Genomic DNA, 57,671 nt, shown 5'->3' on the forward strand with positions numbered 1-57,671 from the left:
GCCAGGGCGCGGGCCGCCCGGCGGGGGCGGCGGCGGGCGGTACCCGGGCGGCGGCGTCGCCCGCCGCTCGGGATACGCGTCGGGATCCGGATGTGAACTTCGCTGAGCACGGCCGCCGTGCGGTTCATCGCCGTAGGGGGAAGTCTCGTAGGGCGAATTCACTGACAAGATCTCCATAACTCGTATCGGACTGCGGTACGGGGTGTGGTCGTTGACATCGCGGTGACGGAGACATGGTGACTCCGCACGTCATCCAGGTGGCAGATGACCAGGCACATTATTCGGCGACAGTACGCCGGTTGGTCCGGGTACCGGTGCGACGCCGTGTCGGCGTCGGCGCGGTTCCGAGCACATAGGACTGCACCAGATGATTCCAGCTGCAGGTCCGGCATACTTCGACGACGTGAACCGAGAACTCCTCGCGAGTCTCGGCCAGACGAACCAACTCCTCGGGTGTGCGGGCCGATCCTGCTATCGCTCCGAGGCCGTCGCCGTAGACCCAGGATACGAGCGTGAGCTGTTCTTTCCGGCAGATAGGGCACGTGACCTCGCTCCCCCGACCGTGGAACTTCGCCGCACGCAGCAGGTAGGGATTTGCATCACATACCTCGGCGACATCGACCCGGCCCGCATAGACGTCAGCCAGCAGCGACCGACGCCGAAGCGCGTAGTCGACGACCTGCCGCTGAATTCGCACGAGAACCAGAGTAGCTGTGTCTGATTGGCGGCGCTGGCGCGCGGCGGCTTCGGGCCCGCACGTCGCGGCGGCGGGTAGCGATACCCGCACGAAAAGCGGTGTTTCGATGCGAACACATCGGTTGCGGCGCTGACCGGGCCCCGGCCGTTTACGATTCAGCCGTGTCCACTACGGCTTCCGGGCGCATGCGAGCGCGTGACCTCGACCGCTCGAACGTGTCCAGTGTGCTGGACGCCGCCTACGCGGAGGGTCAACTCGGCGCGGACGAATACCACGACCGCACCGCGAAAGCCGCGTCGGCGAAGACACTCGGCGAACTGGACGCCCTGCTCGCCGATCTGCAATCACCAACGGCAGTAACGGATCTCACGTCGCCGCGCGCGACGAAGTCGCGAAATACACTGCCTCGCCGTCGTTTCTCCGGCAGCTATCCTCCACATACCCGCGCCCGCGAGATCGATCGCGGCGCGACGATTCGCGCCCTCGACGACGCGCGCGCCGAGGGGCAGCTCACCGAGGACGAACACCAGGCGCTCACCGAACTCGCCGCCGAGGCGAAAACACTCGGCGACTTGGCCGAACTGGTGTCGGACCTGCAACGTCGCGCCGACGCCGCACCGCAGCCGAGCCCGCCACGCTCGCATCGGCGCACCGTCTTCCGTGTCGCCATCGTCGCGACGGCGACAGTCGCGGCCGTGGCGGGTTTCGTCGTCACCGGTCGCGAGGAACCCGCGCCGCCCGCCACGCGGACGAGCGCGCCCCCGATCGACCTTTCCGCGGTGGAACCGCTGGTCATGCCGACGCCGAACCTCACGACCGCCGAGGGCATGACACTGTTCCGTGAGCGCTACCGCGCCAAATTCGGCGACACCATCGTCGACGAACTGCGTTTCTACGACAGTCACGCGTCGGTGCAGCGGGTCGCGCCCGAGGGCCAGGAATGGTCGGTGAGCTACGACTATCGCGGCGGCTTCCAGCCCGCGGGCGGCCCGGCCCTGTCCGCTCGCCCACGTGACACCGTGCCCCTCGATCTGGCGACCCTCGATTTCGAGGCCATCGGCAAGGTGGTCGCCGCCGCGCCCGGCGCCACTCGGGTTCCCCAGGGCGTCGTCGGGGGTGTGTTCATCGAGGTATCCGAGTGGGGACCGTCCAAGGGCATCCCCGCGGTGGATATCAACGTCCGCAACGAGCGCAGTCAATACGGGAACGTGCTCGTCTCGAATACCGGCGATGTGCTGAAGGTGACGGAGGTGCGATGACCCGCGCGGATAAGACGGAAACGGTGTGGTGATGGCCTCGACGACATCGCGGCTGCGGGCGCGCGATGACGATCGCGCCGACGCCTGCGGCCTGCTCGACGCGGCGCTCGCGGACGGTCAGTTGAGTGTGGCCGAGCACGCCGCCCGCACCAGCTCGGCTATGAAAGCCCAGTCCTTCGGGGAACTGGACACACTCATCGGCGATCTCCAGATACCCGGTGAGATGGTCGACGCGCCCGTGGTGCGCGGCGGAGTGCGCCGAGCCGGGCGCTGGTGGATTCCGGTCGCGATTCTCCTGGTCGCGGCACTGGTCGGCATGGGAGCGGGCTGCGTGAGCCGTGCGACGGTCGACAAGGTCTCCGAGCCGCCCCTGCCGGTTTTGACGACAGGTTCCGGCCTCGCCTATTTCATCGATCGCTACCGGGCCGAATTCGGCGACACGGTGACCGACGATCTCACGGTCTACCCCGGCTACGCCCTGTTCCACACCAGTACCGGCAATCCGCTGAAATCGCAGTACTACCACTTCCAGGGAGATTTCGACGAGTTCGGTTCGGAGTCCTCCCGCAAGCCCAGCACCCCGACTCTCGACTTCGGGACCGTGAACCTGCCGGTTCTGGCCCGACTGCTGGCAGGCGCGGTCCAGTCGCTGAAAGTCGCGAACGGGCGCATCAGCCATATCAGCTTCGAGTACCCGTCGGGTTCGTCCAAGGACGCCGCGCCCTATGTGCGGGTCTACGTCCAGAACGAGGCACAGGACTCCGGCTTCATGACGATCGCCTTCGACGGCGAAGTGCTCGACGTCCGCCCGCCCAGCGAGTAGGCCGGATAAACCGCCGCTACCAGCGAAGATGTGTTTCGCATCGGGTACGACTGTGCATAGATGTATCGGCGCGATATAGTTTGGCATCGCATCCATTGGTTAGGTCTGTACACACGTCTGGGGGTGAAGCCCGATGCTCGAGCTGGCAATCCTCGGGCTGCTCCTCGAATCGCCCATGCACGGGTACGAGCTGCGCAAGCGGCTGACCGGCCTGCTCGGGGCGTTTCGGGCCTTCTCGTACGGTTCGCTCTATCCGACCCTGCGCCGAATGCAGGCGGACGGGCTGATCGCGGAGGAACTCCCCGAGGGCACGGTCACTCGCCGTGCCAGGCGGGTGTACGAACTGACCCCGGTGGGCCGGGAGCGGTTTCACGAACTGCTCGCCGACACCGGCCCGCAGAACTACACCGACGACGGCTTCGGCGTCCACCTCGCCTTCTTCAGCCGCACCCCCGCCGAGGCGCGGATGCGGATTCTCGAAGGCAGGCGCCGACAGGTCGAGGAACGCCGAGAGGGGTTGCGGGAGGCGATCAAACGGGCCAGCGGATCGCTGGACCGCTACACCCGCCAGCTCCACCAGCTCGGTCTGGAATCAAGCGAGCGCGAAGTGCGCTGGCTCAACGAGTTGATTGCGGCGGAGCAATCAACGAAGGCGGCACCACAGAAAGAGGGAAACATCGGCCATGACTGACACCAATACGGCTGGTAACGCCACCGAAGTACGCGTGGCCATCGTGGGCGTTGGCAACTGCGCCTCCTCCCTGGTCCAGGGCGTGCAGTACTACAAGGACGCGGACGAGACCGCGGTCGTGCCCGGTCTGATGCACGTCAAGTTCGGCAAGTATCACGTCCGCGACGTCAAATTCGTCGCCGCGTTCGACGTGGACGCCAAGAAGGTCGGCTTCGACCTCGCCGAGGCGATTTTCGCGAGCGAGAACAACACCATCAAGATCTCCGACGTGCCGCCGTCCGACGTCGTCGTGCAGCGCGGTCCGACCCTCGACGGAATCGGCAAGTACTACGCCGAGACCATCGAACTGTCCGAGGCCGAGCCGGTCGACGTCGTCAAGGTACTCAAAGACGCCAAGGTCGACGTCCTGGTCTCCTACCTGCCGGTGGGTTCGGAAGAAGCGGACAAGTTCTACGCGCAGTGCGCCATCGACGCGGGCGTCGCCTTCGTCAACGCACTGCCCGTCTTCATCGCCTCCGATCCGGTCTGGGCGCAGAAATTCATCGACGCGGGTATCCCCATCGTCGGCGACGACATCAAGAGCCAGGTCGGCGCGACCATCACCCACCGCGTGATGGCCAAACTGTTCGAAGATCGCGGCGTGCAGCTCGACCGCACCATGCAGCTCAACGTCGGCGGCAACATGGACTTCAAGAACATGCTCGAGCGTGAGCGCCTGGAGTCGAAGAAGATCTCCAAGACCCAGGCCGTCACCAGCAACCTGAAGAAGGAACTGGGCGCGGGCGACGTGCACATCGGCCCGTCCGACCACGTCGGCTGGCTCGACGACCGCAAGTGGGCCTACGTGCGCCTGGAAGGCCGCGCCTTCGGCGACGTGCCGCTGAACCTGGAATACAAACTCGAGGTGTGGGATTCGCCCAACTCGGCGGGCATCATCATCGACGCGGTGCGTGCGGCGAAGATCGCCCTCGATCGCGGCATCGGCGGACCGGTCATCCCGGCCTCCGCCTACCTGATGAAGTCCCCGCCCAAGCAGCTGGCCGACGACGTCGCCCGCGAACAGCTGGAAGCCTTCATAGCTGGGTGATCGGCGGCCCGGGGGCCGCGGGTTCGCGGCCATCTAGTGGTGAGGTCGGCCTGTGAGAACCGGCCGGAGGATGTACATCCTCCGGCCGGTTTTCGTATTCGCTTGTGTCCTGGTCTCTTTCAGTCCAGTGAGACGTAGACCTCGACCGAAGTCGGTCCGGTGTAGCGCTCGATCTCGGCGGCATGCGAGCGGGTGATGATGCCCGCGCTCTCCGCCTTGGCGACCTGGGCCCACGCGGTGCGCAGCAGATCGTAAGGTTTGTCGGAGACAACGAATTTCGCGTAGCGGCCCTGGGGGATTCGGGTCAGCACATCACCGGCGTCCATCTCATCGATGTCGGCGATCTCGTAGCCGAGTACGGCGACGGCGTGATCGTTCTGGGCGATATACGCCGCCACCCGCGGCACATTCTTCTCGCGTGCCAGGTAGCGATCCCAGGTGAAATTCACCAGGTCCAGATCGCGCGCGGCTACCTCGCGGCCGGACAGCGGGATGGTGAGTCCGGCGACCAGGCTTTCATCCAACGTGACGATCTCGAAATCCACAGTCCGTTCCTACCCGTCACTCGGTTCGTCCGCCACCGCCACGAAAACCTCCGCGGTGCGGGCATCGGGATAGTGCTCCCAGTCGCCCGTATAGGACCGGACGATGCGTCCGGCTGCCTCCGCGTCCCATACCGCCCGCCAGATGCCGACGATGGTATCCCCGAGGTTGTCACCGCTGGCGATGAACCGGGCGTAGCGTCCCGCCGGTACTCGTGCGAGGACGTCACCGGGCAGCAGGTCGGCGATGCTACGACAGCGGTAGCCGACGATATGGGTCAGGTACGAATTGATCTCCGGCGCGTGGTCGACGAACGCACTGGTCGGCGGCCCCGGTAGGCGGTGCGCCAGAATGCGCTTCCACGCTTCCTCGACCTTGGCGCGGCGCGGGCCTTCGACCGCGAGCGCCGGACTGCGCAGGACAGTGCCCGCCACCAGCGTCTCGGGTTGGTCAACGACATTGAAATCCACCGGCGTAGCCCCTATGTCTAGTCTGTCTTCACTATGCGGCGCTGCCGGGCCCATCGTGGCCGCGCAGGCTGATCGCCTCGGGCCCGTCGCTCGCGCCTGATATTCAATTTGCGGCGGTCGCGGGCAAGCTGCGTCGCGTTCGCCGCGTTGTCGTCGCTCGAGCGCATATCTTCCCGCATCGGTCCCTCGGTCTCGGCATCGGGCCGATTTCCCTTCGGCGCCGATACGCCCACTCTGGCAAACGATGCTGCCATGTCGGGCGTTCCCGGTGGGCGTCGTAGGTCACAAGATCGACACTAGATGGCACGGCGGGGTGATCATCGCGGTCCCGGGATGTTCAGGCCGGGGAAGATCTCCGACGGTCGGGGTTGCCCGGAGGCAGACGGAGTGATGCTCGGCGGCACGGGCTTCGTTGTCTGCGGGGGATTCAGGATGTCGTACGGCCCGCCGGAAGGTTTGCCCGGATCGATTCCGGGGGCGCCGCCGCCTGGCGCGGCGGCGGTCGGGAACTGTTCGATCGGACTGCCCTGCAGCGCCGCGTCCATCATCTGTTTCCAGATATCGGCGGGTAGGCCGGAACCGTAGATATCGGCGCCGCGGGCGGTGCGAATGGGTTGCGATTGTTCGGAGCCCACCCACACGGCGGTCGACAGCGACGGGGTGAAGCCGATCATCCACGCGTCCTTGTTCAGATCGGATACCCCCAGTTGAGTGGTACCGGTTTTGGCGGCGGACGGACGGTCGCCCGCGAGGCCGTGGCCGTTGGAGTAGGAGGCGATCGGGATCATGGCCTGCACGGTGTTGTCGGCGATGGTTCGGGAGATGCGCTGCTGGCCGGGCGGCAACTGCTCGCCGACCTGGGTTTCGGCTGGACCGCGATCGAGCAGTACGCGGCCGTCGCCGGTGACGACGCGCTGGACGAAATAGGGTTGGTGATAGACGCCGGACGCGGCGATGGTGGCATAGGCCGAGGCCATGTCGATCGGGCGAACCAGATACTGCCCCAGCACGATTCCATTGAGTGGGCGACCGCCGTCCTCGGTGAGGGTCTTGCCGGCGACACCGGGAATCTCCTCGGGAATACCCGCCTGGTGCGCGGCGTCGGCGATGGCCTTCGGTCCGTCGAACATCGTCATGGTCAGCCGGTAGAAAACGGTGTTGAGCGATCGTTTCAGTGCTTCGGCCATGGAGCATTTACCGCAGGACTCCCCGTCGACATTGGTGATAACGGTGCCGCGGTCGGTGACCGGTGAACTGTCCAGGATCCGGGTGAGCGGAATGCTCTGCTGCTGAGCGGCGATGGCCGCGAAAACTTTGAAGGCGGAACCGGTTTGCAGTGGAGCCTGCGCGAAATCGTAGCCGAGACCGTCGGCGCCGCCGTAGTAGGCGCGCACCGCGCCCGACCGCGGATCGATCGAGACCACGGCCCCGCGCAGCTGCTGCGGTTGATCGTCGAGACGGTCGTGGATCGCGCCGAGCGCGGCCTGCTGGGCTTTGGCGTCGATGGTGGTGGTGATCTGCAGCGCGCCGGTATTCAACTCGCGTTCGCTGATGCCGGAGGCGCGCAATTCGCGCAGCACCTGGGTGCGGATCAGACCTTCCGGGCCGCGCGCCTGCGTGTCGTTCGGGAGATCGCTGATCGGCACGATATCCGGGAAGACCGTCGCGTCACGATCACCGGGGGCGAGTACCCCCATCTCGACCATGCCGTCGACCACGTAGTGCCAGCGCGCCTTCAGATCCGGCAGATGCGTTTCCGGATCGAGGATGGACGGTGTGCGCAGTACGGCGGCCAGCACCGCGCCCTCGGCGAGCGTCAGTCGCGTGGGCGGCTTGGCGAAATACGCCTGCGACGCGGCGGCGATGCCGTAGGAGCCACGGCCGTAATAGACGGTGTTGAGGTAGGCGGCGAGGATGTCGTCCTTACTCCACTGCCGCGCCATCTTGGCCGCGATGATCAGTTCGCGCATCTTGCGGGTGAGGGTGCGTTCGGAACCGAGGAACGCGTTCTTCACGTACTGCTGGGTGATGGTCGAACCGCCGCCCGCGTTGTCCCGGCCCGCGATATTGTCGCGGATCGCGCGGACGAATCCGGAGGCGGAATATCCCGGATTGGTGTAGAAATCCCGGTCCTCGGCCGACAGGACCGCCTCACGTACCGGCTGCGGCACCTCCGCCAATGGAACGGGGGTCCGATTCCCTTCCGGCGGAACAACCTTCGTGATGACAGTGCTGCCATCCGAGGCGAGAACGGTGGCGATCTGGTTACTCTGCACCGCCGCCGGATCGGGGATCTCGGCACTCCAGTAGACCAGGACGAACAGCAGGGACGGCACCGCGACGAACAGGATGAACAGGGCGAGCAATAGTCGCCGGAATCGTTCACCACGCGTGCGCGGCCCCCGTTTCGACGATTGCGAGGACGGTCGATCGTCGGCGGGCCGCGAGGTAGCGCGACTCGAATTCGCCACGGCCCCAGCCATTTCGGCCTTGACCTTCTCGCGTTCGTTGAACCCGGCGATCGAGGCATAGGGAGCGTCCGAAGGCTTCGCCTCGGCATCGCGACCTCCGCGTCGCTTTCCGAACGAGCTCACGATCATCTCCTCCCGGCGCGTCGGTAGAGACCCCACCTGTGAGTAGTACGGACACAACGATCGTCGAACCGAGCCTGGCATCGGACTCTACCCGCGCCCGAGCCCCCCGCGAAGCACTCGCCCCCGAGGGATACCCCCGGAGCGAGCCTGACAAGCGACCGTCGACAACCGACCCGATCCGCGCGGAGCGAGCCTGACAAATGACCGTCGACAACTGACCCGATCCGCGCGGAGCGGGCCTGACAAGCGGCGGTCGACAACCGCCCGGATCCGCGTGGGGCAGACCTGACAAGCGACCGTCGACAACCGACCCGACCCACACGGAGCGAGTCTTACGAGCGACCGTTCGCGGCCCGTCTCGCGTCCGAGTGGTCGAAGCGCATGCGCCGAAGGCGCGAGTCTCGACCACTCGGACGCGAGACGAAGGGGGCCGCGAACCCGCGGCCCCCTGGCCGCAGAAACATCAGTGGAACTGACCCTCTTCGGTCGAGCCCTTCAGCGCGGCCGTGGAGGTGTTCGGGTCGACGGTGGTGGCGATCAGGTCGAAGTAGCCCGCGCCGACCTCACGCTGGTGCTTGGTGGCGGTGTAACCGCGCTCCTCGGCCGCGAACTCGCGCTCCTGCAGGTCGACGTAGGCGGTCATGCCCTCGCGGGCGTAGCCGTAGGCCAGGTCGAACATGCCGTAGTTGAGCGAGTGGAAGCCGGCCAGGGTGATGAACTGGAACTTGAAGCCCATGGCGCCGAGCTCGCGCTGGAACTTCGCGATGGTCGCGTCGTCCAGGTGCTGCTTCCAGTTGAAGGACGGCGAGCAGTTGTAGGCCAGCAGCTGGTCCGGGAATTCGCTGCGGACGGCCTCGGAGAACTTCTTGGCCAGCTCGAGGTCGGGGGTGCCGGTCTCCATCCAGATGAGGTCGGCGTAGGGCGCGTAGGCCTTGGCACGCGCGATGCAGGGCTCGATGCCGTTCTTCACACCGAAGAAGCCCTCGGCGGTGCGGGTGCCGTCGAGGAACGGCTTGTCCCGATCGTCCACGTCGGTGGTGATCAGGGTGGCGGCCTCGGCGTCGGTGCGCGCGATGATGACCGACGGCACGTCGGCGACGTCGGCGGCCAGACGCGCGGAGGTCAGGGTGCGGATGTGCTGCGAGGTCGGGATGAGAACCTTGCCGCCCAGGTGGCCGCACTTCTTCTCGGAGGCCAGCTGGTCCTCCCAGTGCACACCGGCGGCGCCGGCGGCGATCATGGCCTTCTGCAGTTCGTAGGCGTTCAGCGCGCCACCGAAGCCGGCTTCGGCGTCGGCGACGATCGGGGCCAGCCAGTTGGACACCGAGGTGTCGCCCTCGACCTTGGCGATCTCGTCGGCGCGCAGTAGCGCGTTGTTGATGCGGCGGACCACGGCGGGAACCGAGTTGGCCGGGTACAGCGACTGGTCCGGGTAGGTGTGGCCGGATAGGTTCGCGTCACCGGCGACCTGCCAACCGGACAGGTAGATGGCCTTCAGGCCCGCGCGGACCTGCTGGACCGCCATGTTGCCGGTGAGGGCGCCGAGGGAGTTGATGTAGTCCTCGTTGGTGACGAGATCCCACAGGATCTCCGAGCCACGACGAGCGAGGGTCGCCTCTTCGATGACGGTGCCCTGGAGCTTCGACACCTGCTCCGCGGTGTAGTTACGGGTCAGGCCCTTCCAACGGGGGTTGGTGTCCCAATCCTTCTGAATTTCCGCAGCGGTCTTCGGGGTGCCGGTCGTCGACATCTCTGACTCCACTTCTCTCTGGTCGGTCGGTGCCGCTCGCCGAGAGTTCACTCGAACTGCTGTGGCGGCAATTTGCAGGCTTGCTAGGGCCTAGGGGTGTACTTCCACACGATGGCACACCAGAAAATAGCCGTCTACCTGTTGCTACTGTGAATCTCAGCTAGGTTTCCACTGCCTTTTGCTAACTTTGTGAAATTTGCGGGCGAATTGCAAGCGCCGGTTCTACCCGCCGGTAGCTCTGACATGCGGTTTTACCGTAACGCTCGTACTGTTTGAAACGGGCGGAAATTCGGGCGGCGGCGGGGCCGACCGGCGGGCGCTGTGAGCACATTCACAGGTTCGGGAGCCCGCCGTCGGCGTGAGACCGGCCACTACCGAGGGGCGCGCGCGGAGGTCCGGTCCGGCACACTGAGACCGCCGACCGAAGTCGGGCACCCGTCCGACCGATCGCCCGTGCGATGACATCGACCGAAGAGGAGAGCGATGCGGAAACTGTGGATCGCGGCGGGGGCCTGCGCGATCGGCCTGCTGAATACGCCCACGGCGAGTGCGGACCCGGCGGGCGCGGTCATCTCGGTCGAACCGCTGTCCGCGGTCGCGACGCTGCCCGGTTCGGCGCATGCGGCCCGCATCCTGTACGGCTCGACCACCGCGGGCGATCAGTCGACCACCGCGAGCGCCGCGGTGTATTTCCCGCCCGGTGCGCCGCCCACCGGCGGCTGGCCGGTGATCGCCTGGGCGCACGGGACCGTCGGACTCGGCGACGACTGCGCGTACAGCATCGCGGGTCCGGCCGCGGTCGAACGCGACTGGGCCTACCTCGGCGCCTGGCTGAATCAGGGCTACGCGATCGTCGCGGCCGATTACGCCGGACTCGGCACACCGGGTGAGCACCCGTATCTGAACGGCTCGGTCGAAGCGCACAACGTGGTGGACGCGGTCGCGGCGGCGACGACACGATATCCGGCGCTGTCGAGGAAATGGGCGGTGGTCGGGCAATCTCAGGGCGGCGGCGCCGCCGTGTACACGGCCCGCTACGCCACCGAATTCGGCGGAAAGGAACTCGACTATCGGGGCGCCGTCGCCACCGGCGTACCCGCCTATATCGAGAACATCCTGCAACCGCTCGGCCCCGGCGTGCCGCCGATCGAATTGGGCGCGCACACCACCGCCTACGTGTTCTACATTCTCAACGGATTGCGCACCACCTATCCGGAATTGGATATCGAGTCATTTCTGACCGCGTCGGGCAAGCACTGGCTGGAACGCGCGCGCACGGAATGCGTCGATCAATTCGGCGACGAACTCTCGGCGAACAATGTGGTGATCGGCGAGCAGTTCGCGCGCCCACTCGCCCAGATCCCCGACCTGCTCGGCATCCTCACCCGGACCATGGGCCTGCCCGAATCCGGCTACGACAGGCCGCTGTTCCTCGGCCAGGGTCTGCGCGACACCGATGTGATCACCCCGGCGACGCTGCTGTTCGCCGCCAGGCTCGAAGCCGGCGGCCAGCCCGTCACCCTGCACACCTACCCCGACGATCACAACGGCACCGTGAACGCCTCGCTGCCGGATTCGATCCCCTTCGTCCGTAGCCTGTTCGCCTGAGCGACCTTCCCGAGTGCTCCACGCCCGTACGCGCCCGGCCCGTTCCGATCGGGCCGGGCGCTGTCGGTTCAACTCTGCGCGGCGGACAGCCCGTCGCGGGAATTGCCGGCACGACCCGGCGGATGCGTGGCGCGCCAATGCTCGGCGATATCGATGCGACGGGTTATCCACACCCGCTCGCGCGACTGGATGTGGTCGAGGAAACGTTCGAGGGCGGCGACCCGGCCGGGGCGACCGACCAACCGGCAGTGCAGACCGACGGAGAGCATCTTCGGACTGCCTTCCGCGCCTTCGCGGTACAGCACGTCGAAGGCATCGCGCAGATGCGCGAAGAACTGCTCGCCCGAGGGAAACCCGGCGGGGGAGGCGAACCGCATATCGTTGGTATCGAGGGTGTAGGGCACCACCAGGTGGTCGGCGCCGTGCACGGTGACCCAGTACGGCAGATCGTCGGCGTAGGAATCGGAGTCGTAGACGAAACCGCCGTGTTCGACCACGAGTTCACGGGTATTCGGCGAGTCACGGCCCGTGTACCAGCCCAGCGGCGGCGCCCCGGTCAGTTCCGTCAGAACACGCACCGCCTCGGCCATATGTTCGCGCTCGGTGTCGCGATCGATCGATTGATAACTCTTCCAGCGCAGACCGTGACTGGCGATTTCGTGACCGAGTTCCCGAAAAGCAGCCACCGCCTCGGGATTTCGCTGCATCGCCCGCGCGACGGCGAAGATGGTCAATGGCAGACCGCGCCGTTCGAACGCGCGCAGCACCCGCCACAGACCGGCCCGCGAACCGTATTCGTACAGCGATTCCATGCTCATATGGCGATCGGGAAACGCCTCGGCCGGAGTCATTTCCGAGAGGAACGTCTCCGAATGCGCGTCACCGTCGAGGACGTTGTTCTCCCCGCCCTCTTCGTAATTGAGGACGAACTGCACCGCGACGCGCGCACCGCCGGGCCAATGCGGATCGGGCGGAGTACGACCGTAACCGACGAGATCGCGATCGGCCGTCACCCGCCCAACTCCCCGAACAGCCGAAGGCGGGCCAGCCCGCCGTCGGGATAGATATCGAGTCGAACCTCCTCGACCGAGGCCGCCATCGGCGTGATCGCGAAACGGTGCCTGGTATCGGGCAGCAGTGCGGTGCGCGCCAGCAATTCCACCTCGGTGCCGTCGGTCGTGCGACCGGTCAGCCGGGCCGCACCGGGACTGTTGCCGAGGAAATAGGAGGTATCGATCTCAGCCAGCCGGATCAGACCCGGACCGGCCAATCGGATACGCACCCAGTCGTTACCGTGGTCGCGACGGCGCGCGGTCTCCCAGCCGTCACCCATCCGCCGGGCCAGGCCGGGATAGAGCAGCTGATTCGGCGAGCTGTAGAAGCGATTCGAGCAGGCGAGCACCAGTGCGCCGTTCTCCAGGGCCGCGAGATCGAGCGGGCCTAGGCCGAGCAGTTCCGGATCGGGCCTGCCCCTGCCGTGCACCCGCAGCCGCGCGACGCCACCATCGGGATGCATGGTGAGTTTCACATGCGTCCAGCGGTTTCCGTCGCCGACGGGGTACAGGTTACGACTGTCCCCCGATACCTTCGCGTGGTCGATCAGCGTCACCCAGTCCGCGCGTTCGGCGATCTCCCCTGCGGTCGGATAGCCCTCGATCTCCAGCGCCGATACCGAGACGGCGGGCGGATAATTGCCGGTGAACCAGGCCGTATCGACCACGATGCCCCGGATCACACCCGGCACGCCGAGCCGGACGACGGCGGTGTCGTCGCCGGGTTCTCCTCGGTGCCTGCGCGTTTCCCAGCCATCGTAGATCTGGCCTTTGTGCCCGAAGGTCGATGGCTGGTATTCGGCGGGGCCGGGGTTGATCAAATTCTCCTTCTCCGCGAAGGATTCGTCATTCGCCCAGATCACCGAGCCGCCGAGGGGCCGGACCGCGAGATCCGGCAACATCGTGAAATCCTCGTCGCCGATCAGTTCGTTCACCGTGCCTCCTGTGCTGTGACCGTCAGGGTCGTGCGGTCATCGGGGATCGTGCGGTATCGGTTCGCGGGCGAGGAGGGCGCGCAGCACCTCCGGGCTCAATTCCGGAGCCATGGAACGTAATTCCGCATCGGTGCGGGCCCCGCAGTGCGCGGCGCGCAGCACCGTCGCCGCCAGCGCTTCGGCGGTCGCCGGTTCGTCGAGCACACCGCCGCGGCGCCGATCCAGATAGGCGAGCAGGCGCGGGATCGCTACGTCGACGGCATGGCGGAAGAATTCGTAGGTGGCCAGCCACCGGGTGACCAGGTGGCCCGGATGCATATCCCAGCCCTGGTAGTAGCCGCGGCGCAAGGCCCGTCCGACGAGCCGATGGTGGTTGCGCAACGCCCCCTCCTGATCGGTCTCCGGCACGATCTGGGTCGAACCGTCGCAGATCCAGACGCCGGTCTGTGCCGCCGCCACCTGCATCACCGCCTTGGCGTGGTCGGCGGCCGGATGGTCGAGCGCCTGATCGGTCGCGGCTATCCCGCAGGCCGCGGTGTAATCGTAGGTTCCGAAATGCAACGCGCTGCACCGCCGCTCGGCGATGGCGAGCATCCGCGGGATAGGCGCGGTGCCGTCGGCGGCGATGATCGCCTGCGGACTCTCGATCTGCAGTTCGAACCGCAATGCGCCCTCGGCGACGCCGAAACCGTCTTCGAGCCCCTCGCACAGTGTGACGAGCGCCGAAACCTGTTCGACGGCCCTGATCTTGGGCACCGTGACGACGAATCCGTCGGGCACCCCGTCCATGGCATCGAGCACCAGTTCCAGGGTGCGCAGGGCACGGCCGCGTTCCGGGCCTGCCAGGCCCTTGATCCGGATACCGAATCCGGCGGGTCCGTTCGCGGTCGCGGCCCATTCGGCGATGACCTTGCCCGCCGCCGTCGCCGCGGCATCCTCCTGCGCGTCGGGGCGGAAACCATAACCGTCCTCGAAATCGATGCGCAGATCCTGGACCGGATCACCGATCAGCCGGGAACGCACCGCCTCCAGCGCATCGGTTCGGTCCCATTCGGCCAGCAGATCGCGGTGCCGATCGAGCAATGCCACGGCCGCCGCACCCCATTGTTCCGGCGTCGACGCGGCGACCCGGTCGGCGGGCACGTACACGGTGTGGATCGGCTGGACCCTGGCGTCAGGCCCGGGATAGTGGGCACGCAATCGCGCGTCGACCGCGTCGAGGATCGCGTGCAACCGGGCCAGGACGTGCTCGGGCAACCGGGTCGAAGTCACCCTCGGTCTCCTTCCCGCATGGCGCGCCAGATCCGGTCCGCGGTCATCGGCAGTCGGTGCGGCCGTATGCCGACAGCATCCTTGATCGCGTTCGCCAGTGCGGGGGCAACCGGGTTGAACGGGGATTCACTCATCGATTTCGCGCCGAGCGGGCCCAGCTCGTCGCTGGTATCGGCGAAATACACCTCGGTCGGCGGCACGTCGCCGAATTGCGGAATGTGATAGTGCCGCAGGGTGCTCGTGGTGACCACGCCCTCGACGCTGCGCATATCCTCGTACAGCGCGGTGCCGATGGCCTGTGCCACGCCGCCCTCCACCTGCCCGCGGCATTGCACCGGGTTGAGCACCGTCCCCGCGTCGGCGGCCTGGACCGATTGCAGAATGCGCACCGATCCCGTCTCCGGATGCACAGCGACGCGGAAGGCGTGCACATTGAAACTCACCGAGCGGGGGCTGCCCGCGTGGTCGCCGTAGGCACTGAGTTCACCGTCGGCCAGCAGTTCGGCGAAGGTGACGAGCCGATCGCCGCATCGCACCCCGTCGGTCGCCATGTCGGCGTCATCCGGCGCGGTGCCGGTCAGCTTCGCCGCGCGATCGAGTAGCTGTGCGCGCAATGCCAGGGCCGCCGCGTAGGAAGCCTTGCCCGCCACCACGACTCCGGTGGAACCGAAAGCGCCGGTGTCATGGCCGACCAGATCGGTGTCGGACTGCCTGATCACCACGCGCCGCACGTCCGCGCCGAGCGCGGTCGCCGCCAACTGGGCGTGCACGGTGGTGGTGCCATTACCGAATTCCGCCGTACCGACCTGGATTTCGTAGCGCCCGTCGGCACGCAGCGTGGCGATGGCCTCGGAACGGTGACCGCGCGGGGGTATGGTCGCGATCATCGCCAGCGCCATACCGGTCCCCGTCCGCCACTCCGGGCCGGGAGCGGGCACCCCGTTACCCCGAAGCAGCACTTGTTCGGCCAGGTCCAGGCATTGGTCGAGCCCGTAGCTGCCGAAGACGAGGTCCCCGTCGTCGACCGCCGCGCCGACGAACGGGTCGCCCGGCACCACCACATTGCGGCGGCGGAACTCGAACGGGTCGATGCCGAGTTCCCCGGCCAGGTCATCGAGCGCGGATTCCACCGCGAAGATGATCTGCCCGAGACCGTATCCGCGAAACGCGCCGGACGGAATGTTGTTGGTGTACACCGATTGCGCGTCGACCCGTTTGTTCGCGCAGCGATACACCTCGACCGATTCGCCCACCCCGTGGAACATCACACCGGCGCTGTGGTTGCCGTAGGCGCCCGCGTCCGCCAGCACATCGACCGCCAGCGCCGTGAGCGTGCCGCGCGCGTCCGCGCCCGCGGTCACCGCCACCCGCATGGGATGTCTCGTCGTCGCCGAGACGAATTCGTCGGAACGGGTGAATTCGTATTGCACGGGCCGGCCCGTCCGCAGCACCGCGAGCGCGATCAGATCCTCGGCCAGCATCTCCTGTTTGGCCCCGAACCCGCCGCCGACGCGGGTGGCGAAAACCCGAACCCGGTCGCGGGTGAGTCCGAAGATCTCGCAGAGTTCGTCACGCACCAGGAACGGCACCTGGGTGCTGCACCGGATGACGAGCCTGCCGTCCGCGTCCAACCAGCCGATACCGCCGTGGGTTTCGAGGTGGACGTGCTGTGCGCGCGGGGAGTGCCACACCCCGCGCACCACCTTCGCCGCGGCCCGCAATCCGGCCGCGATATCGCCCACCTCGCCGTGCACTTCGGCGACCAGATTCCGCTCCGGGTCGGCGATACGCGCCGAATCAGGTTTTCCGCCGTGTATTTTCGGCGCGCCAGGAGCCAGCGCCGCGGCCGGCTCGAAAACGGCGGGCAGCAGTTCGTATTCGATCCGCACTGCCCGACAGGCCGCGCGTGCGGTGGACAGCGTTTCGGCGACGACCGCGGCGACGCGCTGGCCGACGAACCGGACCGTCCTGTCGAGGACATAGGTGTCGTCCGGATCGTCGGCGCGCGACTCGTGACGTGCGGTGGAGAAGGCGATATCCGGGACGTCGGCGTGGGTGAACACCGCGTGCACGCCGGGCATGGCCTCGGCGGCGGAGGTATCGATGGCGACGATGCGGGCATGCGGATGCGGACTCACCGCCACCGCGATGTGCAGGGGTGCGGTCGGGGGCGCGACGGTGGAAAAGCCCTGGGTGCGACCGGAGTCCGGTATCGGCGAGGTGCCGTCACGTGGCGGCGGGCCGACCGGCGCGACATCGAAGGTGAAAGGTTCGGCGCCGGTGACTAATCGCGGTCCGGCCGGTGCACCGACGCCGGTACCCGCACCGCCCCACGGCGCCGTGGCCGCACGCTCGGGGGTGCGCCGCGCTTCGGCGTCGTGGCTTGCGGGGCCACCGGACGCGACCGCGTGGCCCTGCTCTTGCGCCGCCGTACTCTGCGAGGCGAGCGCCGCGTCGGGCGACCGTTGTTCGGTGGTGAGCGCCTCGCGGATCGCGCGATAGCCCGTGCACCGGCACAGATTGCCCTTCATCAGTTCCGGCATCCGGTCCGGGTCGAGCGCCGAATCCGCCGTACCGCAGCCGAGTCCCGCCGCCGTGACCACCATTCCGGCGGTGCAGAAACCGCACTGGAAAGCCGCGGCGTCGATGAATCGCCGCTGCACCGGATGCGGATCGGTGACACTGCCGAGCCCCGCCGCCGTGGTCACCGTGCGGTCCGCCGCCCGGTAGGCCGGGATGACACAGGAGTGCACGGTCTGCCCGTCGAGCTGAACCGAGCAGGCCCCGCAATCACCCGCGTCGCACCCCTTCTTGACCGCGAAGCGGCCCTGTTCGCGCAGTAGCGTGCGCAGGCATTGGCCGGGGCGCGGCTGCACGTCGAGTATGTCGCCGTCTACTTCGAATCTCATGGCCGCTCACCGATTTCGTCCGCCGGATGTCGCCTGTCGAATCTCATGGCCCGCCTCCCGCCTCGGTGCGCAGTTCGTCCGCGACCTCGCGGGCGAGGACGCCGGTGATATGGCGGCGCCAATCCGGGGCGCCGTGCGGATCGTCGAACCACAGCGCGGGATCGATGGCCGCGACGGCGGCGGCGACCTCGGAAGCCTCCGGCGGAGCCGGAAAATCCAAGACGACCGGGCGGGTGGTGGACGCGGTGACCGTGATCGCGGTCCGCTCGTCGGGATCGCGACGACCCATCACGACCGCGCCGGAACGCCCGAACGGCGCGAGTGCGATCTTTCGTACCGCGGTGCGAGCACGCAGAGTTCGCGTCGGCACGAGGACCGACCGCAGTATCTCCCCGCGCTCGAGCATATTGCGCTCGGGCCCGACGACGAACTCGCGCAGTGGAACTCGCCGGTCTGTCCCGTCCTGCGACCAGATGAGCGCATCGGCGTCCAGTGCCGTCAGCGCGGCGAGCACCCCACCGGCGGGCAGCGACAGGCAGATGTTTCCACCGACCGTCGCGGTCCGCCAGATCTTGTGCGAGGCCAACAGCGCCCGGCAGCCCTGCGCGAACAGCCTCGTTCCCGGCCAGTCCTCGCGCAGGACCGCTCGCCCCGTTTCCCGCCCGCGCGTGGCGCCGGCGAACTCGGCCAGGGTGCAGGTCGCGGCGATCTCCAACCCCGGCGGGGTCTCCAGCAAGGCGGGCCAGCCCAACCCCGTGATGTCGATGAGCCGCTCCAGCCGCGCCTGCGGCTCGGAGAAAAGGAAGGTACCCCCGGCCAGTACCGCACAGGCCTCCCCCAAGCCGACCAGATCGGCCCGATCCCGCGCTACCACCACCTCCCGAATCGTGTCCAGATCCACGCTTCACCTCACTCCGCAGCACCTGTCGCCACCCTAGAAGGCGCGGGTTGCCGAAATGTTGCACCACACCCGACCCACATTGCGTCCCCGTTACCGCGCCCCGGTCCACCCCTGCGACCAGGACCGATTCAGCACCTATCCGTCCGGCGCGGGAATTCGGCCACGCCCGACCGACCTCATCTCCTTCAGTATGGTCTCGATCGCCGTCGGCGGCGGCCGACCGGGATGTCGTGAACGCGGCGGCTCGCGCACCGGCGACGGCCGCGCCGAGCGGGTCTGCGGGGCCGCCGCCAGCGACGTCGGCTCGGCGGGACTCGGACCGAGACAGGGTGCGGCGGTCGCGCCGCCGACTAGCCGGCGGCGGCGACCAGGGCGGCCTGAGCACGGGCGACCTGTCCACCGACGACGGTTTCGTCCACGGTGCGAACCTCCCCCTCCCGCACCACTTCCCTGCCGTTGACGACGAGCGCGGCCAGGGCGGGCGCGGAGCCGAGGATCAGGGCGGTGACCGGGTCATCGATACCCGCGTGGGCGGGGGTATCGAGCCGCCAGAGGGCCAGGTCGGCCAGCTTTCCCGGCTCTATCGATCCGATCTCGGCTTCGCGGCCGAGAACGCGGGCTCCGCCGATGGTGGCCAGTTCCAGCGCGGTGCGGACATTCATCGCGCGGGGGCCGCCGACGGCGCGGGCGTAGAGCAGGGCGTTGCGCGGTTCCTCGATCATCGAACTCGACTCGTTGCTGGCCGCGCCGTCGACGCCGAGTCCGACCGCGACACCGGCGACGAGCAGGGCGGCGGTGCGAGCGATACCGGCACCGAGACGGCCGTTGGAGGTCGGACAGTGGGCGATGCCGGTGCGGGTGGCCGCCATCGCGGTAATGGCGTCGTCGTCGAGGTGGACGGCGTGGGCGAACCAGACGTCGGGCCCGAGCCAGCCGAGTTGTTCCATATATGCGGCCGGGGTGCAGCCGAAGGTGGACGCGCAGAAATCCTGTTCGTCGGTGGTTTCGGCGAGGTGGGTGTGCAACCGGACGCCGGACGCGCGGGCAAGGGCGGCCGATTCGCGCATCAGCTCCGGGGTGACCGAGAACGGCGAGCACGGGGCGAGGGCGACGCGCAGCATCGAATCGAAGGAGGGATCGTGCCAGCGGGAGATGGCGTCGGCGCTCGCCGTGAGAATCGTGTCCAGCGATTCCACTACATCGTCGGGCGGTAGTCCGCCGGAACTCGCGCCGAGATCCATCGAACCCCGGCAGGGATGGAAACGCAGTCCGACGTCGGCCGCCGCGACGATCTCGGCGCCGAACAGATCACCGCCCGCCCGCGGGAAGACGTAGTGGTGATCGGTGGTCGTCGTGCATCCGGTGCGGGCCAGCGCGGCGAGCGCCCCGGTCGCCGCGATCCGCACCGCTTCCTCATCGATACCAGCCCACACCGGATACAGCGTGGTCAGCCATTCGAACAGGGTGCTGTCGGCGGCCAAACCCCTGGTGATCCATTGATAGAGGTGGTGGTGGGTGTTGACCAGGCCGGGGGTCAGCAGGCAACCGCGCCCGTCGATGCGTGGCGCGTCGAGCGCGGGCGCGGGTCCCGGCCCGACGGCCCCGATCCGATTGCCGTGCACCACCACGTGACCGGTCCGGTATTCGGTGCCCGCCGCGTCGACGGTCGCCACCGCGCAACCATCGATCACCAGCGTAGGAGCCGCCGTGGTCGTCGTCATCGCAACCTCGCTTTCCGGAGTTCCCTCGCTGTCGGAGGACGCGTCACTGTTCCCAGGCCGGACCGGCGGGCGGCGCGTCCTGCCTCGACACGGTGGCGTGGATGAGCCCGTAGGGCCGGTCGTCGGCGTGGAAGACCTCGCCGTGGTTCGCGATCCCGAATCGTCCCAGGTCGTAAAGGAAATGATGTTTGTTCGGCGCGGCCAGTCGCACCTCGGCCAGCACCGGGCAGGCCTCCAGCGCCGCCTTCCCCATGTCGAACAGCGTCTGCTGCAAGGCTTTCGAGTGCTTGGTGGCGAAGACCTCGATCATGGCGGCGCGAATGCCCGCGTAGACCTCGTCCCATTCCACCCCGGAGGTCGCGGCGAAACGCCACTGTGCGTTCAGCGCGGTCGCCAGCACGCGATCGTTGGTCGGCTCGAGCACGGTGAAATCGTCGACGAGGAAATTCGCGAATTCCGATCCGGTGGATTTCAGAATCACCAGATTGTCCACCCCGCCGATGACCCAGGCCCGCTGGTCGACGCCGGCACCGGCCACCGTCACCGTCGCGGTGCGCACCTCGGGCCCCTGCCGAACCCAGGTGTGGTCGTGTTCGAGTCTGCCGATCGCGACCCGCTGCCACGCGAACTCCTCGACTTCGACACGGGCGCTGTGCACCGGCTCGATCTCGTCGACGAAATGGGCGGCCAATGCCAGCGCGTAATCCTCGACCGGTTGCACGCCCGGCTTCTTCGCGAAGGCGTAGGCGGTCTGTTTCTGGCTATCGGTCGGCAGCACCTTCGACTGGTCACCGGACACATAGGCGTCGGCGAAATCCCCGCGAAGGACGGTGGAGACGTTCAGGTCGCGGATCTCGTGACGCGCCTCGTCCCGGTAGATCCGGACGATCCGATTCTCGGCCTTGCCGTATCGGTTGTCGGACAGCACGATCGGACCGGTCAATTCCATGGTGGCTCAGCTCCCTCGATAGGTGGAAAAGGCGAAGGGCGACAGCAATAACGGCACGTGATAGTGCCGTTGCGCGCCGACTGCGAAGGCGATCGTCACCTCCGGGTAGAAGGTGTCCACCCCGAGTTCGGCGAAATAGGCGCCGGTGTCGAAAACCAGTCGATAGGTGCCGGGCGTCAGATCCGATCCCAGCGCCGTGATCCGGCCGTCGCCGTCGGTGCGGCCACCGCCGAGCGATTCCGCCCCGGCGTACAGCGCGACCCCAACGCCGACCGCGGGCGCGCCGCGCGTGGCGTCGAGCACGTGGGTACTCAGCGAGCTCACGAGCGGTCCCCGAGCAACCGCCGCAGCCGGAGGCGATTGATCTTGCCCAATTCCACGCGCATGATTCGCCTTTCGGTCTCCGAGTCGTTGCCGAGCCGGGTGGACAGCAGGTCGAGCAATTCGGCCCCCGATCTGCCGCTGGCGCAGACGAGGTAGATATGACCGAATTTCTCCTCGTACGCCAGATTGCCTTCGGCCAATGCCGTCCTGACCGTATCCCCCGCGTCGGCGACCCCGGCCTGTTCACGCGCCGACGCGGCGGTATCCGGCCGCGCGCCGATACGCGGATGTCCCGACAGCGCGAGGTCGATCTCGGATTCCGGCAGTGCGGCGAGAGCCTCGTCGGCGGCCCGCAGCAGCTGTTCGGCGTCGGCGTACGGCCTGCCCGCGAGGACAGCACGCGCGAAGGCGGGTGACGAGCAGCAGTCGAGCACAGCGCGCGTGGCCGCCTCGCCGGGCAGCGCGTTGAAATTCAGCAGGCCGACCACGTCGTCTGTCATCGGTACAGCATCGAATACCCCCTGCCGCGCCGCCACCCGAAAGAGATTGATCACTGTCGGCGTGTCGAATTCTCCTCGCGGAGGTCGGTAGGTAACCCACGGGCAACGGTGCGCGACTACGGTGGCGGCCATGGCGTCACCCGACCCCACGACGATATCCCCGGCCGTATGCGCGGGCATTGTGCTCGCGGCGGGCGCCGGCACCCGATACGGCTTCCCGAAGGCGCTGGCCGAGGGCGGCGCGTGGCTGCGCGCGGCGGTGGCCGCGTTGCGCGACGGCGGCTGCGATCCGGTCATCGTCGTGCTCGGCGCGACCGGACCTTCTCCCGCGACCGTCGATCTCCCGCCCGGCGCGCACCACGTGTGGGCGGCCGACTGGGCGACCGGAATGGGGGCGTCGCTGCGGGCCGGCCTGAAAGCGGCGGCGGCGACGCCCGCCCGTTACGCCGCGATAATGCCGGTCGACACCCCCGATGTCGGCCCCGATGTGGTGACCAGGGTGACCGCCGCCGCCCTCGCTTCCGAGGGCGGACTCGCCCGCGCTGTGTTCCGCGGCACACCCGGACATCCGGTTGTGATCGGGCACAAGCACTGGACCTCGGTGTGGACCGCCGCCAGGGGAGATTCGGGAGCCCGCACCTATTTGTCCGGTAGGGAGGATATGGTGTGCGTCACGTGCGACGATTTGGCGACGGGGATCGATCGCGATTTCCCGGCCACGACGCCCGTTGATCGGAGCTAGAAACTGATGCGCGACATCGTCGACGACCTATTGCGGGTGTGGCATTCCGGCCGCACCGGAGGCCTTGCCACCGTCGTGCGGACCGTGGGGTCCGGGCCGCTGAGCGTCGGCTCGGCGATGCTGGTCGACGCCAACGGCGGGGTATACGGTTCGGTGCTCGGCGGCTCCGTCGAATCGGCGGTGCGCGAGGCGGCCGTGGCCGCCGCCAGGACCGGCAGGCGTGCCATGCACCGATTCGGCGTTCCGGTGGGGGAGTCGGGGGGCGATACCGGGGGGATGATCGATGTCTTCGCCGAACCGTTCTCGCGCCGCGATTTCCCCGAATTCCCCACCGTCGCGGCGGAAATCGCCTCGCACCGCCGCGTCACCGTTTTCACGGTGGTGTGGAATCCGGACGCGGATCTGATCGGCCAGCACCTCGTCACGGACAAGCGGCACAACACCGAGTTGGTCGCCCTGCCCGAATCCGACGTGTTCGTGTCCTCGTTCGCACCGCCGCCGCGTCTGATCATCTTCGGCGCCAACGCGATCGCCGCGGCGCTCACCGTGCAGGCCCGACTACTCGGCTACCGGGTGACGATCTGCGATTCACGTGACGATTTCGCTACCCCGGAGGCCTTTCCCGGGGCCGAGGTGGTGGTCGACTGGCCGCACCGGTATCTGAACACGCTCTCCGCCGAGGGCGAAATAGATTCCAGCACAGCGATTGTCGTACTGTCGAACGATCCGATGTTCGAGATACCGCTGCTCACGGTCGCCCTGCGATTGCCCGAGTTCGGCTATCTCGGGGCCACGGGGACCATCGCGTCCCACAATCGGCGCATCGCGGATCTGCGCGCGGGCGGTTTCGGAGAGGCCACAATGGCCCGCCTGCACTCCCCCGCCGGCCTCGATATCGGGGCACGCACCGCCACGGAACACGCCGTGGCGATCGCCGCCGAACTGTTGGCGGCGCGGTCGGGGCGGAGTACTCGGATCCACCCTGACCGGGCCGATGTGATCCACGCCGAGCGAGCGTTCGGCGTCGAGACATCGGTAGCACTGTAGAAGCCGACGGGTATTTCGACGCCGAAGCCCGTCACGATCACTTCATACCGGGGTTCTCCGCGTAGACCTCGCGCAGGATCGACAGATCGAACAACTGGCCTGCCTTGATGTCGATCCCGGCTGTGCGCAACGCCGCGATGTTCTGCTCGATCAGCTGATCGGTCATGCTCAGCAGCCCGTTGGCAGCCGTATCGGCGGAGAGCACCAGATCGTTCTGGGCCGTCGCCTCCTTGGTCTGCTCGGCCAGATCCAATTTCTGATCCTTGCCGTATACCTCCACCGCCAGCCGCGCCGATTCCGCGGGATCGGCCACCGCGGCCTTCCAGCCCTTGACCTCGGCGACCAGGAATGCCTTCAGCTTGTCGCGTTCCTTGTCGATGGTCGACTGCGTCACCGTCAGCGTTTCCGCGACAAGGGGTAGGCCGAAATCCGCGAAAAGGAAATTAGCATTGGCGAAACCCTTGGCGGCCAACGTGATCGGTTCGTTGGTGACATAGCTGACCCAGCCGTCGACCTCGCCGTTGGCCAACGGGGTCGGATCGAATTGCGCGGGGACGATGGTGACATCGGTCGGTTTCATCCCATTGGCGGTGAGCAGGGCATTGAAGATCAACTGGTTGGTGTCCTGTACGCCGATCTTGCGGCCCTTCATCTCCTGCGGGCTCTTGATCGGCTTACCCGCGGCGCTGACGATGCAGAAGGGGTTCTTCTGATAGGTGGCGCCGACGATTTTGGCGGGCAGTCCCTCCAGAATGGCCGGGGCGGTGGTCTGCGGCGCGGACAGGCCGAGCCACACCTTTCCGGTATCCAATCCGGCCTCGACGGAGGTACTCGCGGCGCCGCCCGCGATCAGATTCACCGAGCCGAATCCGGCATCCTTGAAATAACCCTTCGAGTCCGCGAAGTACTCACCGGCGAATTCGATGTTCTTCAGCCAGGACAGTTGCACGGCGACAGAACCGAACTTCGAGCCATCCGGCGTCGATCCACCCGAGGAACTGCTCGAATCATCGCCACATGCGGCGAGCGCGCCCGCGCCGCCGAGTACGGCGCCGGTGAGCGCGGAATAGCGGAAAAATGACCGACGGTCGAACAGTGATGTCATGGATCGAATCTATGGCCGATCGGTTTCCTTTTCTTTACTTTGACGTTCCGGACGTAGATTCGACCCGGAGACGCGGGCTCAGCGGTAGTCGGTTCTCAGCGCCGTCCGGCCTCTGGGCCGAATCGGGCGAGCACCAGATTCTCGATGACGCCGACGATCGCGTACAACAGCACCGACACGATGGTCACGATGGTCACGATGACGATGGACGCCCACAGCTTGTTATACTGGAAGGTGGGTATGGCCCGGATCAGGCTCGCACCGAGACCCGTTCCGCTGCCGAGCCATTCGCCGATCAACGCGCCGATCAGCGCACCCGGCACCGAAATCCGCGCCGCCGCGAAAACCGAGGGCAGCGCGGCGGGAACGGAGACCATCCGCAGTTCGGTCCAGCGCGAACCGCCGTAGGCGGCAACCACATCCATGGCCTGTCTCGGCGCGTTGCGCAGACCCGCCATGATCATCACCAGTGCGGGGAACAGCACCACGATCGCGGCCATCACCGTCACCCCGGCCAGTCCGCGCCCGAATATGAGCACGATGATCGGCGTCAAGGCCACCAACGGCACCGATCGCAGCAGCATCGCGACCGGCATGAAGGTCTGCTCGACCGTCGTGAAGGTGACGAACAGCGCCGCGATCACCAGTGCCATGCCCATCCCGACGCCGAATCCGATCGCCGCGTCACGCAACGTGATCAGCAGATCGTCGATGATCGCCTGCCTCGCTGTCGACGCTCCGGGCGCGGTGACGAGGTAGCGCCAGATATCACCGGGCGACTTACCGACCCGCGGCCCGACCTCGGGGAATGCCCGCAGGAACACCTCCCAGATCACCAGCATCAACACCAGCGACGTGAGCAGCGGGAACAGGAACAATCCGATTCTTTTCACCTGGCCTCCCGCACGGTCCACGGCGCGACCAGTCGTGCGGTGAGCGCCACCGCGGCGTAGCCGAGACCGGCCAGGGCGGCGGCGGCCAGGGCCATACCCCAGGTGCGCGGCACGTTGTAGGCCGACTGCGCGGCGGTCAGCGCGACCCCGATTCCGCTGTCGACACCGCCCAGATACTCACCGATGATCGCGCCGAGCACCGCAGAGGGCGCGGCGATCTTCAACGCCGCGAAGATATTCGGCAGTGCCGCGATCATCCGCACCCGGTAGAGCTGCTGCCATCGCCCGCCGCCGTAGGCGCGCACCAGATCGAGACTGGTGCTGTCCGCGGAGCGCAGGCCGGTGACGGTGCCGACCATCGTGGTGAAGAAGCAGTACATCGCGGCCAGGAAGACCGTGGGTGTGCGCCCGCCGAACACCACGAGGATGATCGGGCCCAAGGCCAGCAGCGGCGTGCAGTAACTGAGAATCGCCAACTGGGTCGCCAGCGGTTCGATCGGCGGAATCAGCATCACCAGGATCGCGAGACCGATCGCCAACGCGTTACCCCAGACGAAACCTTTCAGCGCGCCCTCGGCGGTGATCCGGAAATTGGGGCCGTAGAGGCCCCAACCGTCGGTGAACATGGTGTGCACCACCGTCCATGGGCTCGGAATGGTGCCGCCCGCGACACCCGCCGCCGCGAGAATCCACCACCCGAGGATCAGTCCGACAAAGCCGAGCAGACCGCCGAGATATCTCATATCGCGCCGCCCGCCGTATCGGTCACGACCCCACCGGTACCGGTCTTCCCGAACAGCAATTCCGACAAGTAGTCGTGCAGCGCGTGGAATTCGGGGGTGCGCATCATTTCCGGCAGCCGGGGCCTGGGCAGATCGATATCGACCAGTTCCAGCACCCGGCCAGGGCGCGGACTCATCACCGCGACCACATCCGAGAGGAAAACCGCCTCGGCGATGCCGTGCGTCACCATGAGCGTGGTCGCGGGTTTCTCGGTCCAGATGCGCAGCAACTCCAGATTCAGTTTCTGCCTGGTCATATCGTCGAGCGCGCCGAATGGTTCGTCGAGCAGCAGCACGGTCGGCTTCACCACCAGCGCTCGCGCGATCGACACCCGCTGGCGCATACCTCCGGACAACTGTGCGGGTTTCGCCTTCTCGAATCCTTCGAGTCCGACCAACCGCACCAGTTCGGCGATCTGGCCGGAATCCGGCGGCAGGCCCGCGACCTGGAGCGGCAGTTTGATATTCGATTCCACCGACCGCCACGGCAGCAGCGCCGAATCCTGGAAGGCGATACCGAGTTCGTGATGGCGACGCAGTTGGGCCGGGGTCTCACCGTTGATGAGGGTCTTCCCCGAGGTCGGCTCTTCCAGCCCGGCCAGAATGCGCAACACGGTCGATTTGCCACAGCCCGACGGACCGAGCAGGGACAGGAACGAGCCCTGCGCGGTATGCAGATCCACCGAATCCAGGGCTGCCACCGTGCGACGACCGACCTTGAAAGTCTTGGTCAGCCCACTGATGTGAATTCCGGTCCCCCCGGCGGCCGGATCGGGGCCCGTGCCGCGCTCGTCCCCACCGGGCGCACTGTCCGTACTCATCTCGCCACCATAGAAGGGGTCGGTTGCACCGATATTGCGAATCACGGCGACAGATTGCGCCATCGTTACGCCGTGCGACCGAATGCGGCCGATCGCTCAGCGCGAGACGAGTCCGGAATTGACGAAATACCCGATCTCCTCGCATATCTCGTCGAGCGAGATGGAGACGTCGGGTAGTGTCGCGTGCACCATTTCCTGGGCGAGCGAATTCACCGCGCCGATCACCGCGAGCGCGAATAGATCGAACCGTCGCGGTGCGGTCTCCCCGCGCCCGACCGCCTGCTCGGCCTCGGTGATCAACAGTGCGGACAGCAGCCTGCGCTGCTGCATACGCCATTCCTCCACCGCCTGGCTCACCCCGACCACTTCCACGTAATGCACCCGTGCGGTGGGCGCGTCACGGCAGGTCACCGCGAGATAGGCACGGAAACCCTCGACCACCCGCGTGGCGAGCGGCTCGTCTCGCGCGGCCTCCAGCGCCGAGAGGGCGGATTCGACCGCATGCGAGATCGTCCGATTGCCCAAGGCGATCAACAGCGCCTCGCGGCTGCCCATATCCTCGTAGAAACTGCGCGTGGAGACATTGGCGGCCGTGCAGAGCCGCTCGATCGAGGTGGCGGCGTAGCCTTGCGTCCCGAACAGTTCCAGTGCCGCGTCCATCAGACGGGACTGCCGTTGCGCCACCCGCTGCTCCTTGGACAGCCCGCCGTAGCTGCGTCCATCCTTGAGTTCGCCATCGCGCCGTGCCACCGCACGATGCTACCGCGCGGCAACGGGTTCACCTCCGCCCGTGCGCCCGGCCTCGGCGGGTACGCACCGGCGTCGCCGTCCCACTCACGCTCCGCGAGACAGCACCAATGTTGTTGTACCGCAGACCGATAGGGGAGGTGTGGCTCTGGTCACAGACTCGCGGGCGGCAGTCGGCGGTATCGGCTCGGCCCTCTGGCCGGCCACCGGCCGTAGCGACCCCCGTCGGGATGACGGACGGTTCCCCGGGAGAGGCACCGCCACGCTGCTGGAATGCCTCGACTGGGCGGGACGCGAGGTCGGCGTTGCGCACGGAGGCGGTACCGGCCGCGACCCGGCTCCCGGCCCGCGGCGGCGGACCGCCGGAGATCGGCGATTCACGTACCGACCAGTTCGCACAACTGCTGACGTTGGTGACAATCCACAGTTGCGCCGGGTGCTCAGACGTGGACAGTGGTTGAGGTGATCCTCACCGTGACCATGAACCCCGCCTACGACATGACCTATCGCGTCGAGAGTTTCGAGCGGGGCCAGGCGCACCGGGTCCGCTCGGTCGAGCAGCGTATCGGCGGCAAGGGCATCAATGTGACCCGCGTACTGAATCAACTCGGGAAGTACGCCCGCGCAACGGGTTTCTCCGACCACGCCTTCGCCGCCGCCGCCGAGCTCGAATTGCCCGTCGATTTCGTGCACGCCCTCCCGTGGGTGCGCCGCACGGTGGTGATCAGCGAATCCGACGACGGCACCGCGACCGCGCTGTGGGAGCCGGGCGCGCGGATCTCCAATCCCCATGCGGCCGAACAACTCGCCACCCGGGTCCGCGGACTGCTACCCGATATCGACGGCCTGGTGATCTCGGGTTCGCTACCGGGGGGCATCGATCCGGGCCTGCCCGCCGATATCGCCCGCACGGCCACCGCGGCCGGGATCTCCACCATCTGCGACGTCGGCGGCGAGGCGCTTCGCCTGGCCGCCGCGGTTCCCGGCGTCGTACTGATGCCGAACAGTGAAGAGCTGCAACGCCTTACCGGCCGCGCCGCCGCGACCGCGGACGAGGTCGTCGCGGCGGCCTACCCGCTGATCGAGCGCGGCGTCGAAGCGGTCGTCACCACCCGCGGCGTCGACGGCATGGTCGCCGTCACCGCCGACGGCGCGTGGTCGGCTGTTCTCCCCGAGAAGATCGCCGGGAACCCCTCGGGCGCAGACGATTCCGCGGTCGCCGCGGTGATCGCCGCGCTGTCGGAGAATTCCGCACCCGACTGGGTTTCGATCCTCATCGACGCCGTGGCGACCTCGGCAGCCGCCATCGTCGTCCCCGTGGCGGGCGAGATCGACCGCTGCCTGCGTACCCGCATCGCGCCAACTGTCACCGTGGAGAAGCTGGCCACGCCCAGCGCCTAGGTCGGCCGCCGGTCACCAGGCCAGGTCTCCAGCGGAGATCGGGGACACCGCTACCCGGCATCGTCCGGATCGGGCCAGGCGCGGGCCTCCAGCCGGGTGCGCGTCGGACACGTGCTCTGTCAGTCGGAGTCGGTCAACGGGGTGGCGAGCGGCCAGCCGCCCGCGGCCAGATGCGACGCGACCCTGGCGACATCGTTCGGGTCCGGCTGTTCCTTGGCGAACCGCGCGATCGCCGCCTCGATATCGTCGTGCCCGATGGTGCTGTCCGGGTTGTCGCGCACGAGTTCCTCGGCGATGGCCGCAACCTCGTACTCGGTGAGATCCCGGTGCAGAACCGCGAACAGCGCGACGTAATCCGAGCTCGGAATGCCCTGCGGATATCCCGCGCGCAGCCAGCCGACGATCCGGTCGAGCACCTTCGGCCGGGCGATTTGCGGTTGATCGGTCACTACTGCACCCTTCAGGACTGTCCGAACAGATGTATGCCGAACTTGGCGGCCAGGAAAGCCTTGGCGGTATAGAGAATGCCGGTGACAATCGCGGCGATGATCAAGGCGAAGCAGGTCAACGCGCCGATCATGGCCGGATAGTTCCGCTCGGCCGCGCTGCCGTCGGATTCGACGGTATCGGCCGTCGTCCACAGCCGCACCCCGAAGGCGAACACGATGGGCAGGCCAGCGCCGAGTATCAGGGCGGCCAGGGTCACCTTCCACAACGAGTTCAGATTCGTGACGATGGTGTGCATCTGCGCTCCCTTCCCTCAGCCGCGCCGGATGGTTCGGCCCGAGGAGATCCCCGCGGGCGGTGCTGTCGGCCCCGATGGCCGAGGCGAGGCGGTCTGTTCGGGCTCGGTGGCCGTCCCGCGTCCGGTGGCACCGCTGTCGGCGGCTTCACGATCGGCGACACCACGATCGGCGACACCACGGACGGCGGCATCACGATCGGCGACACCACGATCGGCGACACCACGGTCGGGAACCTTCCAGTCGGGGGGATTCGCGGCCTCCACCATGTCGGTCCCCTGGTCGGTTGTGTCCGCGGGCCACTCGTTCACATTGGTGGTGTCGACGGGACTGCGCCTCGACCGCAGATACATCAGAGCCGACAGGCCGACGAGAATCGCGAAGACCACGAGCACCCCGGCCAGTCCGCCGATCATATGGGCGATGGCCCAGCAGATCGCACCGGCAAAACCGGCCAGCGGCAGGGTGAGCAGCCACGCGACCGCCATTCGGCCCATCACATTCCAGCGCACCTCCGCACCCTTGCCGAGGCCGCTGCCCAGAATCGATCCGGTCGCGGTCTGGGTGGTCGACAGCGGCAGCCCGAAATGCGCGGAGGTGAGAATGATCGCGGCCGAGGATGATTCCGCGGCCAGCCCCTGCGGGGAGTCGATCTCGACCAGTCCCCTGCCGAGCGTCCTGATGATGCGCCAACCACCGAGATAGGTACCCGCCGCGATGGCGACGGCACAGGCCGCCATCACCCACAGCGGCATATCGTCGTTCTTGGTGAGGGTGCCGTTGGCGACGAGCGCGAGGAAGATCACGCCCATCGTCTTCTGCGCGTCATTGGTGCCGTGCGCCAGCGACACCAGGGAAGCCGAACCGATCTGGCCCCAACGGAACCCCCGCGTGGACCTGTCCTGATCGATGCCACGGGTGATCCGGTAGACGCCCCAGGTGCCGATCGCCGCGATGAGCGCGGCCACGATGGGAGCCAGAACCGCGGGCAGCACGATTTTGGTGAGCACACCGTCCGAACCGGAGGCCCAGATCACCCCGCTCCAGCCGAGTGCGGCGATGGTGGCCCCGATCAGGCCGCCGAACAGCGCGTGCGAGGAACTCGACGGCAGGCCGAACAACCAGGTCAGCAGATTCCAGAGGATCCCTCCGACCAGTCCCGCGAAGACGATGACGAGCAGATCCTGCCCGCTCACCGCGTCGAGCCGCACGATCCCCTTCGCCACGGTCGCGGCGACCGCGACCGACAGGAAAGCGCCGACGAGATTCAGGACCGCCGACAGCGCGACCGCCACCCGTGGGCGCAGCGCACCGGTGGCGATGGAGGTCGCCATCGCGTTGGCGGTGTCGTGGAAGCCATTGGTGAAATCGAAAGCCAGTGCTGTGACGATGACGATCAGAAGGATCAGTAATTCGGCGGTCACCACACCAGTGTGCGATACCGCCCGGTTCGCTTACTATGCGGTCGCCCTCTGCTGGAACCGGATCGCAATCGTCTAGGCTCCCGGCAACAACGACCGCACCGTATCGATGGTGTCGGCGTCGGCGGCCGTCTTATCCGGGCGATACCGCACCACCCGCGCGAACCGCAGCGCGACCCCGCCCGGGTATCGCGGGCTCACCTGCACACCGTCGATGGCGATCTCCACGACGAGTTCCGGCCACAGGTAGACGGTGTACTCGTCGCGGGCGCGTTCGTGGCGCGGGAACTCCGCCGTCTGCCAGTGCAACAGAGCGTCGGTGAGACCTTTGAAGGTCTTGCCGACCATCACCGGGTCGCCGGTGATCGGGTCGCGCGCGCCGAGATGCAGGTTCGACAGGTATCCGGTGCGACGGCCGTAACCCCATTCGGACCCGAGCACCAGCAGGTCGAGGGTGTGCGTCGGTTTGATCTTCTGCCAGGCTCGCCCCCGCCTGCCCGCCGCGTACGGCGCGTTCAGCGATTTGATCATGACGCCCTCGTGACCGGCGGCCAGCGCCCCGTCGAAATATTCGGCGGCGGCCTCGGCGTCGGGACGAAGGAGCGCGGGGATGCTGTGCGCGCAGGCCACTTCGGTCAGCGCCTTCCTGCGTTCGCGCAGCGGCGCGTCGAGCAGATCTTCCCCGTCCAACTGCAGGCAGTCGAAGAAGTACGGGTGCAACAGCAGTTCCCGGGTGGGATTGGACCCCGGCGGCAGCAGGGTGGGATCGAATACCGAGAAACGGCTCATCGTCTCCTGGAACGGCCGTGGCCGCCCGGCGTCGGTGAGTGCGAGGGTCTCCCCGTCGAGCACGACGCTGCGGCAATCGAGACCGCGCACCAGCTCGACCAGTTCGGGCACACTCGCGGTGATATCGCGCAGTGTCCTGGTGAACACCCGGACCTTATCGCCGTCGCGGTGCACCTGGATGCGAGCGCCGTCCAGTTTGTGCTCGACAGTCACCTCGCCGTCGAATTCGTCCATCGCCTCGTCCAGGCTCGCGCCCGGGGCCGCCAGCATCGGCTGGATCGGACGTCCGACCTCCAGCTGGAATCCCGTCAGCGCATCCGCCCCGCCGGTGCGCGCGGCCAGCGCCGTGACGGGCAGCTGCCCGGAGAGCATGTAGGCCCGGCGCACCAGGTCGACCGGGACATCGGCCGATACCGCCACCGCCTCGCTGACGACGGCGGTGAGCGCGCCCTGGCGCAATTCGCCGGAGAGCAGGCGGGTGAGGAAGGATTGTTCGGCGGCGGTCGCGGCGGTCCACAGCTCGGTGAGCAATGCTCTGCGCCGGTTGACCGATCCCGCGCCCGACGTGGCCGCCACCTGCGCGAAGGCGGTGTCGACCGCCGAGACGGTCAGCGTGGGTGTCTCGGCGGGCGGGCTGCCCAGAGCCGTGAGAGTGCGCCAGCCCGCGCCGATACGTCCCTGCCGTAGCTCGCCGGAGACCCAGGAGACCACCGGCTGCAATTCCTCGGACACGGCGGTGTCCAGCAGCGCGGCGATGGTGGTGATCTTCGTCTTCCGAGACCGGGTCGCGCGAACGGTCTCCGAAGCCTGTACGACATCCGAGAACAGCACATGACGACCGTAACCCGGCGGTGTGACATATCGCTCAGCTCTGCTGCTAATCGCCCATTGGCAGGTCTGCGAAAACCGCCATAAACTGGACATATGGCCAAGACTTACGTCGGGGCGCGGCTTCGCCAGCTGCGTACCGAACGAGGACTGAGCCAGGTCTCACTCGCCGCGAAGCTGGAGATCTCGGCGAGTTACCTCAATCAGATCGAACACGATGTGCGGCCGTTGACCGTGCCGGTTCTGCTGCGGATCAGCGAAGTGTTCGGCGTCGACGCGACCTTCTTCTCCTCCCAGGACGACACCCGGCTCATCGCCGAACTCCAAGAAGTCGTCATGGACCAGGAGCTCGGTATCGAAGCCGATACCCAGGAGATCGCGGACATGGTCTCGGCCCACCCGAGTATGGCCCGCGCGCTGGTGAATATGCACAACCGCTACCGCAACACCAGTGCCCAGCTCGCCGCCGCCACCGAGGACCGGTTCGCCGACGGCTCCGGGAGCGCGACCATCAGCAAGCCGCACGAGGAAGTGCGGGATTTCTTCTATCAGCGGCAGAACTACATTCACGAATTGGATACCGCCGCAGAAGAACTCGCCACCCGCATCCGGTTCCACGGCGGCGATGTGAACAGCGAGATCGCCCGCGGGCTGCGCGCCCACGATGTGCGCATCATGGAACGGATCGATCTCGGCGAGGGAGTACTGCATCGCTACGATCCCGAAACCCAGCGGCTGGAGATCTCCCCCCACCTGTCCGGCGGGCAGCGCACCTTCAAACTCGCCGCCGAACTCGCCTACTTCGAATGCGGCGATCTGCTCGAAAAGCTGGTCGAGGAAGGCAATTTCGCGTCCGAGGACACCAGGAAGCTGGCCATGCTCGGACTCGCGAACTATTTCGCCGCCGCGACGGTGCTGCCCTACACGCATTTCCACGAAGTCGCCGAGGATTTTCGCTACGACATCGAACGACTATCGGCGTTCTTCACCCAGAGCTACGAGACGATCTGCCACCGCCTTTCGACATTGCAGCGCCCGGAGCTACGCGGCGTCCCGTTCTCCTTCGTCCGCGTGGATCGCGCGGGCAATATGTCGAAACGACAGTCCGCCACCGGATTCCACTTCTCCTCCAGCGGCGGCACCTGTCCGCTGTGGAATGTCTACGAGACTTTCGCCTATCCGGGCAAGATCATGACCCAGATCGCCCAGATGCCCGACGGCCGCAAATATCTGTGGATCGCCAGAACCGTCGAACGCCGCGCCACCCGCTACGGCCAGCCGGGAAAGACCTTCGCCATCGGACTCGGTTGCGAACTGCGCCACGCGGGCCGCGTCGTCTACGCCGATGGCATCGACCTCGGCGAAGCCTCCGCCACCCCCATCGGCGCGGGCTGCCGCGTCTGCGAACGCGCGAACTGCCCGCAACGCGCGTTTCCACCACTCGGCAAGGTGCTCGACATCAGCGAGCACCGCAGCTCGGTATCGCCCTACGTCATCAAATAGCCGAGCGGTTCCGGGATGATCCCGCGGTTCGGCGACGATTCAACGGGATGTCCTCGACGATCCGCTACGGCCGAATCGCCGACGCTCGGCCCGGCAGGAGACGGAACTGCCACCGGGCCGAGGCGGCGAAACCCTCAGGCGGGCGCGGATGCGCGCGGGATGCGGACTCCGATCAGGGTCAGCGCGAACGCGACGAGCAGCAGTGCCGTCAGTGTCCAGGCCAGGGCCGGGAATCCGTGCGGGGCCGCGGTGGCGGCGACGATCGGGCCGACCGTCGCGCCGACGTAGAAACTGAACATCGCGACCGACGAGGCCGCGGCGCGGGATTCACCGCCGAGTTCGCCCGCACTCTGCAGCACGGCGGGGGCGATAACCCCGAGTCCGCCGACCAGTACGGCGAGTAGCACCGTCAGGACCGCGAGATGCGATCCTTCGAAGGTCGCCGCGACCATGGCCGCGGCGGCCACCGAAACACCGAGCATCACCTGACCGGGTTTGGACAGTCGCGAGAGCGGGATGGCCAGCAGTGGAAGAGCGAGCATGACGGGCAGCGCGCCCGCGCGAAGCGCCAGCAGTTCGCCGGAACCCTCGATCAGACCGGCGATTTCGATACCTGTGTAGATGCCGACCATCACCGCCATACTCAGCCCACCCGCCGCGAGCAGCGGCAGCAGCGCCCCGATGCGCAGCACCGTGGGAATCGCGGCGTAGCTGTGCCGCAACGGCTTGTCACGCCCGGCGGGGGCGTCATCGAGCATGACGGTGCGCAGGGCCACCGCGAGTACCGCGAAAAGCAGTGCGGAACCCAGGAATACGGTGCGCCACGGAAACGAGTCGACGACCGCTTGCGAGACGATCTGGGCGATGACGGTCGCCGCGAGGAATGATGTCGCCACCGACATGGTGACCACCGCCCGATGCGCCGGCTCGATGCGCGTGGCGACATAGGCCATGATCGCGGGCGGTATGGACCCGACGACAAGACCCTGCACCACCCGCAGCCCGACGGCCACCGGCGCCGCGAAGGCGAGACCGGTCAATAGTGTGACCACTGCGGCGACGATCATTCCGGTGACCAGCACCCGCCGGTGACCGTAGCGGTCCGACAGCGGCCCGAACAGCACGAAGCCGCCCGCATATCCGAAGGCGAAGGCGCTGATGATCCACGTCATCGCGCCCGATCCGACGCCCCAGTCCGCTTTCATGGCCGTGAACAGGGGAATCGGTTGATACATCTGCCCGGTGGCGAGCAGTGCGGAGAGGACGAAAACAGGGAGGGTACGACCGGTATGCGCCCGGGCGGATCTGCCGGGAGCCGGGGTCCGAGCCGGGGTCCCGGCCGGAAGACGAAGTGTCGGCGTTGCCATGTGATGACGGTAGGCTTCCAACCGAATAGTTGTCAACCAAATAGTTGGTTTAAAGAGATGGTAAAGTCGCAGCCATGACGGCCAGCACCAATCCGCGCACAGCGGCCCGGCGCGGCGACGCCCCCGGACAGCTCCGCCGCGACGACTCCGGCGACCAGCGCGGCGACATTCCGAAGCAGACCCAGCGCAGCGACGCGACCAGGCAGGCGCTGCTGCGCGCCGCGCGCGACGAATTCGCCGAGTACGGCCTCGCGGGCGCTCGGGTCGACCGCATCGCCGACACCGCGGGCGTCAACAAGGAACGCATCTACGGCCTGTTCGGCAGCAAGGACAAACTGTTCGACGTCATCCTGATCGACACGATGCGCGAATTCCTCGACGTCGTGCAGCCGCTCGCCGAGACCGAACCGGGCGAATACGTGGCGAAACTCTTCGATTACCACCGCGACCATCCGCAACTGCTCAGGCTGCTGCTGTGGGAGGGTCTGCACCGCGGCGCCGACGCGCACGACGTCGACGGCTGGCGCGCGGAGCATTACGTGCGGAAATTCGACCGCGCCCAGGAACAGTTCGGCGTGGACGAGCAGTACGCGGGCAGGCTGCTGCTCGCCTTCTGCGGCCTGGCCAACTGGTCCCTCGCCGTTCCCCAGACCACCCGCCTGCTGCTCGGTGCCGCGGCCGACGATACCGACGCTACCCGCGATTTCATGCGGCAATTCGCCAGGGCGGCCATGCAGAACGAACTCATCGGCCCGCGACGCGCGATGGCGGGCAGCAGCCCGGCCTGCGCCCCCACGGTGACCACACCCGCGATCGACACCGTGAGCACGGACCAGACCACGCCTGCGGTCAATGCCTTGACCGGCAAGTCCGGGAGACCGACGCCTACCGCCACCGCGCGGTCGGCAGCACCGGAGGGCGCGGCGGCCGACCCGTCCACCGCGGTCGACGCCGCCGCCCAGCGTCTGCGCGACGCCCAGGCCGTCGCCGATGCCGCGCGCGACGAACTCGGCGCGGCCCTGCGCGCGGCGCACGCCGGGGGCACCAGCGCCAACCAATTGGCCAGGCAGGTCAACGGAACCCTGTCTCGCCCGGTGGTACTCAGACTGCTGAGCGACGGTTAGACAAGACGAGACGGATCAGAACGCCGCTTCGTCCAATTCCATGATGTCGTTATCGATCGCCGCGAGGATATTCCTCGTCGCGGTCAGCTCGGGCAGCACATTCTTCGCGAAGAAACTCGCCACGGCCACCTTCCCGGTGTAGAACGGGCGATCCTTCTCCGCGGCGTCGACAGCCAGTGCGGCAGCGGCGATTTCGGCCTGTTCGAGCAGTCGCCAGCCGATGAGCAGATCACCCACCGCCATCAGGAAACGCACCGAACCGAGGCCGACCTTGTACAGTTCGGCCGGATCCTGTTGTCCCGCCATCGCGTATCCGGTGAGCGTCGCGGCCATCGCGCCGACGTCGGCCACCGCGGTGGCGAGTAGCGCCCGTTCTGCCTCGAAGCGCCCCGTCCTCGCGTCGAGGAAGGCCGCGATCCTGCCGTTGACGTGGGCGAGCGCCGCTCCCCTGTCCCGAATGATCTTGCGGAAGAAGAAGTCCTGCGCCTGGATGGCGGTGGTGCCCTCGTAGAGGGAGTCGATCTTGGCGTCGCGGATGTACTGCTCGATCGGGTAGTCCTGAAGGTAACCCGAACCGCCGAAGGTCTGCAGCGATTCGGTCAGGTACTGGTAGGCCCGCTCGGAACCGACACCCTTGACGATCGGCAGCAGCAGATCGTCCACCCGATGCGCCAGATCCGCGTCGGCACCCGAAACCAATTGCGCCACATCGGCGTTCTGATGGGCCGCGGTGTAGATGTACACCGCGCGCAAACCTTCCGCGTATGCCTTCTGCATGGCCAGTGCCCGCCGCACGTCCGGATGATGGGTGATCGTGACCCGCGGCGCGGATTTGTCCGACATCTGCGTGAGGTCGGCGCCCTGTATCCGCTGCTTGGCGTAGTCGAGCGCGTTGAGATAGCCGGTGGACAGCGTTCCGGTGGATTTGATGCCGACCACCATGCGCGCGTTCTCGATCACCTGGAACATCTGCGCGATGCCGTTGTGCACCTCGCCGACCAGCCAGCCCTTCGCGGGCACATCGGTGCCGCCGAAGGTGAGTTCACAGGTCGGCGAGGATTTCAGGCCCATCTTGTGTTCCAGGCCGGTCACGAAGACACCATTGCGGTCGCCGAGTTCGAGCGTCCGGGAATCGAAGAGGTATTTGGGCACGTAGAACAGCGAAAGCCCCTTGGTGCCCGCGCCCGCCCCTTCCGGGCGTGCCAGCACGAGGTGGAAGACGTTCTCGGCGGTATCACCGACATCGCCGCCGGAGATGAACCGTTTCACGCCCTCGATATGCCAGGAGCCGTCTTCCTGCTTGATCGCCTTGGTGCGGCCGGCGCCGACATCGGAACCCGCATCCGGTTCGGTCAGCACCATGGTGGCCTGCCAGCCGCGTTCGTAGCCCGCCGCGGCCCAGTGCTTCTGCTCGTCGGTGCCGACGTTGTAGAGCACCGACGCCAGGACCGGACCGAGGTTGAAGAAGCTGGACGCCGGGTTGGCGCAGGTGAGCATCTCGTTGACCGCCCACACCAGCGCGGCGGGCGCGGGCGTGCCGCCCATGCCCTCGGGCAGACCGAGCCGGCTCCAGTCCGCTTCGTGCAGCGCCAGAATGGATTTGCGCAGCGGCTCCGGCACCGAGACCGAGAAGGTAGCCGGATCGTAGGTCACCGGGTCACGGTCGGCCGCGGCGAAGGATTCGGCGATGGGCCCTTCGGACAGACGCTTCACCTCGGCGAGGATCTCGCGCACGGTGTCGGAATCCAGGTCGCCGTATGCGCCGGTATCGAGGAGCTTGTCCAGCCCGAGCACCTCGAACAGGTTGAACTCGATATCTCGCACGTTCGCCCTGTAGTGCCCCACGGCGGCCTCCTCGATTCACGACAAACGGGATCCAACGACCCCGGACCAGAATTCTGACGTTGTACGAATCGCAAGCCTGCCGTATCGGAATCCAGCTACGCAACCGTAGGGATGTGCGGTGCGCGACCGTAGATGAGCCACCGCCTCACACCCGTTCACGCACTGTCCACCGGAAACGTTCACGCCGTTGAAACATCGGCAACCGACTCGTCACCGAGGGATATTCCGGCGCAATAACTCCGGTCTACCGTTCGCACCACGAATACAGCCGTTGTATACACACCGGTCTACAGCCATGGCCGGTGCGGAAGGGCGAACGTATTCGGCGCGACGTACCCCCGACGTCGCCGAACACCTGATGAGGAGAAGGGTCCCGACCCATGCCAGATTCCCCTGCCGATAATCGCCACCGCTCCGTGTCGGCCACGCGGGCTTCGCTCGGCCCGACGTCGCGCCGAGGACGTCTCACCAAGGTCCTGGTCGCGCCGACCGCGCTGGCACTCGCCGGTCTGTTGCTGACCGCCTGCGGCGCCAAGGACGACGCCTCGACCGAAGGTTCCAACGCCGCTTCCTGCGTCGACACGTCGAAGCCGTCGATCAAGGTCGGCTCGCTGCACTCCCTTTCGGGCACCATGGCCATCTCCGAGGTGACCGTGGCCAACTCGACCAAGCTGGCGGTGGACCAGATCAACGCGGCGGGCGGGGTTCTCGGCAAGAAGATCGATCTGGTACTCGAAGACGGCGCCTCCGACCCCAAGACCTTCGCGGAGAAGGCGGAGAAGCTGATCAGCTCCGACTGCGTGGCCGCGGTCTTCGGCGGGTGGACCTCGTCGAGCCGCAAGGCCATGAAGCCGAAATTCGAAAGCCTGAACTCGCTGCTCTACTACCCCGTCCAGTACGAGGGTCTGGAGGACAGCAAGAACATCTTCTACACCGGCGCCACCACCAACCAGCAGATCATCCCCGCGCTGGATTACCTGAAGCAGAAGGGGATCACATCCCTCTACCTGGTCGGCTCCGACTACGTCTTCCCGCAGACCGCCAATCGCGAGATCAAGGCGTACGCGGCGGCCAACGGAATCGAGATCAAGGGTGAGGATTACACCCCGCTCGGCTCGACCGACTTCTCGACCATCGTGAACAAGGTGCGCACCGCCAAGGCGGGCGCGGTATTCAACACCCTCAACGGCGATTCCAATGTCGCGTTCTTCCGCGAGTACACCAACGCGGGCCTGAAAGCCGCTGACATGCCGGTGGTTTCGGTGTCGATCGCCGAGGAGGAAGTCGCTGGTATCGGCGCGCAGAACATCGCGGGCCAGCTGACCGCGTGGAACTACTACCAGACCGTCGACAGCCCGGACAACAAGAAGTTCGTCGACGCGTACAAGGCCGCGTTCGGCGCCGACAAGCCGACCTCCGATCCGATGGAGGCCGCCTACGCCTCGGTCTATCTGTGGAAGAACACCGTGGAGAAGGCGAACTCGTTCGCGGTGGCCGATATCCAGGCCGCGGCCGACGGCGTGAGTTTCGAAGCGCCGGAGGGCAAGGTCACCATCGACGGCTCCAACCACCACATCAGCAAAACCGCCCGTATCGGTGAGATCCGTCCCGACGGCCTCATCTACACGGTCTGGGATTCGGGCAAGGCGATCCAGCCGGACCCGTACCTGAAGTCCTACGAGTGGGCCAAGAACCTGAAGTAAGCAGTCCGAGTTCGCGGCCGGAACCGGCCCCGTAGGCAACCCTCAGACGGGAACCCGACGGGAGCCACCGAGGCCAGAACGGCCTCGTAGCCCTCACGCGACAACCACGCGCGAGCCCTACGAGCGCCGTTCGCGGCCCGTCTCGCGTCCGAGTGGTCGAAGCGCACGCGCCGAAGGCGCGAGTCTCGACCACTCGGACGCGAGACAAAAAGGGGCCGCGAACCCGCGGCCCCCGGGCCGCCAAATTACAGGAGTCCACATGGACGTCGTGATCGGTCAGCTCTTCACCGGTTTGAGCCTCGGATCGATACTTCTGCTCGCCGCGCTCGGCCTGTCGTTGACCTTCGGTCAGATGGGTGTCATCAATATGGCGCACGGCGAATTCATCATGGCTGGCTGCTACACGACTTATGTTGTGCAGAAGGTGATCTCGTCGGCAGGTGTGTCACTGCTGGTCTCACTGCTGATCGGGTTCCTGGTCGGCGGCGCGTTGGGGGCGGCGCTGGAAATGGGCCTGATCCGCTGGATGTACGACCGACCGCTGGACACCCTGCTGGTCACCTTCGGTGTCGGACTGGTGTTGCAGCAGGCGGCCCGCGATATCTTCGGCGCTCCCGCCAAGAATGTGCTTGTCCCCGAATTCCTCAGCGGCGGTGTCACCATTCTCGGCGCTGTCGTGCCCAAGACCCGAATCTTCATCCTCGTACTCGCCGTGGCCGCGGTGACGGTATTGGCCGTGGCACTCAAGACAACACCGCTCGGACGCCGGATCCGGGCCGTGGTGCAGAACCGCGGCCTTGCCGAAACCAGCGGCGTCTCCAGCCGTTTCACCGATATCAGCACCTTCTTCATCGGCTCGGGCCTCGCGGGCGTCGCTGGCGTCGCGCTGACGCTGATCGGCTCGACCAGTCCCACCATCGGTCAGAGCTACCTGATCGACGCGTTCCTGGTGGTGGTCATCGGCGGTCTCGGGCAGATCAAGGGTACGGTGATCGCCGCGTTCGCCCTCGGTCTGCTCAATTCCTTCATCGAATACTCGACCACCGCTTCCATCGCGAAGGTCATCGTCTTCGTCGTGATCGTCGTCTTCCTGCAGGTCCGGCCGCAGGGGCTGTTCACCGTTCGCACCAGGAGCCTGGCATGACCACACTCGGCAGTCGGATGCGTGCGCACTCTTCGTTGACCACGCTCGGCGGATTCGCCGTCGCCGCGATCGCGCTGTTCGCGGTGGCGCCCGCGGTACTCAGCGATTTCCGGCTGAATCTGCTGGCCAAATTCCTCTGCTTCGCGATCGTGGCGGCCGGCATCGGATTGGCGTGGGGCAGAGGCGGAATGCTCACCCTCGGCCAGGGTGTGTTCTTCGGTATCGGCGCCTACATCATGGCGATGCACCTGCAGATGGCCGACGCCACCCGTCTCGGCAACGATGTGCCGGAGTTCATGGAGATCTCCGGCATCCGCGAACTGCCCACGTTCTGGCAGCCTTTCGCGTCCGGGCCGGTCGCGATCCTCGGCATTGTGCTGCTGCCGGGTCTGGTCGCCGCGGTACTCGGATACGGCGTCTTCAAGCGCAGGGTCAAGGGTGCGTACTTCGCCATCCTGAGCCAGGCGCTGGCCGCGGCGCTGGCCATTCTGCTCACCGGGCAGCAGGCCATCGGCGGTTTCACCGGTCTGTCGGATTTCCGCGCGTTCTTCGGCTTCAAACTGTCGGATCCCGCCAACCGCAAGATGCTGTTCTTCATCGCGGCGGCCACCCTGCTCGTGGTGGTGGCGCTGGTGCGGCAGTTGATGCGCAGCCGCTACGGCGAACTGCTCGTCGCGGTGCGCGACCAGGAGGAGCGGGTGCGGTTCCTCGGATACGACCCGGCCAACGTCAAAATCGTCGCCTATGTCGTCGCGGCCTTCTTCGCCGGCATCGCGGGCGCGCTGTTCACACCGATCGTCGGCATCATCTCCCCCGCCGATATCGGCGTCGTGCCATCGATCGCCTTCCTGATCGGCGTCGCGATCGGCGGCAGGACCACGCTACTCGGCCCGGTGCTCGGCGCGGTCGGTGTGGCGTGGGCGCAGACCGCGCTGTCGGAGCAGTTCCCCTCGGGCTGGACCTACCTGCAGGGTGTGCTGTTCATCGTGGTCGTCGGATTCATTCCGGCGGGCCTCGCCGGGGTGTGGCCGATGGTCAAGGGCGCGCTCGATGCCAGATTCGCCAAGAACGCCGATTCGAAACCGGAAGGGCCGAAACCGGAACCGGAATCGGAGCCGGATTCCGTCGCCGATGATGTGCCGGTCGCCGAGGAGAAAGTTGAATCGCGATGACAACGACAGCGCACGAACCCAAGCCGGGCGGCAACGCGGGCATGGACAGCGAATACCTCGAAATTCGCGGCCTCTCGGTCAGTTTCGACGGCTTCAAGGCCGTCACCGATGTCGATATCACGGTGTTGCAGGGTGATCTTCGCTTCCTGATCGGTCCCAACGGCGCGGGCAAGACCACGCTGATCGACGCGATCACCGGACTGGTCCCCGCGGCCGGTTCGGCGACCAAATCCGGTGCGCAACTGCTCGGGAAGAAGGTCCACCAGATCGCCAGGCTCGGCGTCGGTAGGACCTTCCAGACCGCGAGCGTCTTCGAGCAGCTCTCGGTCTTGCAGAACCTCGATATCGCCGCGGGAGCGCGACGGTCGGCGCTGACCATGCTGCGCCGCCGCAGGTCGGTACTGCCGAGTATCGATGAGGCGTTGGAGATCACCGGACTCGGCGATCTGCGCGATAGACCGGCGGGGGTGCTCGCGCACGGTCAGAAGCAGTGGCTGGAAATCGGCATGCTGCTCGTGCAGAACGCCTCGGTGCTGCTACTCGACGAACCGGTGGCCGGGATGAGCGCCGAGGAACGCGAGGAGACCGGAAATCTGTTGCGCCGCATCGGCGGTGAGCGGGTGGTCGTCGTGGTCGAACACGATATGGACTTCATGCGCGCCTTCGCCACCTCGGTCACGGTGCTGGCGGGCGGCAGAGTGCTCAGCGAGGGCAGCGTCGAACAGGTGCAGGCCGATCCGAAGGTGCAGCAGGTCTATCTCGGCACCGCGGCGGCCATCGGCACCGAGTTGGAGGACGAGTCGACCGTGCAGCGCAAGGAGGCAGCTGATGCTTGAACTCATCGATATCCACTCCGGATACGGCCGCACCGAGGTGATCCACGGTGTCACGGTGCGCGTCCCCGACGACAGCGTGGTCGCCATCATGGGTCATAACGGCGCGGGCAAGACCACGCTGCTGCGCACCGCCGTCGGACTGATCGGTGCCAAATCCGGGCGGATCGAATTCAACGGTGAGCTCATCACCAAGATGGCGCCCTCGCGACGGGTCACACGCGGCATCGCCTATGTCCCGCAGGGGCAGCAGAGTTTTCCACAACTGACCACAGCGGAGAATTTGCAGGTGGTGGCGGACGGACGCAAACGCGGTAAGGAATTGATCGCCGAATCGCTCGATCTCTTTCCCGCGCTGCGCGAAGTGCTCACCCGCAAGGCGGGTCTGCTCTCCGGAGGTCAGCGCCAGCAGTTGGCGATCGCGCGGGCGTTGATCACCGAACCGAAATTGCTCATTCTCGACGAGCCGACCGAGGGTATCCAGCCTTCCGTTGTCGCCGAGATCGAGCACACCATCATCGACCTCACCCAGCGGGGCGGTCTGAGCGTGCTTTTGGTCGAACAGCACATCGGTTTCGCCCTGCAGGCGGCGCAGAGTTATTACGTGCTGCGATCCGGTCGGGTCACCTCCACCGGGGCGGGCGGCGCGGGCGCGGAGACCGCCGTGCGCTCGGCGATGGCGATCTGAGCAGGGCCGCCATGACTCGCAGGGGGCGGGTTCCGTTGAGCGAGCGGGTGTATCACTCGCTACGTCACGATCTCGCCGTGGGAGCGATCGTGCCGACCGAACGGCTCGGTGAGGAACGCCTCGCCGAAACCTATGGCGTATCGCGTACTCCGGTGCGCGAGGCGCTTGCCCGGTTGCAGGCCGACGGACTCGTCGAACGTCACGCCGACGGCCTCTACCCGTACCGGCCACGGCTGGACGAGCTCGACAATCTGTACGAATTGCGAATCGTGCTGGAGACACGGGGGATTCAGCGGGTACTCGACACCATCCTCGACACCATCGATGACGCGACCGTCGCCGCGACCGAGCCGAACGCACCGGTGCACGATCTCGTCTCGGTGCGCGCCGAACTGGATCGGTGGCGCGCCTTACGCGACGATCCGCCCGAACCGGGGCCCGCCCTCGTCGCCGCCGACGAACAGTTCCACATCACACTGCTCTCGGCGGCGGGCAATGCCGCACTCGCCGATGCGCTCACCGCCGTCTACGTCCGGGTGCGTCCACTGCGCACCCTGGACCTGCCCACACCCGACCGCATCGCCGTCATGGCGACCGAACATATCGCCATCGCGGAGCAATTGTTGTCGGGAGATCCCGATACCGCCTTGCGCACGCTCATCGCGCATATCGATACCTCGCGAACCCATGTGCTCGCGCGGGCCGAGCAGGCCATGCGACTCACCAAACTCGGCCGGGCCATGCGTGATTGAGTCCGGCCGCGCCGTTGTCCGCGCGGCGCGAAAGCATCTCAGCAGTCGGACTGGAACGGCCAGCAATCCTTCGGCGTGCGGGGAGCCGGGCTCGGGGCGACCGTCGAGGTCGGTTCGACCACCGATTCCGGACCGGTGCTGTCTTTCACCCACGCGGTGACGACCACGCCGAAAACCGCGAGCACCCCGACCACCGCGACGGCGACGACGGCCCAGGCGCCCACCGCCTGTGGTCTGCTCGACGGCTTGGGAACCGGTTTGGGTTTGGGCCGCAGTTCCGGCAGTACGGCGGCACGGGCGGACGGCGCGTTGGCGGCGAAACCGTCGGCGATGAGTTCGGCGCGCGACGGACCGTTCTCCAGTCCGAGCGCGTGCACCGCCGCGACCACGCGGTCGGCGGTCCAATCACGCGCCGCCGCCGAGAAACCTTCGATATAGATCCGCAAGTCGGTGGCGTCGGGCACATTGGCGACCACCACGTCGAGTCCGGGACGCAGATTGGTGCGCGCGGGCCGAACGACCACCCCGCGGAACGGGATGAGCACCACGACTCCGCAGACGTGGCCGGGATCGAGCAGCGCCCGCTCCACTGCGTTCCGCACGGCGTACACACTCTGTTCGAGCTGGTCGGACGGAGCGGCGGTGCTCGTGTCGTCCAGGTCGGCCGGTGCATCGCTGATTGTCCACGCCGCGCTGTCGGTGATATTGAGGATGCCGCTCTGACGTCGCCGGAACCCTTTGACCGCGACCACCGTGATGCCGTGCGGGGTGAGGAGAACCGCGTCGATCCGACGGGTGCCGTTACCGCCGACGTGCAGATCGATCGCCGCGAAACAGGTGATGGGAAACGACCGCAGGCAGTCGACGAATTCCTTTTCGGCGCCGGAGAGCTCGGCTCCGTGCCTGACCTTCACCAGCATCGCGCTTCCCCTGCCCACCTGATCCTGACCGCGGCTCGAGCCGACTGCGCGCGCGCCGCGATCCGAACCGCTACTGATGATGCATCCCCGGCCCTCCGAAAACCACCGGAAGCTCGAAAAGCCACCGGGCCACTACCGAGACGGTGGTGCGGGCCCTCGCGGGGGTAGCGTCGGAACGAATTCGCTATTCGTGCGGCGTCCGCCGCGCAGGACGGAAGGCGCGCAACATGGTTTCGACATCGCGACCACGTATCTCGCCCGGTCGGTTCCGGGAGCTCGGGCCGATCAATTGGGCTGCCTGGCAGGTGCTTTCCCGTGCGGCAGGCACCGCGGACGCGCATCTGTTCAGCACCCTCGGCCGCACCGGCGGCCTGTTCCGCGGGTGGCTGCACTACTCCGGGCGGCTCATGCCGGGTGGACGGCTGCGCAGGCACGAATCCGAACTCGTCATCCTGCGCGTGGCGCACCTGCGCGAATGCGACTACGAGACCGACCACCACATCCGCCTCGGCAGGCGAGCCGGGATCACACCCGAGATCCTGGAACGGCTACGCGTCGGCCCCGACGCCCCGGAATGGTCGCCCAAACATCGGGCGCTGCTCACCGCCGTGGATCGACTCGTCGGCACCCGCGATATCGATGACGCCGCCTGGGCCGAACTCGCCGCGCACTACGACGAGCGGTGCCTGATCGAGATCGTGCTGCTCGCCAATCAATACGAGGGTTTGGCCTCGACCATCACCGCCCTGCGTATCCAGCGCGACGAGGTCTAGCCCGCGGGTCCGGCTCAGCGCCGGTCGATGAGTTCGGCCAATCCGACGAGAACGCGGGCGAGGCCGAATTCGTACGCGTGCTCGGCGCTGTACGCCGCGTCGTGGGCTTGGCCCGCCGCCGCGCCGACCCGGGTCGCCAGCGGATAGCGGTCGGCGTCGATGGCCCGCGCGAGCAGCGGCGCGGCCCGCTCCCACCACTGCCGGTCGGACTGGGCACTGTCGGCGGCGGCGGCCGCGGTGTCGATGGCGATGCGGGCCGTCGCGGTGACAAAGCCGAGGACGAAGGTGAGGGCCGCGTCCATCTCGACATCGGTGAGACCGAGGCCGTCGAAGGCGCGTAGCTCGTGGTCGTATTTGGCGATGAGGCCGGGGCCGAGCGGCGGACGCGTGGTGGGCAGGGCAGCCACCCAGGGATGGCGGCGCATGAGTGCGCGGTTCTCCGCCGCGATCACGGTCACCCGGTCACGCCAGGGCAGGTGTGCCATATTCGCGCGCGGCATATCCCGATAGACGGTATCCAGCATGAGATCGATCAATTCGGCCTTGCCCGGCACATAGGTGTAGGTGGCCATCGGCGTCAGCCCGAGTTCGGTCGCCACCGCGCGCATGGTGAGCGCGCCGATACCGTCGCGATCGGCGACCACGATGGCAGAGCTGACCACGGCGTCGACACTGCTGCGCTGCTTCGGCCCGCGCGCCGATGTTCCCGCCCCCGGTTCACGCCAGAGCAGTTCCAGCGTGCGCACCGGATCACCCGCGCCACTGCGATCCTTCGAGTCCATGCCCGGCCCGTCCGCCACAGCCGCCTCCTCTGCTTCCGATGGCATCCGGGGAATATATCTACAAAGTACAATGTACTTAGTACAGAGTAATCGCACCTGCGTCCAGGAGGACCATGAACATCACCGCTTCGGCCATCTCGCTCAACGTCCCCGATCCCACGACCTCGGCGGCCTTCCTCGTGGAACACCTGGGATTCACCGAGAAGATGTCCGCCGACGGCTTCGTCTCACTCGATCGGGACGACGCGGGGATCAACGTCATCTACCTGCGCACGGGATTGGAGACGTTCAAGCCGAAGAGCCGGGCGGGCAGCGCGGGCGAAGGGCTGCTCGTCGTCTTCGTCGTGGACGATATCGACGGCGAATACGCCAGGCTCGAGGGTGCGGGCGTCCCGATCGTGACGCCGATCGAAACCGAGGAGTGGGGTGAGCGCTACTTCCAGATGACCGATCCGAACGGGATCGTCATCCAGCTCGTGCAGTGGATGTGACCGCCGCGCCGACATGTCCCCCGCTCCAGCAGGGAAGGCGGCCCAGCTGTGCGCGGTTGCACGAAGTATGGAACTGTCGACCGCCCTCGATTTCGCGGGAACCACCAACCGCTCGGTGCTGACGACCATCCGCCGTAACGGCCGTCCGCAACTGTCCAACGTCCTGCACGTGATCGGTGACGACGGCGTCATCCGCATCTCGATCACCGCCGACCGCGCCAAGTACCACAATCTGCGCCGTGACCCGTGGGCGGCGATCCACGTCACCCGCGACGATTTCTTCGCCTATGCCGTGCTGGAGGGCACGGTGGAACTCACCCCGGTGGCCGAATCGCCCGACGACCCCGCCGTCGACGAACTCGTCGCCTACTACCGCCAGGCGTCCGGCGAACATCCCGATTGGCCCGACTACCGCAGGGCCATGGTCGAAGACCGGCGCGTCCTCGCGCGCCTCACCCCGACTAATGCCTACGGCATGATCTGACGTCCACGCAACTCTCATGTCGCGACAGCACGACATGCGACACCCGGACCGGAGGCAGCCACTCGCCCCGCCACACGAGGAGAGTCGGTGGCTCCGATCCGGTTATCCGACGACGAACGGCGGTACCCGGCCCCGCCGGACCCGATACCGCCGTTCGAACCTGGGCGTGATCAGAAGTTGATCATGTGCCCGGCCAGGCCGTGGAGCGCCTCCTGCAGGGCCTCGCTCAGCGTGGGGTGGGTGTGGACGTTGCGAGTGAGCTCGTTGACCGTGAGATCCCACTTCTGGGCCAGGGTCAACTCGGGCAACAGTTCCGAGACGTCGGGGCCGATGAGGTGGCCGCCGAGCAGCTCGCCGTACTTGTTGTCGGCGATCAGTTTGACGAAACCGGTCGGATCACCGAGGCCGTGCGCCTTGCCGTTGGCGGTGAACGGGAAGGTCGCGACCTTCACGTCGTAGCCCTCGTCACGGGCCTGCTGCTCGGTGAGGCCGAAGCTGGCGACCTGCGGCTGGCAGAAGGTGGCGCGCGGCATCATCCGGTAATCGCCGAGGGTGACGGTGGGAGCGCCCGCGATGGTTTCGGCGGCGACCACGCCCATCGCCTCCGCGACGTGGGCGAGCTGCAGTTTCGCGGTGACGTCACCGATCGCGTAGATATGGCCCACATTGGTGCGCATATTGTCGTCGATGGCGATCGCGCCCCGATCGGTCAGCGCGACGCCGGTGTTCTCCAGGCCGTAGCCCTCCACCCGGGGTGCGAAGCCGACCGCCTGCAGCACCTTGTCGACGGTGACGGTCTCGACCGCCCCCGACTTGTTGTCCTTGATCGCGACGGTGACCTTCGCGCCGTCGTCATCGATCGACTGCACGGCCGCACCGGTGGTGATGGTGACGCCGAGTTTCTTGTACTGCTTGGTGATCTCCTTGGAGACGTCCACATCCTCGTTCGGCAGCGCCCGATCGAGGAATTCCACGATGCGCACGTCGACGCCGTAATTCTTCAGGACGTAGCCGAACTCCATGCCGATCGCGCCCGCGCCGACGATGAGGATCGAACCGGGCAGATCGCGGGTGAGGATCTGCTCCTCGTAGGTCACCACATTGGCGCTGAGCGCGGTGCCCGGCAGCAGTTTGGTGATCGTGCCCGTCGCGATGATCACGTTGTCGAACGTGATGGTCTCGGTGCCGCCCTTGCTGAGCTCGACCGAGAGCGTATTCGCGTCGGTGAAGGCACCCTTCCCGTCGAACTCGTCGATCTTGTTCTTCTTCATCAGGAAGTGGACGCCCTTGACGCGACCGTCCGCGACCTTGCGGCTGCGGTCGAACGCGACGCCGAAGTCGAAACTCGCTTCACCGGAGATACCGAAGGTCTTGGCCTCCTTGGTGAAGATATGGGCCAGCTCGGCGTTGCGAAGCAGCGCCTTCGACGGGATGCAGCCCACGTTCAGGCACACACCGCCCCAGTATTTCTGCTCGACAATCGCTGTTCGCAGGCCGAGTTGAGCGGCGCGGATCGCGGCGACATAACCGCCGGGACCAGCACCGAGAACGACGACATCGTAGTGGGAAGTCACGCCACCGAGCCTAACTCCGCCGCCCGAACTTCACCGAGCGTGCCCCCGCAATCGTGAGCAGCGGCGGTGGCCGCAACCCCGATCGGCCGAGGTGGGTCGAGCGGTCGCACGGCGGGCGCGGGTCACGGGCGCTCACGGCCCGGTCAGTCACGCCACACCCGCGCGGCGACGCGCGAGAAGTTCCCACCGAAAACCGCCGCGCGGTCGGCCGCCGAGAATCCGCGCTCGGCCAGCAGTTCGTCCAATCCCGGAACGCCGCCGTCACCGAGCAGATCCTCCGGCGGAACCCAGTGCAGCGGACCGTATCTGGTGTAATCCTCGGAGAAATTCTGCGGATTGTCCCTGATCTCGGCATTGAAATCGGCGCCGTCGAACGAGTAGTCCGATCCGACCCCGATATGCTCGATTCCGACCAGTTCCGCGCCGTATTCGATATGTCGCGCCATCGCCGCCACGCGGGCCGCCCGCTCCGATTCCGCATTGTGGCCCAGGAATATTCCGACGCCGTTGATCCCGATCACACCGCCGGTGCGGGCACAGGCCAGCGCCTGTTCGTCGGTGATATTGCGGGGATGCGGCCACAGCGCGGCGAAATTGGAATGGCTGTAGATCATCGGCACCGCGGTCAGCTCCGCCATCTCGAGTCCGCTGTGCCGGGAGCAGTGCGATCCGTCGACGAACATGCCGACCTCGTTGAGGGTGCGGACCAGGTCACGGCCGTAACCGGTCAGTCCGGTGTCCTCGGTGTCGAGGCAGCCGCATCCCGCCGCATTGGCATGGTTGTAGGTGGCGGCCAGTGAGCGCACACCGAATTCGTAGAACATCGCGACATTGTCGAGATTTCCGCCGAGCGGCCCGGAATCCTCCAGATCGAATGCCAGTGTGAGCGCACCGGTGGTCTCGGCGATATCCGAATGGCGACGCACCAGCCGGAAACGGTCGTCCGCACGCGCGTCCTCACGGAAGAGGCGCACCATCGCCAACGCGTCCTCGGTCGATTGCGGCGCATATCCCACATTCAACGACAGATAGGAGCCGACCGGATATCGCGCCAACTCGACGATCCGAGCCGAGGGCAGCATCGGCAGGCAGCAATGCTGTTCCCACAGAAAGGGAGGCACAGTCGTCTCCTGTTCGCTCGGATAGGGATACCCGATCCTACGGAGCGCCGATTCGACGCGAAGCCGAGGCCGACCCCGCGTAGAACCCGTATCCGGCCCGAGCGCCCGCACGGACCGAGGGGTGTCGGGGATTACCCGCGATCGACCCACCCCGGCCGCCGCGCCTCGGCCAGAATGTTCACATGACCGAGCCGAACCCGACCGACCCGTACCTATGGCTGGAACAGGTGACCGACGAGCGTGCCCTCGACTGGGCTCGCGCGCATAACGAGGTGGTGATAGCGCAGTTCGCCGACTCCGACCGGTTCAGCGATCTCGAACGCCGGATCCTCGACATGCTCGACACCGATACCAAGATCGCCTATCCGGGACGGCGCGGGCCTTGGCTCTACAACTTCTGGCGCGACGCCGAGCACCCGCGCGGCCTGTGGCGGCGCACCACCTTCGACGAGTACGCGAAGGAATCCCCCGAGTGGGACGTGCTGATCGACGTGGACGCGCTCGCCGCCGCCGAGGATGAGAACTGGGTGTGGGGCGGCGCGGCGGTTCTGCGGCCCGAGCAGTCGCGCGCGCTCATCAGCCTGTCGCGGGGCGGAGCGGACGCCAAGGTCATCCGCGAATTCGATATCGAGCGGCGCGTGTTCATCGACAAGGCCGACGGCGGTTTCACCCTACCCGAGGCCAAATCGGAACTGCGCTGGATCGATATCGATGCGGTGTACGTCGGCACGGATTTCGGACCGGGGTCGATGACCGACTCCGGCTACCCACGCATCGCCAAGCGGTGGCATCGCGGCACCGAATTGGACACGGCGGAAACGATTTTCGAGGGCGATCCGGGCGACGTCGCGGTATCCGCCGGATACGACAGGACACCCGGTTACGAACGCCACTACGTCGGGCGAGCCACCGATTTCTTCAACGAGGAGGTCTACCTCGTCGAGGACGACGGCACGCTGCGCCTGCTCGACATCCCCACCGACGCGAGCGAATCCTGGTACAAGGACTGGCTGCTGATCCGCCTGAAATCGCCGTGGGAGATCGCGGGAACCACCTATCCCTCCGGCGTGCTGCTCGCCACCGATTTCGAGCGATTCCTTTCCGGCGAGCGGGATTTCGAGGTCGTCTTCACCCCCGACGCCCACACCTCGCTGCACGGCTACGGCTGGACCGAGAACCATCTGCTGCTCATCACCCTCGAGGATGTGCAGACCAAGCTCTATGTCGTCACGCCGACGACGCAGGGCTGGCGGCGCGAGCCGTTGGCCGATACCCCCGCGATGGCGACGACCAGCGTCATGAATCTCGACCCGCTCGAGGGCGGTGACGAATTCATGCTGACCACCAGCGGATTCACCACCCCGGCGACCCTGCTCTCCAGCGCCGTCGGCGGAAATACCGAACTGCTGAAACAGGAGCCGGAATTCTTCGACGCGTCGGGTATCGAGACCGAACAGTTCTTCGCTCGCTCCGATGACGGAACGATGGTGCCGTACTTCGTGATTCGGCACCGCGACCAGCGCGGCACACCCGGCCCGACGGTGATGTCCGGTTACGGCGGCTTCGAAGTCTCACGGACCCCCTCCTACAGCGGCGCGTCCGGTATGGGCTGGCTGGAACGCGGCGGCACCTGGGTGATGACCAATATCCGCGGCGGCGGCGAATACGGCCCGCAGTGGCACACCTCCGTGCAGAAAGCCAACCGGCACAAGGTGTACGAGGATTTCTCCTCGATCGCGAAGGATCTGGTGGCCAGGGGTATCACCACCGCCGATCAGCTCGGCGCGGTCGGCGGCAGTAACGGCGGTCTGCTCATGGGCGTCATGCTGACCCGATACCCGCACCTGTTCGGCGCGATCGTCTGCCAGGTGCCGCTACTGGATATGAAGCGCTACCACCTGCTGCTCGCGGGGGCCTCGTGGATGGCCGAATACGGCGATCCGGACAAGCCGGAGGAGTGGAAATACATCGCCGAATACTCGCCGTATCAGAATGTTCGAGCCGACGCGGAGTACCCGCCGATCCTGATCACCACCTCCACCCGCGACGATCGCGTCCATCCCGGCCACGCCCGTAAGATGACCGCGTTGCTGGAGGAACAGGGGCACACCGTCTGGTACCACGAGAATATCGAGGGCGGGCACGGCGGCGCGGCGGACAACAAACAATCCGCTTTCCAGGCCGGGCTCATCTACGAATTCTTCACCCAGCAGCTGATCGAGCGCGACAAGACCGTCTGAGCGAACGGCGGGAGTGGGCGCGGCCGTGTGCTCAGCGGTCGCGCAGCCACTTCTCGATCCGGTCGATGGTGGAATCCGGATCGGGTATCCAGCCGTTGTGGCCGAGCTTCTGCGGCTGATGCCAGGTGGTGACCTCGGCGTTCGGCATCTTCGCGAGCAGATGTTCGGCCGAGCGAGGCGGCGTCAGCTCGTCACCCGCCATGGTGATGGACAGCACCGGCAACTTCAACCGCGCGATCCGCTCCTCGTAGTCGATATCGGCACCGACCGGCACGAATCGGCCGGTGCGCGCCAGCCGGGCCCAGTCCGAGATCAGTACCTTGGACTGGGGGCCGAAGCCGCCCACCGTGATTCGATCACCCGGCCAGAAGCCAGCGAGGCTCGCGGTCACCGCCGCCGCCGTGGTGCCGACCAGCATGCCGGGCCCGAAAACGCCGGGATAGCCTCGGAAATACGGCGTTCCGGACGCGATGAGCACGAGTCCGCCGAGCCGGCCGCGGATTCGCGAGGCGTACATGACGGCCAATTGGCCGCCCATGCTGTGCCCGAGCAGATACGGTGTGCTCGACGGGAACCGGGCGCGGACCACCTCGAATATCGCCGGGAAATCGACCGAGACCAGTTCGTGGTAGCCGTACGTGCTCGACGGGCTCGGCTTCGGCCTGCTGTCACCGTTACCGCGCAATTCGCCGATCGCGACGTCGAAGCCGCGAGTGGCGAGGCGGCGGCCGAAGGTCTCGTAGTAGGCGCCGGGCACCCCGAGACCCGGTACGACCACCACCACCGGTCGTGGCGCATCCGCCGTCACCGGATGACGATGCGCTCCCTCCGCGGCGAGCAGCCGTACCGGAATGGTGCTGCCGTCCGGCACCTGGATCGGAACAGTCTCCATGCGGCGTCACGCTACCGCCTGCCGCGCGACCGTCCGGTCAGGCGCCGACGGCACCCATGATCACCCGACTCAGCACCGAGGTCATCTCCTCCAGCGGCGGGCGCGGATCCGAACCGCTCCACGAATCGACGACGTAGTTGACCGCGCCGATCACCGCCAGCACCCGCATCTCGTAGTCGCCGGTGGGGATTTCGCCGTGCATCGCCGCATCCTCGGCGGCACTGGCCAGCAACGATCCCCAGACCCGGCGTAGTTCGAGCCTGAACTTCTCCACCTTCGGCCCCGCGCCGACGACTTCGACGAGCGCGACGCGCGCTTTGCGCGGGTCGGCTCCGATGGATTGGACGTAGGCGCGTACGGCCGCGTCGATGAGCTCGAGTGAACTCGAGTCGGCCTTCTTGGCCAAGGCCGCGGTGACCGCCTCGCGCGACTCCTTGTCGATCTGCTCGTAGAGCTCGAGTAGGAGCGATTCGCGCCCGGTGAACTCCTCGTAGAACTGCCGCGAGGAGAGCCCTGCGTCCTTACAGATGGCGCCCACCGAACTATTGGCGTAGCCGTCGCGTGCGAAGACCGTGAGGCCCGATTCCAGAAAACGCGCACGCCGCTGACGTTGCCGGTCCTCTACGGGTTGCCCGGCATACATTCGTCCCGTATTCGCATCCTGTGACATTGAGGCAGACAATACCGAAACGCTCGATGCCCTCGTCATGGATCGGCGCCTTCGCTTCGACCTCGAACCGAGCTGATGTTAGCCGAAAGTTGGCTACATGGTTGCCAGATCGACCGGACGCTACCTTCAGCATCTCGATCGGCATCGAAAACTACTGGTGAATACGGCAATAGCGTGGCAGGTCGCCAGAATCGCCCGCGCGGCACCTACATTCACTGGCTATTCGCCAAAACGGCACCATGCTCGGCCCCATGTCATCGAGGGGGTAATTAGGAGGGAAAATCTAGAACAATTTTCGGCGAGTTCCCGCACCCGATCGCGCGGTCCCCAGCCACCAACGGCGTCGAGAGCCGCGCCGGGTGGGTACGGCAGCACCCGCGTGGTCGGTGTGAGGTCGTACCGCCGCCACCTCACCAGACAAAGCCCACCCGTTCGTCGTCGCGCACCACGGCCCTTTCGGTGTCACCGATTCGATCCCAGCCCGCCGTCCCCGGGGACGGAAACTCGATCTCGCCGCCGAAAGTTATGTCGGTGCAGTGCAATCGGACAACCATTTGGACCAGGGTGGAGAAAAGTCCGGCGTTGCCCGGACCGCACGAGAACGCGCGTGGCGCGGCGGGAATTCGAATCTCCGCCGCGGCGGACTGTCACCGAACCATTGGTGACGGTCACGCCATCGATGACCGAGACCCCGTCGGCCCGATCAGCGCGGGCGGCCATTGCCTGTCGTCGTCAGGCGAGCGATCGCCGTCTAACGGCGACGCCCGGACCAGCATTGATACCTTTCACTCCACGCCGAATCGGGAGTCGCGACGAATCCACTTATGCTCCGTCATCGAATCGACCGAATACTGCATATTCACAAAACCCGGTACTGCGGTGGCGACCAGCGAGCGAGTGGCATACGCTTCGCGCGGATGAAAGCCGCCTTGTGGAGGGACTATTGGCCACTCCGAACTTGACGGAGCACGACGTGGGCGAGACCGGCGAACGACGCACGGTACCGCCGACACAGCTGGTCCACTTGATGTCCGAGTATTTGAAGCTCGGTACGCATCGTCAGACGTTCCTGCCCGCACCGGCAGCGAGCGATCCGGTGCTGCGTGGATTCATCATCGTGGCAGGTGGGTTCGGTCTGCTCGGCGTCATCTGTCTCACCGTCGGCGCGATCGGGGGCGGCATCGCCACGGCGCTCGTCGCACTGATCCCTGCGGCATTGGCGCTGTGGCGTAGACGTCAGAATCGGCGAAATCGCACGGCCCGATTGGATTTATTCGATTTCGGTATGACCGTATACCGCTCGGGTGAGCAGGTTCAGGGATTCCGATGGGACACCGCGCACGTGTTTCAGCAGGTGATCGCCTTCCAGAGCAGCACACCGACCGAATACACGATGGAAATGACCGGACCGGGTGGCGCCCGTGCGGTTTTCGACGACGTCCTCTTCGCCGAGGGGCAGGAGTGGGGCAAGGCGATCCAGTCGGCCATCACCGGAACCCAACTCCCGGGCGCCGTCACCGCCATCGACGCGGGTGAGACCGTCCACTTCGGTGATATCGCCTTGCACCTGGATTCGCTGACCTTCCGCGGAAACACCTTTCCCTGGGAAAAGATCCAACTGATCGACGCACGCAGTGGGCTGGTCAGGATCAAAGTGGACGGCCATTGGCATTCGCTCGTCCCGGTAGCCGCGATCCCGAATTTCTACATCTTCAACGAACTCGCCGAACGGCTGCGGGTCACCCCGTTCGACTGAACTCCCAGCGAACAACGGCCTCTCCCACGGTCACCCGGCCGCGTCACGCCCTAAGGTGTGGCGCATGTTGAAAGCGCTGCTCTACGGAACGGGCACGGCCGCACCGCTCATCGTGGGGGCCGCGGTCGGATTACGGTGGACACTGCCGAAACAGCTGCTCGCGACGTTGATGGCATTCGGTGCGGGAACCATGATCGCGGCGGTGTCCTCGGAACTGTTCGAACCGGCCTTTCATCGGACCGGAGCGGTTGTCGCAGGTCTCGCGCTGTTCCTCGGCGCGGGTGTCTACGTCCTCGCCAGTCACCTCATCGAAACGAAACTCGGCCCCGCCGCCATCGGATGGGCGTTGATGCTCGGCACCGTGCTGGACGGCGTACCGGAGAACACCGCCCTCGGCGTCTCGCTCACCACCGGCGGCGGCCTGGTCCTCGTG

Annotated in this window: 53 protein-coding genes (1 of these 53 running past the window's edge); 22 read left to right on the forward strand and 31 right to left on the reverse strand. The window is 66.6% G+C overall.

Annotated elements, in window-relative coordinates; translation table 11 throughout:
- Positions 1-277 precede the first annotated feature (277 nt).
- The gene (locus ABZS43_RS18425) at positions 278-697 is read right to left on the reverse strand and encodes a DUF5318 domain-containing protein (protein ID WP_355037113.1); all 420 of its coding nucleotides are present in this window, start codon (positions 695-697) and stop codon (positions 278-280) included.
- Positions 698-858: 161 nt separating this feature from the next.
- On the opposite strand from ABZS43_RS18425, the gene ABZS43_RS18430 reads away from it, so the two are divergent.
- From ABZS43_RS18430 to ABZS43_RS18445, 4 genes are all read left to right on the forward strand, one after another.
- Positions 859-1,956, forward strand: coding sequence for a DUF1707 domain-containing protein (locus ABZS43_RS18430; RefSeq protein ID WP_355037114.1), 1,098 nt, complete (start codon positions 859-861; stop codon positions 1,954-1,956).
- A gap of 31 nt (positions 1,957-1,987) precedes the next feature.
- A complete protein-coding gene (locus ABZS43_RS18435) occupies positions 1,988-2,779 on the forward strand; it encodes a DUF1707 domain-containing protein (protein WP_355037115.1) in 792 nt (263 codons plus the stop codon).
- 133 nt (positions 2,780-2,912) lie between these two features.
- Complete coding sequence (locus tag ABZS43_RS18440; RefSeq protein ID WP_355037116.1) at positions 2,913-3,470, forward strand: PadR family transcriptional regulator; 558 nt, start codon at positions 2,913-2,915, stop codon at positions 3,468-3,470.
- Positions 3,463-4,557 (forward strand): inositol-3-phosphate synthase, encoded by a 1,095-nt coding sequence (locus ABZS43_RS18445; RefSeq protein ID WP_355037117.1) that lies wholly within the window; start codon positions 3,463-3,465, stop codon positions 4,555-4,557. The genes ABZS43_RS18440 and ABZS43_RS18445 overlap by 8 nt, the downstream gene beginning before the upstream one ends.
- A 119-nt stretch (positions 4,558-4,676) precedes the next feature.
- Here ABZS43_RS18445 and ABZS43_RS18450 read toward each other — a convergent pair whose 3' ends face one another.
- The 4 genes from ABZS43_RS18450 to aceA all read right to left on the reverse strand — a co-directional run bounded on the left by ABZS43_RS18450 (position 4,677) and on the right by aceA (position 9,914).
- Positions 4,677-5,102, reverse strand: coding sequence for a GyrI-like domain-containing protein (locus tag ABZS43_RS18450; RefSeq protein ID WP_355037118.1), 426 nt, complete (start codon positions 5,100-5,102; stop codon positions 4,677-4,679).
- A gap of 9 nt (positions 5,103-5,111) precedes the next feature.
- A complete protein-coding gene (locus ABZS43_RS18455; RefSeq protein ID WP_355037119.1) occupies positions 5,112-5,570 on the reverse strand; it encodes a GyrI-like domain-containing protein in 459 nt (152 codons plus the stop codon).
- Between the two features lie 317 nt (positions 5,571-5,887).
- Complete coding sequence (locus tag ABZS43_RS18460) at positions 5,888-8,170, reverse strand: transglycosylase domain-containing protein (protein ID WP_355037120.1); 2,283 nt, start codon at positions 8,168-8,170, stop codon at positions 5,888-5,890.
- Positions 8,171-8,627: 457 nt separating this feature from the next.
- Positions 8,628-9,914 carry an isocitrate lyase gene (gene aceA, locus ABZS43_RS18465; RefSeq protein ID WP_355037121.1) on the reverse strand — a complete coding sequence of 429 codons (1,287 nt, stop codon included), beginning with the start codon at positions 9,912-9,914 and terminating at the stop codon, positions 8,628-8,630.
- 483 nt (positions 9,915-10,397) lie between these two features.
- On the opposite strand from aceA, the gene ABZS43_RS18470 reads away from it, so the two are divergent.
- On the forward strand, positions 10,398-11,522 hold the full coding sequence (locus tag ABZS43_RS18470) for a lipase family protein (protein WP_355037122.1): 1,125 nt from the start codon (positions 10,398-10,400) through the stop codon (positions 11,520-11,522).
- 68 nt (positions 11,523-11,590) lie between these two features.
- On the opposite strand, the gene puuE is transcribed toward ABZS43_RS18470, so the two are convergent.
- From puuE to uraD, 9 genes are all read right to left on the reverse strand, one after another.
- Positions 11,591-12,535, reverse strand: coding sequence for an allantoinase PuuE (gene puuE, locus ABZS43_RS18475; protein WP_355037123.1), 945 nt, complete (start codon positions 12,533-12,535; stop codon positions 11,591-11,593).
- On the reverse strand, positions 12,532-13,476 hold the full coding sequence (gene alc / locus ABZS43_RS18480) for an allantoicase (RefSeq protein WP_355037270.1): 945 nt from the start codon (positions 13,474-13,476) through the stop codon (positions 12,532-12,534). The genes puuE and alc overlap by 4 nt, the downstream gene beginning before the upstream one ends.
- Before the next feature lie 69 nt (positions 13,477-13,545).
- Positions 13,546-14,781, reverse strand: coding sequence for an aldolase/citrate lyase family protein (locus tag ABZS43_RS18485; RefSeq protein WP_355037124.1), 1,236 nt, complete (start codon positions 14,779-14,781; stop codon positions 13,546-13,548).
- Positions 14,778-17,690 (reverse strand): molybdopterin cofactor-binding domain-containing protein, encoded by a 2,913-nt coding sequence (locus ABZS43_RS18490; RefSeq protein WP_355037125.1) that lies wholly within the window; start codon positions 17,688-17,690, stop codon positions 14,778-14,780. The genes ABZS43_RS18485 and ABZS43_RS18490 overlap by 4 nt, the downstream gene beginning before the upstream one ends.
- A gap of 43 nt (positions 17,691-17,733) precedes the next feature.
- Positions 17,734-18,591, reverse strand: coding sequence for an FAD binding domain-containing protein (locus ABZS43_RS18495; protein WP_355037126.1), 858 nt, complete (start codon positions 18,589-18,591; stop codon positions 17,734-17,736).
- Between the two features lie 350 nt (positions 18,592-18,941).
- Positions 18,942-20,312 carry an 8-oxoguanine deaminase gene (locus ABZS43_RS18500; RefSeq protein WP_355037127.1) on the reverse strand — a complete coding sequence of 457 codons (1,371 nt, stop codon included), beginning with the start codon at positions 20,310-20,312 and terminating at the stop codon, positions 18,942-18,944.
- A gap of 43 nt (positions 20,313-20,355) precedes the next feature.
- Positions 20,356-21,261, reverse strand: a complete 906-nt coding sequence (gene pucL, locus ABZS43_RS18505; RefSeq protein ID WP_355037128.1) for a factor-independent urate hydroxylase — start codon at positions 21,259-21,261, stop codon at positions 20,356-20,358.
- 6 nt (positions 21,262-21,267) lie between these two features.
- Entirely contained in the window at positions 21,268-21,585 is a 318-nt protein-coding gene (gene uraH, locus ABZS43_RS18510) for a hydroxyisourate hydrolase (RefSeq protein WP_355037129.1), read from the reverse strand.
- Entirely contained in the window at positions 21,582-22,085 is a 504-nt protein-coding gene (gene uraD, locus ABZS43_RS18515) for a 2-oxo-4-hydroxy-4-carboxy-5-ureidoimidazoline decarboxylase (RefSeq protein WP_355037130.1), read from the reverse strand. The genes uraH and uraD overlap by 4 nt, the downstream gene beginning before the upstream one ends.
- Positions 22,086-22,215: 130 nt before the next feature.
- Between uraD and ABZS43_RS18520 the strand changes: the two genes are divergently transcribed.
- Together ABZS43_RS18520 and ABZS43_RS18525 are read left to right on the forward strand one after the other, a co-directional pair.
- Positions 22,216-22,827 carry a nucleotidyltransferase family protein gene (locus tag ABZS43_RS18520; RefSeq protein ID WP_355037131.1) on the forward strand — a complete coding sequence of 204 codons (612 nt, stop codon included), beginning with the start codon at positions 22,216-22,218 and terminating at the stop codon, positions 22,825-22,827.
- 6 nt (positions 22,828-22,833) lie between these two features.
- Entirely contained in the window at positions 22,834-23,874 is a 1,041-nt protein-coding gene (locus ABZS43_RS18525) for an XdhC family protein (protein ID WP_355037132.1), read from the forward strand.
- 37 nt (positions 23,875-23,911) lie between these two features.
- Here ABZS43_RS18525 and ABZS43_RS18530 read toward each other — a convergent pair whose 3' ends face one another.
- From ABZS43_RS18530 to ABZS43_RS18550, 5 genes are all read right to left on the reverse strand, one after another.
- Positions 23,912-24,979: an ABC transporter substrate-binding protein gene (locus tag ABZS43_RS18530; RefSeq protein WP_355037133.1), complete on the reverse strand. Its 1,068-nt coding sequence runs from the start codon at positions 24,977-24,979 to the stop codon at positions 23,912-23,914.
- Between the two features lie 95 nt (positions 24,980-25,074).
- Positions 25,075-25,872, reverse strand: coding sequence for an ABC transporter permease subunit (locus ABZS43_RS18535; RefSeq protein ID WP_355037134.1), 798 nt, complete (start codon positions 25,870-25,872; stop codon positions 25,075-25,077).
- Positions 25,869-26,615 (reverse strand): ABC transporter permease subunit, encoded by a 747-nt coding sequence (locus tag ABZS43_RS18540; protein WP_355037135.1) that lies wholly within the window; start codon positions 26,613-26,615, stop codon positions 25,869-25,871. The genes ABZS43_RS18535 and ABZS43_RS18540 overlap by 4 nt, the downstream gene beginning before the upstream one ends.
- The gene (locus ABZS43_RS18545; RefSeq protein ID WP_355037136.1) at positions 26,612-27,475 is read right to left on the reverse strand and encodes an ABC transporter ATP-binding protein; all 864 of its coding nucleotides are present in this window, start codon (positions 27,473-27,475) and stop codon (positions 26,612-26,614) included. The genes ABZS43_RS18540 and ABZS43_RS18545 overlap by 4 nt, the downstream gene beginning before the upstream one ends.
- Before the next feature lie 96 nt (positions 27,476-27,571).
- A complete protein-coding gene (locus ABZS43_RS18550) occupies positions 27,572-28,225 on the reverse strand; it encodes a TetR/AcrR family transcriptional regulator (protein WP_355037137.1) in 654 nt (217 codons plus the stop codon).
- A gap of 450 nt (positions 28,226-28,675) precedes the next feature.
- On the opposite strand from ABZS43_RS18550, the gene ABZS43_RS18555 reads away from it, so the two are divergent.
- A complete protein-coding gene (locus tag ABZS43_RS18555; protein ID WP_355037138.1) occupies positions 28,676-29,623 on the forward strand; it encodes a 1-phosphofructokinase family hexose kinase in 948 nt (315 codons plus the stop codon).
- Positions 29,624-29,742: 119 nt separating this feature from the next.
- Here the strand turns inward: ABZS43_RS18555 and ABZS43_RS18560 are convergent, their stop codons facing one another.
- From ABZS43_RS18560 to ABZS43_RS18575, 4 genes are all read right to left on the reverse strand, one after another.
- On the reverse strand, positions 29,743-30,072 hold the full coding sequence (locus tag ABZS43_RS18560; RefSeq protein WP_355037139.1) for a DUF3349 domain-containing protein: 330 nt from the start codon (positions 30,070-30,072) through the stop codon (positions 29,743-29,745).
- An 11-nt stretch (positions 30,073-30,083) separates the two neighbouring features.
- Complete coding sequence (locus ABZS43_RS18565) at positions 30,084-30,368, reverse strand: hypothetical protein (RefSeq protein WP_355037140.1); 285 nt, start codon at positions 30,366-30,368, stop codon at positions 30,084-30,086.
- Positions 30,369-30,383: 15 nt separating this feature from the next.
- Complete coding sequence (locus ABZS43_RS18570; RefSeq protein WP_355037141.1) at positions 30,384-31,790, reverse strand: inorganic phosphate transporter; 1,407 nt, start codon at positions 31,788-31,790, stop codon at positions 30,384-30,386.
- Positions 31,791-31,862: 72 nt separating this feature from the next.
- Positions 31,863-33,407: an ATP-dependent DNA ligase gene (locus ABZS43_RS18575; protein WP_355037142.1), complete on the reverse strand. Its 1,545-nt coding sequence runs from the start codon at positions 33,405-33,407 to the stop codon at positions 31,863-31,865.
- A gap of 93 nt (positions 33,408-33,500) precedes the next feature.
- On the opposite strand from ABZS43_RS18575, the gene ramB reads away from it, so the two are divergent.
- Positions 33,501-34,907: an acetate metabolism transcriptional regulator RamB gene (gene ramB, locus ABZS43_RS18580; RefSeq protein ID WP_355037143.1), complete on the forward strand. Its 1,407-nt coding sequence runs from the start codon at positions 33,501-33,503 to the stop codon at positions 34,905-34,907.
- A 134-nt stretch (positions 34,908-35,041) separates the two neighbouring features.
- Here ramB and ABZS43_RS18585 read toward each other — a convergent pair whose 3' ends face one another.
- Complete coding sequence (locus ABZS43_RS18585; RefSeq protein ID WP_355037144.1) at positions 35,042-36,274, reverse strand: MFS transporter; 1,233 nt, start codon at positions 36,272-36,274, stop codon at positions 35,042-35,044.
- A gap of 74 nt (positions 36,275-36,348) precedes the next feature.
- Between ABZS43_RS18585 and ABZS43_RS18590 the strand changes: the two genes are divergently transcribed.
- A complete protein-coding gene (locus tag ABZS43_RS18590) occupies positions 36,349-37,398 on the forward strand; it encodes a TetR family transcriptional regulator (protein ID WP_355037145.1) in 1,050 nt (349 codons plus the stop codon).
- A 15-nt stretch (positions 37,399-37,413) separates the two neighbouring features.
- Here the strand turns inward: ABZS43_RS18590 and ABZS43_RS18595 are convergent, their stop codons facing one another.
- Positions 37,414-39,243 (reverse strand): acyl-CoA dehydrogenase, encoded by a 1,830-nt coding sequence (locus tag ABZS43_RS18595; RefSeq protein WP_355037146.1) that lies wholly within the window; start codon positions 39,241-39,243, stop codon positions 37,414-37,416.
- Positions 39,244-39,623: 380 nt separating this feature from the next.
- Here ABZS43_RS18595 and urtA point away from each other — a divergent pair, with 380 nt between their 5' ends.
- The 6 genes from urtA (at position 39,624) to ABZS43_RS18625 (ending at position 45,535) form a co-directional block, all read left to right on the forward strand.
- Entirely contained in the window at positions 39,624-40,946 is a 1,323-nt protein-coding gene (gene urtA, locus ABZS43_RS18600) for an urea ABC transporter substrate-binding protein (protein WP_355037147.1), read from the forward strand.
- 259 nt (positions 40,947-41,205) lie between these two features.
- Positions 41,206-42,090, forward strand: a complete 885-nt coding sequence (gene urtB, locus ABZS43_RS18605) for an urea ABC transporter permease subunit UrtB (RefSeq protein ID WP_355037148.1) — start codon at positions 41,206-41,208, stop codon at positions 42,088-42,090.
- Entirely contained in the window at positions 42,087-43,262 is a 1,176-nt protein-coding gene (urtC, locus tag ABZS43_RS18610) for an urea ABC transporter permease subunit UrtC (protein ID WP_355037149.1), read from the forward strand. The genes urtB and urtC overlap by 4 nt, the downstream gene beginning before the upstream one ends.
- A complete protein-coding gene (urtD, locus tag ABZS43_RS18615; protein ID WP_355037150.1) occupies positions 43,259-44,098 on the forward strand; it encodes an urea ABC transporter ATP-binding protein UrtD in 840 nt (279 codons plus the stop codon). The genes urtC and urtD overlap by 4 nt, the downstream gene beginning before the upstream one ends.
- The gene (urtE, locus tag ABZS43_RS18620; protein WP_355037151.1) at positions 44,091-44,783 is read left to right on the forward strand and encodes an urea ABC transporter ATP-binding subunit UrtE; all 693 of its coding nucleotides are present in this window, start codon (positions 44,091-44,093) and stop codon (positions 44,781-44,783) included. Before urtD ends, urtE begins: the two co-directional genes overlap by 8 nt.
- An 11-nt stretch (positions 44,784-44,794) precedes the next feature.
- A complete protein-coding gene (locus ABZS43_RS18625; RefSeq protein WP_355037152.1) occupies positions 44,795-45,535 on the forward strand; it encodes a GntR family transcriptional regulator in 741 nt (246 codons plus the stop codon).
- A 38-nt stretch (positions 45,536-45,573) separates the two neighbouring features.
- On the opposite strand, the gene ABZS43_RS18630 is transcribed toward ABZS43_RS18625, so the two are convergent.
- Positions 45,574-46,455 carry a nuclease-related domain-containing protein gene (locus ABZS43_RS18630; RefSeq protein WP_355037153.1) on the reverse strand — a complete coding sequence of 294 codons (882 nt, stop codon included), beginning with the start codon at positions 46,453-46,455 and terminating at the stop codon, positions 45,574-45,576.
- A gap of 227 nt (positions 46,456-46,682) precedes the next feature.
- Between ABZS43_RS18630 and ABZS43_RS18635 the strand changes: the two genes are divergently transcribed.
- The gene (locus ABZS43_RS18635) at positions 46,683-47,228 is read left to right on the forward strand and encodes a carboxymuconolactone decarboxylase family protein (RefSeq protein WP_355037154.1); all 546 of its coding nucleotides are present in this window, start codon (positions 46,683-46,685) and stop codon (positions 47,226-47,228) included.
- A 14-nt stretch (positions 47,229-47,242) separates the two neighbouring features.
- Here ABZS43_RS18635 and ABZS43_RS18640 read toward each other — a convergent pair whose 3' ends face one another.
- Positions 47,243-48,055, reverse strand: a complete 813-nt coding sequence (locus ABZS43_RS18640; protein WP_355037155.1) for a TetR/AcrR family transcriptional regulator C-terminal domain-containing protein — start codon at positions 48,053-48,055, stop codon at positions 47,243-47,245.
- 68 nt (positions 48,056-48,123) lie between these two features.
- Between ABZS43_RS18640 and ABZS43_RS18645 the strand changes: the two genes are divergently transcribed.
- Together ABZS43_RS18645 and ABZS43_RS18650 are read left to right on the forward strand one after the other, a co-directional pair.
- On the forward strand, positions 48,124-48,501 hold the full coding sequence (locus tag ABZS43_RS18645; protein WP_355037156.1) for a VOC family protein: 378 nt from the start codon (positions 48,124-48,126) through the stop codon (positions 48,499-48,501).
- A 67-nt stretch (positions 48,502-48,568) separates the two neighbouring features.
- Positions 48,569-48,985: a PPOX class F420-dependent oxidoreductase gene (locus ABZS43_RS18650; RefSeq protein WP_355037157.1), complete on the forward strand. Its 417-nt coding sequence runs from the start codon at positions 48,569-48,571 to the stop codon at positions 48,983-48,985.
- Positions 48,986-49,155: 170 nt separating this feature from the next.
- Here ABZS43_RS18650 and lpdA read toward each other — a convergent pair whose 3' ends face one another.
- Positions 49,156-50,559, reverse strand: coding sequence for a dihydrolipoyl dehydrogenase (gene lpdA / locus ABZS43_RS18655; RefSeq protein ID WP_355037158.1), 1,404 nt, complete (start codon positions 50,557-50,559; stop codon positions 49,156-49,158).
- Between the two features lie 143 nt (positions 50,560-50,702).
- Positions 50,703-51,680, reverse strand: coding sequence for a membrane dipeptidase (locus tag ABZS43_RS18660; protein WP_355037159.1), 978 nt, complete (start codon positions 51,678-51,680; stop codon positions 50,703-50,705).
- 182 nt (positions 51,681-51,862) lie between these two features.
- Between ABZS43_RS18660 and ABZS43_RS18665 the strand changes: the two genes are divergently transcribed.
- Positions 51,863-53,920, forward strand: a complete 2,058-nt coding sequence (locus ABZS43_RS18665) for a prolyl oligopeptidase family serine peptidase (protein ID WP_355037160.1) — start codon at positions 51,863-51,865, stop codon at positions 53,918-53,920.
- 31 nt (positions 53,921-53,951) lie between these two features.
- Here the strand turns inward: ABZS43_RS18665 and ABZS43_RS18670 are convergent, their stop codons facing one another.
- Both ABZS43_RS18670 and ABZS43_RS18675 read right to left on the reverse strand, forming a co-directional pair.
- Positions 53,952-54,812: an alpha/beta fold hydrolase gene (locus tag ABZS43_RS18670; protein WP_355037161.1), complete on the reverse strand. Its 861-nt coding sequence runs from the start codon at positions 54,810-54,812 to the stop codon at positions 53,952-53,954.
- Between the two features lie 37 nt (positions 54,813-54,849).
- Positions 54,850-55,455, reverse strand: a complete 606-nt coding sequence (locus tag ABZS43_RS18675) for a TetR/AcrR family transcriptional regulator (protein WP_355037162.1) — start codon at positions 55,453-55,455, stop codon at positions 54,850-54,852.
- A gap of 1,000 nt (positions 55,456-56,455) precedes the next feature.
- Here ABZS43_RS18675 and ABZS43_RS18680 point away from each other — a divergent pair.
- On the forward strand, positions 56,456-57,238 hold the full coding sequence (locus ABZS43_RS18680; RefSeq protein ID WP_355037163.1) for a DUF6585 family protein: 783 nt from the start codon (positions 56,456-56,458) through the stop codon (positions 57,236-57,238).
- Between the two features lie 64 nt (positions 57,239-57,302).
- On the forward strand, positions 57,303-57,671 hold the 5' portion of the coding sequence (locus ABZS43_RS18685; RefSeq protein WP_355037164.1) for a ZIP family metal transporter. 321 nt of this gene lie beyond the right edge of the window; the window shows 369 of its 690 coding nt (coding positions 1-369); its start codon is at positions 57,303-57,305; its stop codon lies beyond the right edge, outside the window.

This window comes from Nocardia sp. NPDC005366, assembly GCF_040606855.1.
GTDB lineage: Bacteria > Actinomycetota > Actinomycetes > Mycobacteriales > Mycobacteriaceae > Nocardia.

Excerpts from the sequence above, each read along its gene's own strand:
- ABZS43_RS18435 (WP_355037115.1), top strand. The coding sequence starts at position 1,988 with ATGGCCTCGACGACATCGCGGCTGCGGGCGCGCGATGACGATCGCGCC.
- ABZS43_RS18440 (WP_355037116.1), top strand. The coding sequence starts at position 2,913 with ATGCTCGAGCTGGCAATCCTCGGGCTGCTCCTCGAATCGCCCATGCAC.
- ABZS43_RS18445 (WP_355037117.1), top strand. The coding sequence starts at position 3,463 with ATGACTGACACCAATACGGCTGGTAACGCCACCGAAGTACGCGTGGCC.
- ABZS43_RS18460 (WP_355037120.1), bottom strand. The coding sequence starts at position 8,170 with ATGATCGTGAGCTCGTTCGGAAAGCGACGCGGAGGTCGCGATGCCGAG.
- aceA (WP_355037121.1), bottom strand. The coding sequence starts at position 9,914 with ATGTCGACGACCGGCACCCCGAAGACCGCTGCGGAAATTCAGAAGGAT.
- ABZS43_RS18470 (WP_355037122.1), top strand. The coding sequence starts at position 10,398 with ATGCGGAAACTGTGGATCGCGGCGGGGGCCTGCGCGATCGGCCTGCTG.
- alc (WP_355037270.1), bottom strand. The coding sequence starts at position 13,476 with ATGTTGCCGGATCTCGCGGTCCGGCCCCTCGGCGGCTCGGTGATCTGG.
- ABZS43_RS18490 (WP_355037125.1), bottom strand. The coding sequence starts at position 17,690 with ATGAGATTCGAAGTAGACGGCGACATACTCGACGTGCAGCCGCGCCCC.
- ABZS43_RS18500 (WP_355037127.1), bottom strand. The coding sequence starts at position 20,312 with ATGACGACGACCACGGCGGCTCCTACGCTGGTGATCGATGGTTGCGCG.
- pucL (WP_355037128.1), bottom strand. The coding sequence starts at position 21,261 with ATGGAATTGACCGGTCCGATCGTGCTGTCCGACAACCGATACGGCAAG.
- uraD (WP_355037130.1), bottom strand. The coding sequence starts at position 22,085 with ATGACAGACGACGTGGTCGGCCTGCTGAATTTCAACGCGCTGCCCGGC.
- ABZS43_RS18520 (WP_355037131.1), top strand. The coding sequence starts at position 22,216 with ATGGCGTCACCCGACCCCACGACGATATCCCCGGCCGTATGCGCGGGC.
- ABZS43_RS18525 (WP_355037132.1), top strand. The coding sequence starts at position 22,834 with ATGCGCGACATCGTCGACGACCTATTGCGGGTGTGGCATTCCGGCCGC.
- ABZS43_RS18530 (WP_355037133.1), bottom strand. The coding sequence starts at position 24,979 with ATGACATCACTGTTCGACCGTCGGTCATTTTTCCGCTATTCCGCGCTC.
- ABZS43_RS18540 (WP_355037135.1), bottom strand. The coding sequence starts at position 26,615 with ATGAGATATCTCGGCGGTCTGCTCGGCTTTGTCGGACTGATCCTCGGG.
- ABZS43_RS18545 (WP_355037136.1), bottom strand. The coding sequence starts at position 27,475 with ATGAGTACGGACAGTGCGCCCGGTGGGGACGAGCGCGGCACGGGCCCC.
- ABZS43_RS18565 (WP_355037140.1), bottom strand. The coding sequence starts at position 30,368 with ATGCACACCATCGTCACGAATCTGAACTCGTTGTGGAAGGTGACCCTG.
- ramB (WP_355037143.1), top strand. The coding sequence starts at position 33,501 with ATGGCCAAGACTTACGTCGGGGCGCGGCTTCGCCAGCTGCGTACCGAA.
- ABZS43_RS18585 (WP_355037144.1), bottom strand. The coding sequence starts at position 36,274 with ATGGCAACGCCGACACTTCGTCTTCCGGCCGGGACCCCGGCTCGGACC.
- ABZS43_RS18590 (WP_355037145.1), top strand. The coding sequence starts at position 36,349 with ATGACGGCCAGCACCAATCCGCGCACAGCGGCCCGGCGCGGCGACGCC.
- urtA (WP_355037147.1), top strand. The coding sequence starts at position 39,624 with ATGCCAGATTCCCCTGCCGATAATCGCCACCGCTCCGTGTCGGCCACG.
- urtB (WP_355037148.1), top strand. The coding sequence starts at position 41,206 with ATGGACGTCGTGATCGGTCAGCTCTTCACCGGTTTGAGCCTCGGATCG.
- urtC (WP_355037149.1), top strand. The coding sequence starts at position 42,087 with ATGACCACACTCGGCAGTCGGATGCGTGCGCACTCTTCGTTGACCACG.
- urtD (WP_355037150.1), top strand. The coding sequence starts at position 43,259 with ATGACAACGACAGCGCACGAACCCAAGCCGGGCGGCAACGCGGGCATG.
- urtE (WP_355037151.1), top strand. The coding sequence starts at position 44,091 with ATGCTTGAACTCATCGATATCCACTCCGGATACGGCCGCACCGAGGTG.
- ABZS43_RS18625 (WP_355037152.1), top strand. The coding sequence starts at position 44,795 with ATGACTCGCAGGGGGCGGGTTCCGTTGAGCGAGCGGGTGTATCACTCG.
- ABZS43_RS18630 (WP_355037153.1), bottom strand. The coding sequence starts at position 46,455 with ATGCTGGTGAAGGTCAGGCACGGAGCCGAGCTCTCCGGCGCCGAAAAG.
- ABZS43_RS18635 (WP_355037154.1), top strand. The coding sequence starts at position 46,683 with ATGGTTTCGACATCGCGACCACGTATCTCGCCCGGTCGGTTCCGGGAG.
- ABZS43_RS18640 (WP_355037155.1), bottom strand. The coding sequence starts at position 48,055 with ATGCCATCGGAAGCAGAGGAGGCGGCTGTGGCGGACGGGCCGGGCATG.
- ABZS43_RS18645 (WP_355037156.1), top strand. The coding sequence starts at position 48,124 with ATGAACATCACCGCTTCGGCCATCTCGCTCAACGTCCCCGATCCCACG.
- ABZS43_RS18650 (WP_355037157.1), top strand. The coding sequence starts at position 48,569 with ATGGAACTGTCGACCGCCCTCGATTTCGCGGGAACCACCAACCGCTCG.
- ABZS43_RS18665 (WP_355037160.1), top strand. The coding sequence starts at position 51,863 with ATGACCGAGCCGAACCCGACCGACCCGTACCTATGGCTGGAACAGGTG.
- ABZS43_RS18670 (WP_355037161.1), bottom strand. The coding sequence starts at position 54,812 with ATGGAGACTGTTCCGATCCAGGTGCCGGACGGCAGCACCATTCCGGTA.
- ABZS43_RS18675 (WP_355037162.1), bottom strand. The coding sequence starts at position 55,455 with ATGTATGCCGGGCAACCCGTAGAGGACCGGCAACGTCAGCGGCGTGCG.